The sequence below is a fragment of the Erythrobacter sp. 3-20A1M genome, from assembly GCF_018636735.1.
Lineage (GTDB): Bacteria > Pseudomonadota > Alphaproteobacteria > Sphingomonadales > Sphingomonadaceae > Alteriqipengyuania.
This window is the reverse complement of the sequence record NZ_CP045200.1, coordinates 617,563-673,743: the sequence shown is the minus strand read 5'-3', so window position 1 is coordinate 673,743 and position 56,181 is coordinate 617,563. Positions and strand designations below refer to the sequence as shown.

Here is a 56,181-nt window from a genome sequence, read left to right as displayed (position 1 = left end):
GGCGAGGAGATGCACACCGTGGATGAGGGCATCCGCTTCGACGCAACGCTGGAGAGCATCGCTTCGGTCAAAAAGCTGTCGGAAGAAGGCGTGATCACTGCCGCCAGCGCCAGCCAGATCTGCGATGGTTCCAGCGCGGCGCTGATCGTGTCCGAACAGGCGTTGAAGGATTACGGCCTGACCCCGATGGCGCGGATCGTCAACCTGACGGTCACCGCGGGCGACCCCGTGATCATGCTGGAAGAGCCGCTGTTCGCGACCGACAAAGCGTTGCAGCGCGCGGGACTGAGCATCGACGACATCGACCTGTACGAGGTGAACGAGGCGTTCGCGCCGGTGCCGCTCGCCTGGCTGAAGCATGTCGGAGGCGATCCGGACAGGCTGAACGTCAATGGCGGCGCGATCGCACTCGGCCATCCGCTCGGCGCGTCGGGCACGAAGCTGATGTCGACCCTGCTGCACGCGATGAAGGCGCGCGGGGCCAAGCGCGGGCTGCAGACGATGTGCGAGGGCGGCGGCGTCGCCAACGTCACGATCGTTGAGGCGATGTAGGTCACGGCTCGAAGATAAATTCCCCTGGTGTTGAGTCTGTCCAGGCTCTGTACTCGCTTTGCGCGCAGTGCTTGAGCTAGGGACAGCCCTTGGACAGGCTCAGGGCGAGCGGCTTTGAGAAACACAGGAGAGATCAATGGAAGTCAGCAGCAATACCCCCGCCATCGTGACCGGCGGTGCCTCCGGTTTGGGCGCGGCCACCGCGCGCGCGATCGCGGCGAAGGGCGCGAAGGTCGCCCTGTTCGACATGAACGAGGAGAAGGGCAACGCTCTCGCCGAGGAGCTGGGCGGTGTGTTCTGCAAGGTCAACGTGACCAGTGAGGAGGAGGTCGACGCCGCCTTCGCGAAGGCGCGCGAGGCCCATGGGCAGGAGCGCATCCTGGTCAATTGCGCCGGCATCGGCAACGCGATGAAGACCGCGAGCCGCGACAAGGAAACGGGCGAGATCAAACATTTCCCGGTGTCGGCGTTTGAATTCGTCGTGCAGGTCAACCTGATCGGCACCTTCCGCTGCATCGCCAAGGCGGCAGCGGGCATGATGAGCCTCGATCCGCTGAACGACGAGGGCGAGCGCGGGGCGATCGTCAACACCGCCAGCGTGGCTGCGGAAGACGGCCAGATCGGCCAGGCGGCCTACTCCGCCTCGAAGGGCGGGGTGGTCGGCATGACGCTGCCGATCGCGCGCGACCTGATGAACGAGGGCATTCGCGTGAACACGATCCTGCCCGGCATCTTCCACACCCCGCTGCTGATGGGTCTGCCGGAGAAGGCGATCGATGCGCTGAATGCCTCGGTGCCGTTCCCCAAGCGGCTGGGCAACCCCGAGGAATATGCCCACCTCGCGATGACCATGATCGAGAACGGTTATTTCAACGGCGAGGACGTGCGGCTGGACGGGGCGATCCGGATGGCCCCGCGCTAGGGCTCCTGTCCTACTCGGCTCGGGCGCGGTAATCCGCGCCCGATGACTTCCTTCATGCGCCCCTTTTCCGATCCCTTTTGCGGGGTATCGGAGAAGGGGTTTTTCCTGACCCAGGACACTGTTCCATGTGTTCCATCGTGTAGGGTGTCGCACCGACGCCGCGCCTTGGAATGTGCCTGCAAGGGGCGCGAGCGAGGGGCTGCGAAGCTTGATCGATGCGGTGGGTGCAGTAGGAATGACGATCATGTCTCGCAAAGCCACCACCGCTCCCGTCCTCGCCGATTTTCTGCCGTACCAGCTCTCGATCGCCTCGAACGCGGTCAGCGGGCGGATCGCGCAGCTCTATCAGGAGCGGTTCGGCCTGAAGGTCGGGGAATGGCGGATCATGGCCGTGCTGGGCGAAGCGGACGAGCGTACGCAGCGCGAGCTCGTGGCGCTGACGCTGATGGACAAGGTCGCGGTCAACCGGGCGTGCAAGGCCCTGGTCGACCGTGGTCTGGCGGCCCGGCGCCCCAATGCGCAGGACGGGCGCTCGCACCATCTGGCGCTGACGGAGGAGGGGCGCGAAATCTACGCGCAGATCATGCCGCTTGCGCGGGAGAGCGAGGCGCAACTGCTCGAAGGGTTCACCGCCGCGGAGGAGGAGAGCCTGCGCACCCTGCTGGCCCGCGTGCGCGAGCGGGCCGGATCGATCGCGCCCGAACTGGGCTGAGCGATCAGCCCTTCACCGGGCCGCCCGCGGCGAAGGCGTCGGCGATGGAGCATGCCGCCGGACCCAGGATGACGATGAACAGCACCGGCAGGATGAACAGGATCAGCGGGATCGTCATGATCGCGGGCAGGCGGGCCGCCTTCTCCTCGGCGCGCATCATCCGCTCGTTGCGGAACTCGGCCGACAGCACGCGCAGTGCGGAGGCGAGCGGGGTCCCGTAGCGCTCCGTCTGGATCATGGTGGTCACCACCCCGCGCACCGATTCCAGGTTCACGCGATAGGCCAGGTTGTCGAACGCCTGCTTGCGTTCGGACAGGAAGGAGAGCTCGATCGAGGTCAGCGTGAATTCCTCGCCAAGTTCGGGGTAGGCGGAGCCCAGTTCGCGCGCCACCCGACCAAAAGCGGCATCGACGGTAAGGCCCGCCTCGGCGCAGATGACGAGGAGGTCCAGCGCGTCGGGCAATCCCTTGCGAATTTCGGCGGTCCGCTTGGTCGCCTTGTTCTTGAGGAAGATTTCGGGTGCCTTGTAGCCGATGCCGACCGCTGCGGCGAAAGTGGCGAACCGCTTGAAATCGCCCCATTCGGGAAAGGAGTTGCCCAGATAGACCACGAAGAAGACCAGCAGGCCGAGCGTGATGGGCACCACCATGCGCGCGCCGATGACGAAGAAGGCGAGTTCGGGATTGCGATAGCCGGCATGCGCCAGCTTCTGACGGATGTCCTTCAGCTGGCTTTGCTGGAGGACCTTCATCTTCTCCAGCCGCTCGCGCACCAGTTCGGTCTGGTTGGTTCGCTTGACGAGGCTCTGCCGCTTGCGCGCGGTCGACTTTACAATGCCGGATTTCAGTTCGTCCCGCCGCGCGTTCAGGGCCCGTAGGCGTTTCGCCATGGGGTTCTTCACGCTCATCGCGGTATAGACCGCGAACAGCACCGACAGCGCGGCGATCGCGGCCAGCACCGTGCCGGCGAAGATCACGTCTACGCCCAGGAGGGTAGGGCCGGTGGCGGAGGAGAGAAGGATCACGTTCGCCTCAGATCTCGAAATTGATCATCTTGGCCATGATGAACGCGCCGATGCCCATCCACACCATTCCGCCGAGCCCGGCGATGATCAGGCGGTCTTCGGTGAAGAAGCCCTGCAGATAATCGGGCTTCATGTAATAGACGAGCCCGAAGACGAGGAAGGGGAGGGCCCCCACGATGTAGGCCGATGCCTTGGACTCCGAGCTCATCGCCTTGATTTTCAGCTTCATCTGGCTGCGCTTGCGCAGCACTTCGGAGAGGTTGGACAGCGTTTCGGCGAGGTTGCCGCCGGTCTCGCGCTGAATGGCGAGCGAGATGCAGAAGAAGTTGAATTCGGGAATACCGAGCTTTTCCGCCGCGACCTGCAGCGCCTCGTCCATGGTGCGCCCGATCCGGATACGTTCGCAGATGCCCTTGAATTCCTGGCCCACCGGCCCCGGCACCTCCCGCGCGACGACCTGCAGCGTCTCGGTGACGGGCAAGCCGGATCGCAGGCCACGAACCAGCAGTTCGATTGCATCGGGGAACCGCGCATTGAACTGCGCCGTACGCTTCGTGATGAGGCGGCTCACATAGATATGGGGAAGCCCGAGGCCGACGATCACCCCGACGAACAGGCCCAGGAACAGCGCGCCAGACTTCAGGAAAACGAGCCCGCCGACCACCAGCCCCAGACCGATGCAGGTGTTCATGTAGCCGGTGACCGACCATCCCTTGCCAGTGCGGTCGAGCCGGTTCTGGATCTGTTGCATGCGCGTCGAGTCGGTCGCGAACATACCCTTTTGCGACCGGCGCGAAGCGATGGCTTTTTTGAGCTGGGATTCGACCCTGGTCTCGGTGTTTTGCGAATGGCGATAGCGCACCGATTCAAGCCGGCGTCGGCTTTCCTTGGCCGGAGAAGCCCCACCGAGAAAAGCGTAGGCAAGCAGCGCCAGCGTGGCCAGACCGCCACATAGGACCAAGATAAAATCGGTGCTCACGATATCGCCGCTTCCCTGTCTCCGCTCTCGCTCGCGCCCGCGCCTCAGCGCGCCGCGGCTTTCTCTTTCGGTTTCGAAGAGCTCTTGGCCCCCGGAATGAGCGACTTCAGATCGAGGCTTTCGAGTAGCGATTTCTTCTGCGTCTTACTCACACTGCCCGCTCCATCGACACTATCGTCGCCCAGCGCCGCGATCCGATCGCCCAGTTCGCGGATCACTACGCTGGCCTTGCTCGATGGCGTGGCATGGGTAAGCACGCGGCCCAGCTTGGCGGCATTGGAAGCGGCCTTCGCATCGAGCGGCACGACGAAGTCGATCTTGGTCTCGATCGAGGCTTCGAAATCGCTCCTGCTGATCTCGGCCACCGCCGGCTGGGATTTGTTGGCGACGATTACCGGCTCGACGTGCGGGGCGTGGGTTTTCATCCAGCTGAGAATCCGGATGGTGTCGCGCGCGGCCGCCAGGGTGATCTCGGTCGCGATGACCGCCACGTTCACGTCGTTGAGCAGATGCGGGAAGTTGATCAGCATGTTGCGCGGCAGATCGATCACGGTCAGTTCGAACGCCTGACGAAACTCTTCCGTCAGTTGCACGAAGGCCGCGCCATCGGTCAGCAGCGGTGCATTCATCGGTGCTTCCGCCGACAGGATCGCGAGCTTTGCATTGGCGCGGATCATCGCGCGTTCGATGAACAGGCCGTCGATGCGGCTGGGGTTCTCGATCGCGTCGGTCAGGCCGCGACCCGGCTCGAGGTCGAGGGTCAGGGCCCCCACACCGAAATGGATGTCGAGGTCCAACAGCGCGGTCGTCAGCTTGTGCTGCTCGCTGAACTCCCAGGCGAGCGACGTCGCCAGCGTGGACGCGCCGACACCGCCGCGCGTTCCGATGATCGCGGTGCTGATATGCCGCCGCCCGGTATTGCCTTCGCCCGCCTTCGGCGCGGTGAAGATCTCCTGCGCTTCCTGCAGGGCTTCGTACATTGTCTTCAGCGCCAGCGGCTTCAGCATGTAGTCGTGCATGCCGCTGGCCAGGAGACCGCGATAAAGGCGCACATCGTTGATCTGGCCGATCGCGATTACCACCGTACCGGGTTCGCAGACCTCGGCCAGGGAGTTGATGTCGTTCAGCGGATCGCCGCATTCCGACAGGTCGACCAGCAGGATGTTGGGGCTCGCGCTCACAGCCAGCGCCTGCACCGCGTCGCGCAGGCCGCCCTTGTGGCACAGTTCCGGCGACCAGCCCATTTCGGCGACCGCGCTACGGACCGTGTCGAGCGCCGCTGTATCGCAGATATAGGCGCTGACGGGGGCGCGGCTCGCGCTGTTCCAGGGTGCGTTCATGATGTCAGTCTCCCGATCCGCCTAGGGATATGCCGCCCGAACCACCCGAGGTACCGCCTCCGGCAGAGCCGCTCGTCGACGGTGCCTGCCCCTTGGCCACGGCACGGCTGGCACCGTAGATCAGCTGCTGTTCCGTCCCATCCTGCCCGCGCACCAGGTCTTCCGGATCGGCCACCATAGCGGCGAGATTGGAATTGACCGCGCAGCCATAGTTGGAGCTGTTGCCGTTGCGGGGGTTGAAATCGGTCTTCACCGACCAGTCCGGGCAGCCCGGCACGCTGGCGGTGGTACGGGTTAGAACCACCCGCGCGCTGCCCGGTTCGACATAGCCGGGCGTGACCGGCGCGCCTTCGCTCAGCAGGATGCCATGCTTGGCGGCGAGGCGCGCGATCTCGTCGCGCGTGGCGGGGCTCATCGCCGGGTCCTCGATCGCCAGGCGATCGCCGTACTTGAGGTCCATCGCTTCCAGCCACCCGGCCAGCCTACCTTCCTCGCCCACGGGTAGCCCGCCGGGACCGGTCCGCAGATCGATCGTGTAATTGCTGCGTTCGACCACTGGCTGATGGACAGAATAGAGCGACGTGTTGTCGGCCATCCTGCCGCAACCGGCCAGGCCGGATCCGGCGAGGACGGCGAGCATGCCAGCGGTCAGGGCTTTGGTAGGAGACATCGCGTTCACCTCGCTCATTTCATGCTGAAGCCGGGGGCGGCATTCGGATCGGCCTTGCGCTCGCCCATGACATTCCGGGGCGGGAGGGCCTGGGCCGCGCTTGGCTGCTGACCGTTCGCGGGCGCGCCGACCGTGTCGGCATCGCGCTGAACGGGGCCGGGGCGCTGTTCGCCGGAAACACCGGCATTGCTCTTGAAAATGGTATTGCGCTGCAGTTCGTCGGGCACGTGGAAGCCATCGGTGGGCAGAACGATGTCCTTCGCATCGACCGGCTTCACCAGATAGGGGGTGACGACGATCACCAGTTCGGTTTCGCCCCGGCGGAAATCGCTAGAGCGGAAAAGATTGCCTAGGACCGGTACGTCGCCGAGACCCGGGGTCTTCTCGATCTGATTCTGCATGTTGTTGGTCATCAGACCGGCAATCATGAAGCTCTGGCCCGAGCCGAGCTCGACCGTGGTTTCGGCCCGTCGCGTGGTCAGCGAGGGGACCTGGAAACCGCCAAGCGAGATTGCATTCTGCGAGGACAGTTCGGACACTTCCGGGCGAACTCGGAGCGAGATACGTCCGTCGGACAGCACCACCGGCGTGTACTCCAGGCTGACCCCGTATTTCTTGAATTCGATCGTCGTCTGACCGAAGCCCTGGTTCAGCGGAATGGGGAATTCCCCGCCCGCCAGGAACGTCGCGGTCTCGCCCGAGATCGCGGTAAGATTGGGTGCCGACAGCGTGCTGATCAGACCCAGCCGCTCGCCCAGGTCGAACGCCTGCGAGATATCCAGCCCGAACAGGCGGCCCGCCAGGGTGATAGCGGTCTGCCCGACGTTGTTGGAGGCGATGGGGAAAGCGGACCCACCCAACACGAACTGGCGCGTGACGGGATCGAAGGGGAGCGAGATCGAACCTGCAGGCAGGCCGAATTGCGCCGACGCGTCCACCACTGGGAGATTCGAGACGTCGATGTCCGTAATATTACCGAAATTGCGACCGCGATTGACCCCGAACATGAAGCCATCGGTTGTGTCGCGGGTCTTCAGGTTCGATCCGATCTCGCGCACCAGCGAGCGGCTGACCTCGGCGAAGCGCACCTGCAGGTTCACCTGCAACGGGGTCGCCATGCGCAGCCGGCTGATGACGTTGGTCTGATCGCCCAGGAATGCGGCAACCAGCCGCTCCGCCTCGGCGACGTCGTCGGGCTGGGTAACGGTGCCGGTCAGCAGCACGGTGTTGCTTCCGATGTTCGCCGTGGCGATCTTCGCCTCCGGCATGGCGAGCGCCAGCATCTGGTCGATGCTGCCGATGTTCGACCCGACGCGCACATTGGCCGCCCAGACCACCTGCCCCTTCGCGTCGCTGGCATAGACGGTGGTTTCGCCGCCCGCCTTGCCCAGAAGATACAGCTGGTGCTGCGATTTGACCTGCACATCCGCGATCTCGCTATTGGCGACGAACACGTCTGCCAGCGTCGCGGGAATGGAGACCAACTCGCCGCGTCCGATCGATAGAGTGATATCCTGCGACGGACGCACGATGGACTGCGCGTTCGCCGATGCTGCGGGTAGGGCGGCAAGGGGCAGCGCGGCGATGCCGAGGGCGAGCGCCCGGGCGAGAATGCGGTGGGTCATCGGTTTGCCTTTCGCGGCTGCCGTCGAACGAGATGGGAAAGCAAGCATCCGGTGCCTCACTGCACGATCCGGTTGGACACGGCATTGCCGGCGTTCCGGTTGCCGTTGGCGGACATCTGATTGAGAAGGTTGACCATCGCGGCTGCTTGCGCGTCGTTGGTGGTGGCGCCGCCGGTATCAGACCGCTTCGCCTGACCGTTGCGGTTGATCTCGACCGCGCTGGTATCGGTGCCGCGGGTAACGCGCACGATGGGGCCGGTGGGCTGGCTGGGAGCGGTACCGGGCATCGGCAGGTAGTTCATCGGCATCTGCGCCTGTCCCTGCTGTTGCTGAGGCGCGGGGCGGGAGCGAACGAAGGTGCGGTTCTGGAAGCGGGAGACATCGCCCCCGGTGGCATAGCTGCTGCCGCCGTCGGTCGGACGCGAGGCGGCCCTGCGCAGCAGGCGCTCTTCCTCTTCCGGTGTCGCATCTTCGGGGATCTTCACGTCGCCTTCGGCGATCGCGCGCTCCAGATCGTCCTGGTTGTCGGCGAGCGAGCGCAGCGCCAGGCTGAGCGTCCCGATCGTCTGCGCTACTGCGACCTTTTCCGCCATCTTCGGCGTAACTTCCAGCGTGACGGTGGTGAAGCCGGTGACTTCGGTCTTGCCGTCCTCACCCTTGGTTGTCTCGGTCTTCTTGTCGGTGGCGAGGACACGCAGATTGCGCAGGAAGGTTTCCGTCGCGTTGAGACCGCTGGTGGTGTCGTCGCCCGCGATCGACTGGGTCAGCATCAGGTCGACATGGTCGCCCGGGAAGATGAAGCCGCCGACGCCGGTCATATCCGAGACCGGGATGGTGACGGCGCGCATGCCCGGGGCGAGTGCCGCGGCCAGGAAGCCACGATCGCCCGGTGCGACCAGCGCGCCTTGCGTTACCGGCTCGCCGGCAGTGATCGGCAGGCGGACGACGGTGCCTAGCAGCTTGTTGATATCGGTTTGGCCATCGATGAAATAGGCGTCCTTCATCAGCCCGTCCGGCCATTGCTGGTAACCGATCGCGTCGGCGGTGATGATGGTGCCGGCGGGCAGCGCCCGCTGCGCGACGAGGACGCGGGTCCCCGCAGGTTGGGCCGGGACCGCGCTCGCTTCGGGTGCCGAAGAGCCGACGATCATGCTGCGCGCGGCCAGCGCGGTGATAATCGCAACGAACAGCGCGCCGACGATCAATATGACTTTTTTCCGGTCCATGGCTCTTGGAGGCCCCCTAATCGCCCGACCCGTTTCGGGCCCGGTTCACCCGTTGGACTACGGGAAAAATGGTTAAAAAGGAGTTCACCCGAAAACTTGCGTAAATCCGGGCAATGCGAGGTAGTTCGCGCTCACTACCCACAGCGCGGCGCACGAAATCGCGACGCCATAGGGCACGGCGAGGCGGTCCTTGCGCCGGCGCGCGATATGCCACGCGCCGAAGACGAGCGTGAGCACGCCGCCCAAGATCGCCATGAGGACGATCAGCTGTAGGAACAGGGCGGGCGCGATCCACAGCGCGAGTGCGGTCAGCAGCTTCACATCGCCGCCGCCCATCGCCCGGATGGCGAACAGGCCGGCGGTGATCGCGAAAGTCCCTAGCGCGATACCCAGCTGGATCGCGACGCCCGGCCACAGCGACAGGCCGCTGCTCCACCAGAACAGCGGCGCACCGAGCGCGATCGCCAGGTTAAGCCAGTTGTCGATCCGGCGATGCCGCAGGTCGGTAAAGGCGGCGTAGAGCAGCGCGATTGCCAAGGCGGCGAGCAGTCCGTAGTGAAAGCTGTCGTGCTGCATGAAGCCCCCGTGCATGAATGCGTGCACGCCGTGCTACAGGGCAGGGCTTACCAAATAGTAACCACGTTTGCCGCCCGGAGGCGCAGCATGATCGAAACCGGACAGGCGACCGCTAGGCAGCATTCCCGCCGATCGATTCCGTACGGTGCGCGGGAGAGCCGATGGCGTGCGCCGGGCGGTGCCGATGTGCGGCGGATCGACTGGGGCGAAGGTTCCGCGACCCGCGGATCGGTCCTGTTCCTGCCCGGTCGCGGCGACTTTTACGAGAAATACCTCGAATCGCTGGGTGAATGGCACGCGGCGGGCTGGCGCGTCACCGCGTCCGACTGGCGCGGGCAGGCGGGTTCGGGCCGTTTGGGGATCGATCCGCTGACCGGCCACGTCGCCGATTTCGCCGACTGGGTGCGCGACCTTGCGGCCCTGTGGGCGGAATGGAAGGTGACGACGCCTGCGCCCCATGTACTGATCGGCCATTCGATGGGCGGCCACTTGGCGTTGCGTGCCGTGGTAGAGGGCAAGGTCGATCCTACCGCGCTGGTGCTATCCGCACCGATGCTGGGCTTCGTCGGTCAGCCGCTCCCCCCGGCGGTGATGCACACGATCGCGCGGGTCATGCGCGCGCTGGGCGATCCGCGGCGACCGGCCTGGAAGTGGAGCGAGAAGCCAGGCGTGCTGCCGACGACGCGGGCCGCGCTGCTGACTCATGACGAGGACCGGTATGAGGACGAGATCGCGTGGCGCGAAACGCGTCCCGAGCTGGCGATGGGGCCGGGCAGCTGGGGCTGGGTCGAACGGGCGATGGCGTCCATGCGCGCGCTTGCCGCGCCGGATGTGCTGGAAAAAGTCGATCTGCCGGTCCTCCTGATCGCGACGCGAGTCGACCGTCTGGTCTCCTTCGCTGCCATCGAACGGGCGGCGGAGCGGCTTCCGCATGCCGAACTGGTCGCTTTCGGCGAAGAAGCGCGTCACGAGATACTGCGCGAAGCCGATCCAGTGCGCGACCGGGCGATGGAGACGATCGCCGACTTCCTCGCCCGCGAAGCGCCCGCGTCGCGCTGAGGGAAGCGGCTTGACGCAGGAGCATTACGATATTGCGGTGATCGGCGCGGGTATGGCCGGGGCCAGCCTGGCAGCCGAATGCGCCCCGAACGCGCGGGTCTTGTTGCTGGAGGCTGAGGAGCGACCGGGTTATCACACCACCGGACGTTCGGCTGCGTTCTGGGAGGAATGCTATGGCGGCCCCGCCATTGTCCCACTTACTCTCGCCTCCGGCGCGTATCTGCGCGATGGCGGGTTCCTGAAACTTCGCGGTGCGATGACCATCGGTCGAAGCGCCGATGCTGGACTGATCGATGCCTTCGTAAACCGGTTCTCGGACACAGGCGCGACGATTGAGCGAATCGGTGCGGTCGCCATGCGCGCGCGCCTCCCCGATTTGCTCCCGGAATGGACGGAAGGGGTTTGGCAGCCGCATTGTTCGGACATCGACGTCGCCGCGCTTCACCAGCACTATCTCGCACTGGCCGCCCGAGCGGGAACACGCCCGCGGTGCCGCGCGCGGATCGCCCGGATCGAACGGAACGCAGAGCGCTGGGCGATAGCGGACGAACGCGGCCGTAGCTGGCAGGCTTCCGCCATCGTCAATGCCGCAGGTGCCTGGGCAGACGATGTCGCGCGAATGGCCGGCGCGCGCGCTCTGGGCATTCAGCCCCTGCGCCGGACCGTCGCGCAAGTGGAGACCGATCCGCCAACCGATTCCGCTGCGCCGCTGGTGCTCGACATTAACGGCCGGTTCTACTTCAAGCCGGAGAGTGGCCGCTTGTGGCTCAGCCCGCACGACGAAACCCCCTCGCCCGCGGTCGATGCCGCGCCCGAGGAAATGGCCGTCGCCGAGGCGATCGAGCGCTACCAGCAGACGGTGGATGCGAAGGTGACGCGGGTCGAGCGGCGCTGGGCCGGATTGCGCAGCTTCTCGCCCGATCGCGCACCCGTCTATGGTTGGGACCCGACAGTAGATGGGTTCTTCTGGTTCGCCGGGCAGGGGGGCTTCGGCATTCAGACCGCGCCCGCCGCGGCCCGGCTCGCCAGCCAGCTACTGCTCGATGCGCCGCGCGACGCGATGACCGCGCCGCTGGATGCCGGGCTCTACCGCCCGGGCCGCTTCGCCTAACCGCCGCGCATGAACCGTTCGGCTTCGTCACTGGCGAGCCGGTCGACCCGCTCGTTCTCTGGATGGCCGGAATGGCCCTTCACCCATGTCCAGCGAATCAGATGCGGTCCCGCCGCACGGATCAGTTCGTGCCACAGATCGTCGTTGCGGACCGGCTTCTTGCTGGCGTTCACCCAGCCGCGTTTCTGCCAGCCGTGGATCCACTTGGTCATCCCGTCGATGACGTAGCGGCTGTCGGTGTGCAGATTGACCTCGCACGGCACGATCAGGGCATCGAGCGCGCGAACGACCGCCGTCATTTCCATCCGATTGTTGGTGGTATCGGGCTCTCCCCCCGACAACTCCTTCTCGTGCGCGCCCATGCGCAGCAGCGCGCCCCAGCCACCCGGGCCGGGGTTCCCCTTGCAGGCACCATCGGTAAAGACATCGACTTTCTTCATAGGGCGAACGCCTCCTCCCCCGCATCGCGATAGAAGGCAAGACGGCGTGCGAAATCCATCGGGTCCTTGCGCGTCACGACCGCGTCGGCCGGGGTGTGGAGCCAGTCCCACGCCCGTGTCGCGACGAAGCGCAGCGCCGCCCCGCGCCCCAGCACTGGCAGAGCGTTCTTCTCCGCGCGGGCGAACTCCCGCTGGCTTTGATAGCCTTGCGCGAGAGCGACGGCGATCTCCGGGCGGAAGCCGCCGTCCCTGTCGAAGGCCCACGCCGCGTGGGTAATTGCAAAATCGTAGGCGAGCAGATCCTCGCAGGCGAAATAGAAATCGATCATCCCGGTCACTTCGTCGCCCAGCATCAGGACGTTGTCGGGAAACAGGTCCGCATGGATGATCCCGCGCGGCAGGCCGCTGGGCCAGTCCCGCTCCAGCGCGGCGAGTTCGGGCTCCACCAGCGCGGACAGGGCGGGATCGATCCGGTCCAACCCGTCCGTGCCGCAACCTGCCAGCAGCCTCCGCCATTCGGGCAGGTCCATGGTGTTGCGCCGGGTCAGATCGAAATCGACGGCGTCTCGGTGCAGCCGGGCGAGGGCCGCTCCTACCGCATGTGCCTGGGATGGGTCCGGCCGGTCGGGTGCGACGCCGGGCAGGTATTCGATCAGGGCCGCCGGCTTGTCGTGTATCCTCCGGAAGGCCGCGCCGTCCCGGTCGTGGATGACGCGCGGCACCGGTCCGCCCTTCTCAGCCAGATGATCGAGCAGGCCGAGGAAGAACGGCAATCCTTCGCGGTCGGTTCGCGTTTCGTAGATCGTCAGGATGAAGCGTCCACCGGCGGTCTCGATCAGCCAGTTCGAATTGGATACGCCTTCCGCGATACCCTTGGCAGACCGCAGCGCGCCGACCGCATAGTGCGCGACGAACTCCGCGAGCTCTTCGGTCGTGAGATGGGTATAGACTGCCACGCGCGTGCGGAGAGGATCAGTCGACCAGTTCGCGCGGCAGCTTGAACACCATGTTTTCTTCCGCGCTACTCAGCGTGCGCTCTTCGACGCTCCGCCATTCGGCCAGCCGGGCGACGACCTCGCGGACCAGGGTTTCCGGCGCGGACGCGCCCGCGGTAAGGCCGATGGTACCCACACCCTCCAGCCAAGCGGGGTCGATATCCTCCGCCCGCTGGATCAACCGGGCCGGTGTGCCGAGCCGTTCCGCGACCTCCACCAGCCGCACCGAATTGGAAGAATTGGGCGCGCCGATCACCAGCACCAGATCGCTGCCCGGCGCAATCTTCTTGACCGCCATCTGCCGGTTGGACGTTGCGTAGCAGATATCCTCTGCCTTCGGCCCCACGATCTGGGGGAAACGGTCCTCCAGAGCGGACACAATTTCCGCTGTGTCGTCCACCGACAGCGTCGTCTGGGTCAGGTAGGAGAGCGAATGTTCGTGTCCGAACGGCAGGCGGGCGACGTCTTCCACCGATTCGACCAGTGTCATTTGATCGTCTTCGACCTGACCCATGGTCCCGATCACTTCGGGATGCCCGGCATGGCCGATGAAGATGATGTGCTGCCCCTTCTCGATCTGTCGCTCCGCCTGGCGATGGACCTTGCTCACCAGTGGACAGGTCGCATCGAAATACGACAGCTCGCGGCGTTCTGCTTCCTTGGGAACGGCTTTGGGCACGCCGTGGGCGCTGAAGACGACGTGCGCGCCGTCCGGCACCTCGTCCAGTTCCTCGACAAAGACTGCGCCCTTCTCCTTCAGCGTTTCGACCACATAGCGGTTGTGGACGATCTCGTGCCGGACATAGACCGGCGCGCCATAGCGCTCCAGCGCGCGTTCCACGATCTCGATCGCGCGGTCGACCCCGGCGCAGAAACCGCGCGGCGCGGCGATCAGCAATTGCAGGCCGGGCTTGCCCTCGGCTTCGGACGACAACGGAAAGGGTGCGTTCATTCCTGCGCCTCTAGCGCTTTCGGCCGCGGGTCGCTAGGGCACGCGGGCATATTGCAGACCACAGGCAGACCCAGGGAACCGAGTTCGACCGATGAACCAATCCGCACGCATCTTCGCCGTCGCCGTAGCGATCGCAACGCTTGCCGGCTGCTCGCGCGAGGGCGAGCTGGTCGTTGCCGAGGGCGTCGGCGTGCGCGCCACGCGTACCGCATGCCCCGCGGTCGGGGTGCCACAATATACCGGCGACATCACCACCTTCCGTACTCCGGGTTCGACGCTCGCCTCCGATATAGACGTGACCGCGACGCTCACCGATGTACGCAGCACCTGCGATGAGACCGGTGAGAAGATCTACGCCAACGTGACGTTCGACGTGCTGGCGAGCCGGATGGACACGCGCGGCGCGCGCAGCGTCGAGCTGCCGTACTTCGTCACCGTCCTGCGGGGCGGCAGCGCGGTGGTCAGCAAGCGTATGGGGACGGTAACGGTCCAGTTCGCGGACGGGCAGGGCCGCGCCAGCGCCAGTGCGCAGGGCGGGGCGTTCATCGACCGCGCCGAGGCCACTCTGCCCGACGATATCCGCGCGAAGATCACGCGCGAGCGCAAGGCGGGCGAAGCGGACGCCGCGCTCGATCCGCTGGCCGATCCCGAGGTGAAGGCTGCATTGCAGCGCGCCAATTTCGAGGTGCTGGTAGGGTTCCAGCTGGGGCAGGACCAGCTCGCCTACAACGCCACGCGTTGAGGCGCGGCCGGCCCAAGCCATCCATCCGGCTCGCCATGGTGGCGGGCTCCCGTCAGACCCGCCCCCTCCGCATGGGGGCGCATAAAGCGCGATGTCGCCCATGACCCACCCCCACACCCTTCATGCCACCTTTGCCGAACGGATCGACGCGATCCTGTCCGCGCTCGAAATGGAAGGCTCGCTGCCTCCACACACGCCGCGTTCCGGCGTGGCGGTGGAACCGCCTCGCGATCCCGCTCACGGCGATCTCGCAACCAATGCCGCGATGGTGCTTGCCAAGCAGGCGAAGACCAATCCTCGCGCGCTGGCGCAGAAGATCGTCGAGCATCTCGAGCGCGAACCCGATATCGAAAGCGCCGAGATAGCGGGCCCCGGCTTCATCAACCTGCGGCTTCTCGACCGGGTCTGGCTGGAGGAATTGCGCGCGATCCACGTGCTGGGTCCCGATTACGGGCGGTCGCGCATGGGCGAAGGCTCTACGGTCAACATCGAATACGTCTCCGCCAACCCGACCGGGCCGATGCATATGGGCCATTGCCGCGGCGCGGTGGTGGGCGATGCGCTCGCCAGCCTGCTGGAGCACGCCGGGCATACCGTCATCCGCGAATACTACGTCAACGACGCAGGCGCGCAGGTCGACGTTCTCGCCCGCTCCGCCCATCTGCGGTATCGCGAGGCGCTGGGCGACGATATCGGCACGATCCCGGAAGGGCTCTATCCCGGCGATTATCTGAAGCAGGTCGGCCAAGTGCTCGCAGGCGAGTTCGGCGAGAAATATCGCGACGCGCCGGAAAGCGAATGGCTCGCCGTATTCCGCAAGACGGCGGTCGCCGCGATGATGGACATGATCCGCGCCGACCTGGCGACGCTCGGCATCCGGCACGACGTGTTCGCTTCGGAGGCGGAGCTGCAGGCGGCGGGGAAGCCTGAACAGGCGGAAGAGAAGCTGCGGGCCGCGAACCTCGTCTATGACGGCATGCTGGAAGCGCCCAAGGGCAAGACGCCCGACGATTGGGAGCCCGTCGAGCTGCCGCTGTTCCGGTCGACCGAATTCGGCGACGACCAAGATCGCCCGATCCGCAAGAGCGATGGCAAATGGACCTATTTCGGGGCCGATCTCGCCTATCACATGCAGAAGGCGGAAGGCGCAGATGCGCTGATCGACATCTGGGGCGCGGATCACGCCGGCACGGTCAAGCGGATCAAGGCGGCCGTGGCGGCGCTTTCGCAGGAACAGGGCGAACCGATCCCGTTCGACGTGAAGCTGGTGCAGATGGTCCAGCTGCTGCGCGATGGCGAACCGGTCAAGATGTCGAAGCGGTCGGGCAATTTCGTGACGCTCGCCGAAGTCGTGGAGGAAGTGGGCAGGGACGTGGTCCGTTTCACCATGCTGACCCGCAAGCCAGAGGCGCAGATGGATTTCGACTTCGCCAAGGTGGTGGAGACGAGCAAGGACAACCCGGTCTTCTACGTCCAGTACGCGCATGCGCGGATTCATTCGACCCTGCGCAAGGGACGCGAGGAGGGGATATCCCCTTCCGACGAAGCGCTTGATCGGCTGAATTCTGGCGATCTCGCACTGGTTCGCATGGCCGCGCAATATCCGCGCGTGGTGGAAGCGGCGGCGTCGGCGCGCGAGCCGCACCGGATCGCGTTCTATCTCTACGACCTCGCCGCCGAATTCCACGCCTACTGGAATGCGGGGAACGACGATCCCGCAAACCGGGTCATCGTGGCACAGGACCCGGCGCTGACCGCGGCGAGGCTTTTCCTCGTCGCCCGGATCGGGCAGGTTGTGCGCAACGGTCTCGCCCTCCTGGGCGTACAGGCGGTGGAGGAAATGTAGCGTGGTCGACGATCGGCATGACGAGGAAGGCGAATACCAGACCGCCTACCAGCGCCTGCACCAGGACGAGACGAACGAGGAACTCGCGCTCAACGACGACGACTCGCTCCCGTGGCTGGAATCGTCCGATTATGTCGAAGGGCAAGGCACCGACACGTCGCGGATGGTCGGCTTCGCGTTGCTGGCCTTGATCGCGCTCGTCGTGATCCTTGGGGCAATCTGGTATTTCTCTCGCCCCAGTTCAGATGGGGAACTGGCGGGCGACGGCAGCGCGATCTCCGCTCCCGAAGACGGGTACAAACAGCGGCCGGAGGATGCGGGCGGCAAGGAGTTCGCCAACACCGGCGACGTCGCTCCCGCGGTCGGCCAGGGTCAGACGCGAGAGGGCCGCATCGCGGATGCGAAGCCATCGCCCACGCCTACCCCCACCGCCTCCACCAGCGCGAAGCCCGCAACGGACGAACCGGAGGTGAAGCCATCACCCGCTACTTCATCGGGCGGCGTCGGGGTCCAGGTCGGGGCCTTCTCCACCAAAGCGCTGGCCGAGCGGGGGTGGCAGACTCTGAACGGGCAGACGGAGAAGCTGCAGGGCGTCAGTCACCGGGTGCTGGAAGGCACGGTGGATAACGGGACCGTCTATCGGCTGCAGGCCATCACCGGCTCTCGCGAAGCCGCCGATACGCTGTGCCGCGCGCTCAAGGCCGATGGCGTCGCCTGCCAGGTGAAATAGGGGCGCGCTGTCCACCGGCGAGATCACGCTTTGCCTTGCCGCGCGCCGGCTTTCCTGCAAATTTCCCGTCCATCATGACGCCAGCGATCTTTGGCCTGTCCGGCCCCACCCTGACCGGGGAGGAGCGCGACTTCTTCCGCGACGCCGATCCGGTCGGCTACATCCTGTTCGCGCGCAATTGCGTCGATCCGGAGCAGCTGCGCGCGCTTACCGACGATCTGCGCGCGATTCACGGGCGCGACAGGTTGCTGGTTTCGATCGATCAGGAAGGCGGGCGGGTGCAGCGGATGAAACCACCCGTCTGGACCCGCTATCCAGCCGGGGAAGCTTTCGACCGACTCTACGAAATCACCCCCGCCTCCGCGATCGAGGCCATCCGCATGAACGCGGAGGCCATGGGACGCGAACTGGCGGAGTCGGGGATCAATGTCGATTTCCACGCGCCGTTCGATGTGCGCCGCCCCGAAACCGACGGGGTGATCGGCGATCGCGCGCTGGGCGGCGATCCGACGCGGGTCGCGGCGCTGGGCCGCGCGCTGATGGAAGGGCTGGGGAGGGCGGGCGTCGCCGGTTGTCTCAAGCACATGCCCGGCCACGGGAGGGCAATGGCCGACAGTCACAAGGAGCTGCCGGTGGTGGAAGCCAGCGCGGAGGAGCTGGAGACCGACCTCGCGCCGTTCCGGCGACTGGCCGACGCGCCCATCGGGATGAGCGCGCATATCGTGTTCACGGCGTGGGACGCGGACAATCCGGCAACGCTGTCTCCCTTCGTAATCCAGCGGATCATTCGCGAAACGATCGGTTTCGACGGTCTCCTGCTCACCGATGATATCGACATGCAGGCGCTGTCGGGCAACATTCCGGACCGTGCCGAGAAAGCGCTCGCCGCAGGGTGCGACGTGGTGCTCAATTGCTGGGCCAAAATTCCCGAGATGGAGGGAATTGCCGAACGATGCCCCTCTCTCGCGCAGGAAGGAGCGGCCCGACTGGCGCGGGCCCTCGAACCGATGGAAAGCGAACCGACCGAGGGCGAGCGGCGCGACCTGCTGGCGAAGCGCGACGCTTGTTTACGGCGGCCGGGCTCGCCGCATGAGCGGGCATGCCCCGATCGCGGAGGACGAAAACCTTCGGGACGGGGACGACTGGGAAATCGCCGGGACCGCCCCCGAAGACCAAAGCGCGCTCTATCTCGAAATAGACGGGTGGGAGGGGCCGCTCGACCTGCTGCTGGATCTGGCCCGGCGGCAGAAGGTCGATCTGCGTCAGATTTCCATCCTCGCGCTGGTCGATCAGTATCTCGATTATCTGGAGCAGGCCGAGACGCTGAAGCTGGAGCTCGCGGCGGACTATCTGGTGATGGCGGCATGGCTCGCCTACCTCAAATCCGCGCTGCTCCTGCCCAAGGAGGAGCAGGAGGATCCGAGCCCCGAAGAGCTTGCCTTGCGCTTACAATTGCGGCTCCAGCGGCTGGGCGCGATGCGGGAGGCGGCGGCGCGATTGATGGCGCGGGACCGGATTGGGCGCGACGTGTTCGCGCGCGGCGCGCCAGAGGGGCTAGGGGTCGATCGCCGCACGCGGTGGAAGGCGGACTGGTTCGATCTGATCCAGGCCTATGGCCGGGTGAAGGCACGCACCGCACCCGCCGTCCACATGGTGCGCGAACGCCCGGTGATGACGCTCGACAGCGCGCTGGAGCGGGTTTCCAACATGCTGGGCGTGACGCTCGACTGGATGGTGCTGGAGGATTTCCTGCCCACCCATGCCGAACCGCGCCTGCGCCGATCCGCGCTCGCCTCCAGCTTCGTCGCGGCGCTGGAACTCGCTCGCCTCGGCCGGGCTGAGCTGCGGCAGGAGGATATCTTCGGTCCGTTGCACCTGCGCCGGGTGCCGGGATGAGCGATACGCCCACGCTCACCCAATTGTCCGACGATCTCGCCAACGACCTCGAACGCGCGATCGAGGCCACGCTGTTTGCGGCAGAGGAACCGATGACCGTGGAGGCGATCGCCGGGCATCTCGGCGGTGCCGAACCCGCGGCGGTGCGCGAAGCGTTGCGCGCGCTGGCGGTGCGTTATCGCGACCGGGGCATCCAGCTGGTGGAGCGCGGCAAGCGCTGGCATTTCGAGACGTCGCCCGATTTCGCGCATCTGCTGCGGCGGGAGCGCGAGCAGGTCCGCCGGCTCAGTCGCGCCGCGACGGAGGTTCTGGCGATCGTCGCCTATCACGAGCCGGTCAGCCGAGCGGAGATCGAATCGATCCGCGGCGTGCAGACCGCGAAGGGAACGCTCGACGTGCTGATGGAGGCCGGGTGGGTACGGGTCGCGGGGCGGCGTGAGGTGCCGGGTCGCCCGGTTATCTACGCGACGACACCTGCCTTCCTCGATCATTTCGGTCTGGAAAGCCGCCGCGACCTCCCTGGCATCGATGAGCTGCGAGTGGCGGGTCTGCTCGACCCGGTGGACGATGCGTTCGACGCACTGACCGGTTCGGATCCGGAGGAGAACGAAGCCGACACCGACGCCAACGCCGAAGGTGGATGATCGCTGGCACTCCCCGCCGCGAACCTGTATATCGGCGCTTCAACGCTAACCAAGAGATTATCCATGAGCCTCGGTCCCTGGCAGCTTATCATCATCGCTATCGTCATCCTCGTGCTGTTCGGGCGCGGGCGCATCTCCGAAATGATGGGCGATTTCGGTAAGGGTATCAAAAGCTTCAAGGAAGGGATGAACGAGCCCGACAGCACGTCCGGTTCCTCTTCCGCGCCTTCCGGCCGGATCGAAGGGCCGCGCCACGAGGCGAAGCCCGCCGACAGCGCGGCGCGCGATCCGCAGCCGAGCGAGCGGTCCGACAAGCAGGGCTGACGCCCGGAAGGCTGGAAGCCCATGTTCGATATCGGTGCCAGCGAGCTGCTGGTCATCGCGATCGTGGCGATCGTGGTGATCGGCCCGAAGGACATGCCGCTCGCGCTGCGCACCGCCGGGCGCTGGATCGGTAAGATGCGGCGCATTTCCGCCCATTTCCGCAGCGGTCTCGACGCCATGATCCGCGAAGCGGAGATGGAGGAGATGGATCGCAAGTGGCGTGAGCAGAACGAAGCGATCATGGCGAAATATCCCGCCGACCAGATGACGCCGCTTGAGGCCCCCTCGGCAGAGTCCGCTCCCGCAAACACGGCCACCGCAGAAGCGCGGTCGGATGCGAGTGGGGCGGAGAGCGAGCGGGAAAATGCCGCGCCTGAGGATGCCGAGGGCACCCCCGTATCGGACCGCAAGGAGGTCTGACATGGCATTCAAGCTGCGCGATATCGACGATACACAGGCACCGTTGCTCGACCATCTGATCGAACTACGGACCCGACTGATGCGCGCGCTCGCGGCGCTGGTTGTGGCGTTCGGTATCTGCCTGTACTTCGCCGACGACATCCTGGGATTCCTCGCACGACCGTTGCTGGAGGCGTTTCCGCCGGGGCAGGGGCGGCTGATCTACACGAAGCTTTACGAGGTGTTCTTCGTGGAGTTGAAGGTCGCGCTGTTCTCGGCGTTCTTCATCAGCTTCCCGGTCATCGCCAACCAGATCTGGGCCTTCATTGCGCCGGGCCTTTATGCGAAGGAAAAGCGTGCGTTTCTGCCGTTTATCATCGCTACGCCGGTGCTGTTCATAGCAGGCGGATCCCTCGCTTACTTCGTGGTCATGCCGACCGCGTTCCGCTGGTTTCTGGGCTTCGAGGGGACCGCTGGCGGGATCAGCATCGAGGCGTTGCCGAGTGCGGGCGATTATCTCAGCCTAGTGATGCAGTTCATCCTGGCATTCGGAGTGAGCTTCCTGCTGCCCGTCCTGCTGTTGCTGCTGCATCGCGCGGGGCTGGTGGAGCGCAAGCAGCTCGCCGCCTATCGGCGCTACGTGATGGTCGCGGTGGTGACGATCGCGGCGATAGTGACGCCGCCGGACCCGGGATCGCAGCTGATTCTAGCCGTGCCGCTCTATCTGCTGTTCGAGGGATCGCTGGTCATCATGCGGTTTAGCGAACGGCGGGAAAGCGCCGGTTCCGCGGCTGCGGAAACGACGGAACCCTCCAGCTAATCCCCATCCAGGCCCCGCGATCGGGCGGGGTTTCATCAGTTTCCTACGCTGTTCGACACGATCGGCAGCGGTGGGAGAAGTTCGACGTTGTGTCGGCGAAGTCCAAAGTTGTGCCCGCGAAGTTCGCGAAGACGGCGTTGACATCCAACACTTGTTCAACGCACGAAAAAGGGGGCGAGATCGTGTGACCTCGCCCCCTTTTGTAGCGTAGCAGCGGAGATTAGAAGCTGATCGGCTCTTCGTCGTCGCTGTCGGCAGCAACCACGATGCCGGCGATGATCGCGGCAACGGCGAGGATGCCGATGATCACGCCCGAGCCACCGGCCAGGTTGCTCTCGCCTTCGACGGGAGCCGCGTCACGCGACACTTCGGCCTGCGCCATGGTCGGGACGGAAACCAGCGCCAGAGCGGTGGCGGCAGCGGTAAGAATACGGGTCTTCATAAACAATCTCCGAGTAGCAATTCGTTTCAGTCAGGGCCTCTAAGCCGTTCGAGTGGTCACTTCAACCTTTTTGCCTCATCCAATTTCGCATTTGCACAATCTTCGCGAAAGTGTTGAAAACAGGCCGCAGTTCCCAATTTCCCTAGTATAAATCAACATCGTGGCGCTGTGCCGACGGCAGTCCGTGCATTACATGCGAGGAGCACCGGCGAAAACGCCGTACATTCACCTACCTATACGCGGAACGAACTCCAAAAGTTCCTGAACCCCTTCGACTTTTCCACGCCTGTGGGGCGTTACGAGCAATGGGTTACGATCAGGTTACCGGATCGCTCGTCAGCGCCCGCCGGCGGATGGCTGCGCCGTCGACGAATAGACTTTCTCCCCTGAAACCCACGTTTCGAGGACCTTGGTCTGACCCAACTGGCCGGGAGAGGCCAGCATCGGGTCGCGATCGATCACGATGAAATCGGCCCGCTCCCCCCGGGCGAGGCGACCGAAGCGACCGTCCGCGAAACCGGCATAGGCGGCGTCGGAGGTGAAGGCGGCGAAGGCGGCCTCCCTGCTGACCCGTTCCTGCGGCATCCACCCGCCGAACGGCTCCCCCCGCGCGTCTTGGCGTGAGATCGCGGCGGCCCAGCCCGCGAAGGGATCGGGCGCCTCTACCGGCGCGTCCGACCCGAAAGCGAGAGTCGCGCCCGCGTCCGCCAGGCTCTTCCACGCATAGGCGCCCTGCAGCCGGTCCGGACCCAGCCGCGCCTCCGCCATCAGCCGGTCGGAGGTCTGGTGGCTCGGCTGCATGGAGGCGATGATGCCGTCGCGCCCGAAGGCGGGAATGTCCCCCGGTGCCACGATCTGCGCGTGCTCGATGCGCCAGCGGCGGTCGCCGGTGTAGGTCTGCGCGAGTTCCTCGATCGCCAACAGCGCCTCGTGATTGGCGGCATCCCCGATCGCGTGGATCGCCACCTGGAAACCGTCCATCGACGCGCGGCTCATCAGGTTGCGCAGTTGCGCCGGGGTCAGCAGCGGCAGGCCCCTGTTGCCGGGATCGTCGGCATAGTCGGCGGTCAGCCAGGCCCCGCGCGATCCCAGCGCCCCGTCGAGATACAGCTTGATCCCCCCGGCGCGCAGCTTGTCGCCATAGAGCCACGGGGTGGGGCGCGGCCCGGCGATCGTCTCCAGCGCGTCGAGCCCCGCCGCATAGGCCATGATCCGGACATTGAGGTGCCCTTCGTCACCCGCCCGGCGGAAGGCCTGCCAGGCGGGTACGTCAGTGCCCATGTCGGCGACGGCGGTAATCCCGTTCGCGAGCAGCAACTTCTGCGCTTCGCCCAGCGCGATGTCGTAATCGAGCGGGCGGGGCCTGGGCAAAGCCTGGCGCACGAGAGGCATGGCCGCGTCCACGAACACGCCCGCGGGCCTTCGCGAGCCCGCCACGCGTTCGATGCGGCCGCCGACGGGGTCCTTCGTAGATGGGGTGATGCCAGCCTGCTCCATCGCTGCGGAATTGGCCCAGGTAGCGTGTCCATCTACCCGGTCGAGCAGGACCGGCCGGTCGCCGACCGCCTGATCGAGCTCCGCCGCAGTGGGGAAGCGGCCCAGTCCCCATTTCTCCTGATTCCAGCCGCGGCCCAGAATCCAGGGGCGATCGGGATGCGCGGCGGCGAACGCGCCGATCCGGGTCAGCGCATCGGCCAGCGAGGTCGTGTCCGAAAGATCGAGTTCCAGTTGCGCGAACCCCAGGTCCATGACGTGCGCGTGGGCATCGATCATGCCCGGAATGACGATGCGGCCGCGCCCGTCGGTGCGATAGGTGGTGCCCTGCGGGCGCTTGTCCCCGCGGTGAAGCACCTGAAGAATATGCCCGCCATCGTCGATCCACAGCCCGGTGAAGCGGTCGACCTTGCCCTCGTCGTCGAGGCGAATCCCCTCGATATTATCGACCAGCACGTCCGCACGGGCGGACGCGGCGAGAGAGCATAGCGCGAGCGCGACGAGGAGATGGCGGAAGGCAGAGTGAAGGAGAGGGGGGACAGCGTTCATGGGCGCAGGGATTATCCTGCACATGCGCCGGTGCCAATGCCGTTTGCAGCGAGCGGCGCATGATCCTAAGGCCGCGCAATGAGCAGATCCGATCCCGAAACCGCACAGCCCGGCGTGGAAGCGCTGACGATAGATGACGTACGCGCCGCCGCGAAGCGGATCGAGGGCGCGGTGGTCCGCACGCCGACGCTGCATTCGATCACCCTGTCGCAGATCACCGGCGCGGACATCTGGCTCAAGTTCGAGAATCAGCAGTTCACCGCCGCCTACAAGGAGCGCGGCGCGCTGAACGCATTGCTGCTGCTGGACGAGAAGCAGCGCGAGCGCGGCGTCATCGCGGCCTCCGCGGGCAATCACAGCCAGGGTCTTTCCTATCACGGCACCCGGCTGAACGTTCCCGTCACTATCGTGATGCCGCGCACCACGCCTGTCGTGAAGGTGATGCAGACCGAAAGCGTCGGCGGCAATGTCGTGCTGGAGGGGGAGACCTTCGACGAAGCCAATGCCCATGCCCGCAAGCTGGAGCAGGAGCGCGGTCTGACCTTCGTCCATCCCTTCGACGATCCGGACGTCGCGGCCGGGGCGGGCACCGTGGCGCTCGAAATGCTGGAGGATGCGCCCGAGCTCGACTGCATCGTCACGCCGATCGGTGGCGGCGGGCTGATGTCGGGCATGTCGACCGTCGCCCGCGCGCTGAAGCCCGACATGCTGATCGTCGGGGTCGAATCGGCGCTCTATCCGTCCATGCATTCGCGGGTGAAGGGGCTGAACGAGGAATGCGGCGGCGATACGCTGGCCGAAGGGATCGCGGTCAAGGCTCCGGGCGAGTTCACCTCGCAGGTGATCGCCAAGAATGTCGACGAAATCCTGCTGGTGGACGAGGCCGCGCTGGAAAACGCGGTCGCGCTGCTGTTGCAGATCGAAAAGACCGTGGTGGAGGGCGCCGGGGCGGCGGGCCTGGCGGCGATCCTGGCCGAGCCGGAGCGTTTCGCCGGGCGCAAGATCGGGCTGGTGCTGTGCGGTGGCAACATCGATTCGCGCCTGCTCGCCAACGTGCTGCTGCGCGATCTCGCGCGGCAGGGTCGGCTGGCCCGGCTGCGCATCACGCTGAAGGATCGGCCGGGCGCACTGTTCCGCGTGATGCGCCTGTTCGACGCGCATAATGTGAACATCATCGAGATCTATCACCAGCGCATCTTCACCAACCTTCCGGCCAAGGGGCTCATCACCGATATCGAGTGCGAGGCGCGCGACCGGACCCAGCTCGAAGCGCTGGTGGCGGAGCTGCGCGAGCAGGGTTACGTGGTGCACCCGGTGGAACTGGCCTGACGGGGAGGCTGCGGGGCGGGGCGACCGGTTCGTAGGCGAATTACCCACATTCCATGGTTAACTCCCTTTAATCAATTCCGCGCTTGCCCCATATCATGCCTTCTCCGAGCGCAGACTCGCCGCTCGCAAAGGACAGGCTGACCGGCACGTGACCGCCCCCGTACGTTTCCCGCGCTTCTTCGTCACCAGCCCCGCGCCGTGCCCCTATATCGCGGGGCGGACGGAGCGGAAGGTGTTCACCGAACTGCGCGGTTCGCATGCGGAGGCGCTGAACGAGGCGCTGGGGCGGATCGGTTTCCGGCGCAGCCAGACGGTCGCCTATCGCCCCAGCTGCGTGGATTGCCAGGCCTGCGTTTCGGTGCGGGTGGTGGCTAACGAGTTCGCCCCGTCGGCGACGCAGCGGCGTGTCCTGCGCCGCAATTCCGACCTGATCGTCAACGAATGCCGACCCTGGGCGACCGGCGAGCAATACGACCTGCTGCGCTCCTACCTCGCCCAGCGGCACCCCGAAGGGGGCATGGCCGGAATGGAGGAAACCGACTTTGCGGATATGGTGGAACATACGCCCGTATCCAGCTATGTGGTCGAATATAGGGAACCCGATGGCAACGGTGGTGCTGGCCGACTGATCGGGGCCTGCCTCACCGACCGGCAGGGGGACGGGTTGTCGATGATCTACAGCTTCTACGACTCGAACAATGAGAAGCGTCAGGGTCTTGGCAATTTCATCATCCTCGATCACATCCGGCGCGCCGCCGAAGAAGGACTGCCCTACGTCTATCTCGGCTACTGGGTGCAGGGTTCGGGCCGGATGGATTACAAGATCCGCTATCGCCCCCTCGAACGGCTCGGCCCGCAAGGATGGGCTCGCATGTCCGCCGAAGAGCAGGACACGCTTATCCGCGCCGCCACGTCCGGAAAGCGGGTCGACGCACCTGCCGGGTGAAGCGCGCGCGCGGTCCCGCCGTGCCGCGCTGCTGATTGCCCTTCTCCTCGCAACGCATCCCCTGCCACTCGCGGCGCAGACCGCGTCGGCGGATGACGAGCTGCTGAAGGAGCTGGTTCCGGACGAGGCAGTCGCCGATCCCGAACAATGGGCCGCCGACGGGGTCCCGCCCGAAGAGCCGACGCCGATCGACAACGCCGAGGCGCCGATCGAGAGCTCGCTGGACCCCGACAGCCCCATGGCCGAGCTGCCCGACATGGGTATCGAATGGCCCGACACGCTGGAGCTGCCCCCGCTCGAACGGCTTGAGCCCGACGAGGACGCCGCGCAGTTCGCCGCCCCCGAGCTGGAGGGAGAGGACCTCGCCGCCGGGCTGGTGGAAGAGCGGCTGAGCGACCAGCTGGTGCTCGCTTTCCCCGCCGACGAGACCGCATTTCCGCTGCGCCAGGAATTCATTGAGCGCTACAAGGCGCTGTCCACGATCGAGGAATACGGCAGCAAGGATGCCAACATCGCGCAGCTGGCCGCGCGCGCGAAGAAGGACACCGAGCTGCTCGACCAGATTCTGCGCAATTACGGCTATTACGACAGCCAGGTGCAGCGCACGGTCAGCACCGTTCCGGCGGCGGACGGGGAGGCCACGCGGCCGCAGGTGCGCTTCGATATCGTGCCGGGGCCGCGCTACCGCTTTGGCAGCATCGACCTGGGCCAACTGGCGAGCGCGCCGGATGGAGACTACCTGCGTTCCGCGTTCGAAATTCAGTCGGGCGATCCGCTGTCGAACGACGCCATAGTCGATGAACAGTTCGATCTCGATACCGCATTGGGCGAAGCGGGTTATGCCTTTGCCGAGATCGATTCGCCCAGCCTGCTGATCGACCACGAAGAGACGATCGGCGACCTGTCCATGGCGGTGCGCCCGATGGGGAAATACCGGTTCGGCGCGGTCACCAGTTCAGAGCCCGAATTCCTGTCGGGCCGCCATCTTGCGGACATCGCTCGGTTCGATCCGGGCGATATCTATCAGCGCAGCCTGCAGCTCGACCTGCGCCGCGCGATCACCGCGACCGGGCTCGTCTCCTCCGTCACGGTGACCCCGCGCGAGGTCGAAGCGCCTAGCGGGAACGAGCCCGGGGTGGTCGATCTGGACGTGAGCCTGCGCAAGGCTCGGCTGCGCACGATCGCGGGCGCGATCGGCTACGGCAGCGAGGACGGCATCCGGCTGGAGGCGAGCTGGGAGCACCGCAACCTGTTCCCGCCCGAAGGCGCGCTGCGCGTGCGCGGCATCGCGGGGACGCAGGAACAGCTCTTCGGCGTGACCTTCCGCAAGAACAATTTCGGCGAGCGCGACCGCATCCTGAATATCGACGCCTATGCCAGCACGCTGAACAATCCGGCGTTCGACGCGAACACCGTGTCGCTGGTGGGAACACTGGGCAAGGTCAGCAACCTGCTGTTCCAGAAACCCTTCAGCTGGAGCGCTGGGCTGGAACTGGTGGCGACGGACGAGCGCCCGGCGGATTCCAGCCAGCCGCGCCAGACCTATCTGATCGCCGCACTGCCGCTCTACGCGCAGATCGACACCAGCGACGATCTGCTCGATCCCGAACACGGGTTCCGGGTCGCGCTGAAGCTGTCGCCCGAGGTTTCGCGCACCAATGGCGCGGAAAGCTTCTACCTGCGCGGGCGGCTCGACACGTCCTATTACTACAGCGTCAACGACCGCATCGTGGTGGCGGGACGCACCGCCTATGGCTCGATCGTCGGCGCGGACCTGTTCGATATCGCGCCGTCGCGGCGCTATTATGCCGGCGGCGGCGGATCGGTCCGCGGATACGGCTATCGGACCATCGGCCCGCGCGATGCGGAAGGCGATCCGACCGGCGGGCGTTCGGTGGTGGAGGGCGCGATCGAGGCCCGGATCAGGACCGGGCTGTTCGGCGGGGCGGTGTCCGTCGTTCCCTTCATCGACGCAGGCTCGGTCAGCACCAGCACCGTGCCGGACTTCGATAGCGTCAAGATCGGCGCGGGCGTCGGCGTGCGCTATGCCACCGGCTTCGGGCCGATCCGCCTCGATGTCGGTGTGCCGATCAATCCCGGCCCCGACGACAGCCCCGTCGCGGTCTATGTATCGTTGGGCCAGGCTTTCTGATGGACGAAGCCGAGAACCCACCACCCGTGCACGATGGCGCGGAAGCGGAGCCGGCGCCCGCCCGCCGCCGCTCCGGACGGGGGCGCAGGGTCGCGCGCGGCGTCGCGCTCGGCATCATCGGCTTGGTGGTGCTGGTGATCGTGGCGCTCGCCTCGCTCAACACGCAGATCGGCAAGCGCTTCATCGCGGAGCAGATCGCGCAGCAGAAGATCAGCAAGACCGTCAGCGTGTCGATCGGCAATATCCGCGGCGACATCTACGGCTTGTTCGGCCCGGCGCGGCTGGAGGATGTCGTGCTGTCGGACGAGAAGGGCGAGTTCATGCGGATCGAGAGCGCCCGCCTGAACTGGAAGCCGTATAATTACTTCTTCAGCGGGGTGGATATCGACGCGCTGACGGTGAACGGCGCGGTCCTGCAACGCCTCCCCACCTTGGGTCCCAGCTCGGACAAGCCGGGCGGCCTCGCCATCCATGTCCGCCAGCTTGATGTGAACGACCTGATCTTGGCCAAGGGGCTGATATCGCCCGACAAGGCCTATCGCCTAGATCTGACCGGCTCCCTGGAGCTGCTGCCCCGGCGGACCGTGGTGAAGGCGACCGGCAGCAGCAGCGGCGGTGACCGCTTTGCGGTGGACTTCGATTCGCGCAAGCAGGACAATGTCTACCAGGTCGCGCTCGATTACCGCGCGAGCGCGACCGGCCTGATGGCGGGCCTGACCGGGGCGAAGGTGCCCTATCGCGTGCGGATTACCGGCGACGGCGCGTGGGACGCGTGGAACGGCCAGCTCGGCCTGGTTCGCGCGGGCGAGACCATCGGCGGCTTCTCCCTGACCAAGCGCGGCGATCTCTACCTCCTCAACGGGCGGCTGGACGCCTCCGGAATGATTTCCGGGCTCCCGGAGCGCGCATTGGGGGATCAGGTTCTGGTGACCGCCGCGGGGCGGCTGGTGGAGAACACCACCGCTGCCGGGATAGCCTTCGACCTTCGCGGGCGGGGCCTCGACCTGCGCGGGCAGGGCGGGATCGACTACTTCAACCGCGCGGTCCGCAAGATGAGGCTGGAGGGCGATGTGCGCGACCCGGCGCTGTTCGGATCGGGCGTTGCCATCAGGGGCGGGCGCTTCGAAGGCGTGGCGGACGGTTCGCTCGACAATCTCGCCGTGAAGCACACTTTGGCCGTGGATCGCATGGAAATCGGCACCGCGACCCTCACCAGCCTGACGCAGAGGGGCACGGCGCGCTGGAACGGGAAGCGGCTGATCCTGCCGCTGGACGCAGCGATCGGGCGGATCGAGACCGGCAATGCGTTCGTCGATCCCCGCCTGGTCAGCGGTCGGCTGATTGGAGATATGGTGCTCGACGGCAACCGGCTGAGCTCGCGCCAGCTGCGCCTCGCCTTCCCGGGCGCGAGCGCGCAACTGGCGTTCGATGGCAATCTCGCGACGAACACCTATCGGCTGCGCGGCCCGGCGGCAGTCAACGGCCTGCCGTTCGAGACCGTCGGGATCGTCAATGCGGCGGCGACGATCGATTTCACGCTACCCGCCAACGGCAACTGGACGCTCGATGCCAATTTCCGCGGCCAGGTTCCGCGGGTCACGAACGATACGATCGCCAATCTTGCCGGGCCGCAATTGTCCTTCGGCGGCGGGGTTTCGCTATCGGCCGCCGGACCGGTCACCTTCCGTCAGGTCCGCCTCGATTCGCAGAAGCTGAACCTCGTGCTGGACGGGACGGTCAGTGGCAGACGCACGACCGTCGCGGGTCGCGGACGCTCGGCGGATTACGGCCCCTTCACGATCGAGGCGGCGCTGACCGATGCCGGGCCGACCGCGACACTGGTATTCGCCGATCCGCTGCCCGCGGCGGGCCTGAAGGATGTGCGCGTGGCCTTGGCTCCCACGGAGGAAGGCTTCACCATCGATACGCAGGGCGGATCGCTGCTCGGCGATTTCGAGGGCACGCTGGGCCTCGTCATGCCCAGTGGCGAGCCCGCGCGGATCGACATCCAGACCTTCCGGGTGTCGGAAACGCAGGTCAGCGGCGGATTGACGCTGGGCGATGGTGGCGTCGCCGGCACCATCACGCTGGCCGGTGGCGGACTGGACGGCACGATCGATCTGGCACCGCGCAATGGCGCGCAGGGCTTTGCCGCGAAGATAACCGCGCGCAACGCCTCGCTGGGGCCGAGCTATATCGCGCAGGCGGATATCGACGCCAGCGGAACACTGGGCGGGTCGAACACCGACCTGGAGGGATCGGTCTACGCACGCGGCGTGCGGCTGGACACCCTGTTCCTGGGGCAGGTCGCGGCACGCGCGCAGGTGTCGAACGGGATAGGGCAGGTGGCGGGGTCCGTGGCGGGCGCGCGCGGCAGCCGCTTCGCACTGCAATTCGACGCGCAATTCGGCGGCGACCGGATCGCGCTCATCGCGCGCGGGTCCTATGCCGGGCAAGCCATCACCATGCCGCGCAGGGCCATCCTGACCCGGCAGCCGGATGGCGGCTACACCCTGGCCCCCACGCAGATAACCTATGGCGATGGTGCCGTGGTCGCCAGCGGAAGGCTGGGCGGGGGCGACACGCAGCTGTCGCTGGCGCTGGAAGACATGCCGCTGTCGCTGATCGACGTCGCCGTGGCCGATCTGGGCCTGGGCGGCAACCTGTCCGGCACGATCGACTATCGCGCGCAAGCGGGCGGGCCGCCGACCGCGGATATCAAGGTGAAGGTGCAAGGGCTGACCCGCGCGGGGCTGGTCCTAACCTCGCGGCCGATCAACCTAGCGCTGGTGTCGCGCCTCACCGCCGACCGGCTGGAAGCGCGCGCCGTCATCGACGACGCGCAGAGCCAGTCCGGGCGCCTCCAGTTGCGGATTGCCAACCTGCCGAGAGACGGCGCTCTGCCGGAGCGGTTGCGCGCTGGCGAGCTGTTCGCGCAATTGCGGTATCGCGGGGCGGCCTCCGCGCTGTGGCGCCTCGCCGCGGTCGACGCGTTCGATTTCACCGGCCCGGTCTCCCTCGCAGCCGATGCCACCGGCACGCTTGCCCAGCCCGAGGTGCGCGGATCGCTCGCGAGCGACGATCTGCGCGTGCAGAGCGCATTGTCGGGGACCGATGTCCGCAACGCGAAGGTGGAGGGCACCTTCCGCGGCTCGCGCCTGCAGATCAACCGTTTCAGCGGCACCGCAGTGAATGGCGGGCGCGTGTCGGGCAGCGGGGTTGTCGACCTCGCCAATCTGGGCGCGGGCGTGGGTCCGGAACTCGATCTCAGGATCGCCGCCAGCAATGCGCGGCTGTTCGACGCCAACGGGCTGACCGCCACGGTGACGGGGCCGATCCGCATCGTCTCGAACGGCATCGGCGGCACCATTGCGGGACGCCTGCTGGTCAACCGCGCCAGCTGGAAACTGGGCACGGCGGCGGAGGATTATCGCCTGCCCCAGATCGAGACCAGGGAGGTCAACGTGCCCAGCGACCGCGCCCCGGCACGCCGCGCGCGCGTGCCCTGGAACTACCTCATCGATGCCCGTGCGCCGGGTCGCGTCGACGTGGATGGACTCGGGCTGGATAGCGAATGGAGCGGCAATCTGCGCGTGCGCGGCACCACCGACGAACCGCGTATCGGCGGCTCCGCGCGGTATGTCAGCGGCGGATACAGTTTCGCCGGCACTCGGTTCGAACTGACCAAGGGCCAAATCCGCTTCGACGAGAGCGGGCCGATCGATCCCCAGGTCGACATCGCCGCCGAGACGACGCAGAACGGACTGTCGGTGACCGTGACCGCGACGGGCAGCGCGACCCAGCCGGAAATCACCTTCACCTCCACACCTTCGCTGCCGGAGGAGGAAATCCTCGCGCGCCTGCTGTTCGGGGGCTCGATCACCAGCCTGTCGGCGACGGACGCGTTGCAGCTCGGCTCCGCCCTGGCATCGCTGCGCGGCGGGGGCGGGATGGACCCGATCAACCAGCTGCGCACTGCGATCGGGCTCGACCGGCTGCGCATCGTCAGCGCCGATCCCACGATCGATCGCGGCACGGGCGTTGCGCTGGGCAAGAATATCGGCCGCCGGTTCTATGTCGAACTGATCACCGACGGACGTGGCTACACCGCCACCTCGGTCGAATTCCGGATCACGCGGTGGCTGTCGATCCTGGCGACGATTTCCTCGATCGGCCGCAACAGCGTCGCTGCGGAGGCGAGCTACGATTACTAGGCTGGCGGGTCCGGCGAAGTGGTCGGCGCATCGTCCGGCGCCAGCGCCATCAGCCCATCGATCGGCAGGATCGCGCCATTGGTCGCCGGGGTCGGATTTCCCGTCAGCGCGGCACTCTGACCCGATTCGCCGGTGACCTGAATAACCTCGCCTTCGCGCGAGAACGTGACGAGCGTATCGCCCAGAGTTCGCATCTGGATCTTGCCACCGTGGCGGTCGATACTCTGCCTGATGGCTTCGAGGGTGATATAGCCGGGAAGGATTTGCCGCCGGATCGACGCCACCAGCAGCGGGCGACTTTCCACGCCATCTTTCGGCTGGCTGCCCTCCGTGTCGGCGAAGGCGGAGTTGATGGGGGCCAGCACCGTATAGACCCCGCGCCCGTCGAAAACCGATCCGAGTTCCGCCTCGTTCACCATGGCCGCGAAATCGGACAAATCCGCGGTGCTCGCCACCGCCGTCGCGAGCGTTTCGGTCGGCAGGCTCTCGGGCGGCGTCGCTGTTCGATCGTTGTCGCACGCGCTCAGCGTCAAACCGGTCGCCGCGAACAGAGCGCAAATCAGTTTTCGCGAGGCTCTCATGTCAGCAGCTCGATGACCGCGTTCACCACTTGGGTCCGGGGATCGACGCGATAGATGTAGCCATCTCCGTAGCGATAATTCGCGTTCCTGGTGTCGGCATACCGGTCGCGATAACCCAGGGGGACGTTGTAGACGTCGTAACCCGCCGGCAGCCGGTCGCCGACCGATACCCGGTCGCCCGTCAGGATTGCCGCGACCGCTATGATCGCCTCGCTGGACGGATCCACCCGGTAGATGACGTCGTCGGCGTAGCGATAGCTGTTGTCGGGGCCGAGGTCGTAGAAGTTGCGATAATAGTCCGGAACGGTGACCGGCACGTATGCCTGCGGCCAGATCGACCCGATCGACAGCGCGCCGCCCAGCAGCGGGATATAGCTGGAGATGCGGTCCCGCGCATCGATCCGGACGAGATAACCGTCCCGCAAATAAAAGCCGTCCTGGGAGGGGGCGCGCATACCGAAATGGGATGGAGAGAACCGGCGCGTTGCGGATTGAAGCAGCCCCGGGGCCATGCAGCCGTTCTCTCTGTTGGCGAGGCCGGGCGGGCAGCCCCTCAGCGGCGCGAGCTGTCGCGCCGCGAAGCGTTGCATGTCCTTCATCGATGCGACCGAAGCGGTCTTCGCCGGCTTGGGTTTCACTACCACCCGACGGACCGGCGATGGCCTGGACGGGGGTGATGGGGTTCGCCCGGCGGGCTGGCGAACGTCCTGCGGTCTGGCCCGGACCGTGTCTTTACCGCCTTCACCGGCCGAGACCTTATGTGCGTTTCGGGCAGCGGCTTTTGCGCGTTCTTTTTGTGCCTCGGCGACCTTGGGGACGGAGAGGGAAATTTCGGGTCGTTCACTGCCGGTAGTCGCGCGCACCTTGGGTGAGGGGCGCGCATTATTTCCTGGTTTATCGGCCGCTTTTGAAGCGGCGGGCTTTGTACCTTGCTGGTCGGGTCGCGCCTGCGCGAGCCCGCTCGCCACCGCGACGAGCGCGATACCGGCGATCAAACTTCGCATTTGTTAGACTCCTTTGACTCCGCAACGCGGCCTCGAGCGGGATGGTTCCGGAACTTGCAAACCTCGTCTGACAAGAGCTCTTGACAGTCAAGAACTCTTGTCAGTAAAGAGTTCTTGTCAGGCAAGGGAGATCGCGGACCAATGCGTAACATGCTGAAGGAACAGCGGGAGCGGCGGGGATGGAGCCAGGGAGAGCTGGCCCGCCGGCTGGGCGTTTCGCGCCAGACCATCAACGCCGTCGAAACGGACAAATACGATCCCTCGCTGCCATTGGCGCTGCGCATGGCGAAGCTGTTCGGCGTGAGCGTGCCGGATCTTTTCAAGGACGACTGGGAGCCGCAAGATGATGAAGATTGAAGATCGCACCAGCGGAGAAGTCCGCAAATGGCGCAAGTTCGCGTTTTCGCTGGGGGTGGGCGCCGTGTGCGGCGGGCTCTCGTCGTTCCTCTTCCTGTCGCTCGTCGACGGGACGTTCGACCAGTTGGGTAAAAGCGGGGAGATCGCCGGGCTGGTCGCCCTCGTCTACATCGTCACGGGGCTGGCCCTCGGCTTGGGCCTGTTCATCCCGAACTTGGGTGCCCGTTTCCTGAATGTCGAGGACAGCGACGAACTGCGCGAGCAGCGCGTGCAGCTGGCTTTCGCCTCGGCGGGCATGATGGCGGCGGGGATCGCGCTGATGATCGCGGCGCTGGCAGCCCCGGCGGGTCCGATAGCCGCTCCCGTCGCGCTGGCGGGGTTCGCGATCGCCATGCTGATATTCGTAATAACATCCGTGGGGACGGCGAAACGGCAGGACGAGTTCATGCGCGCGATTTCGCGGGAAGCCGCGGCGATGGCGTTCTATCTGACAGTGCTGACCGGCGGGACATGGACCCTGCTGGCGCATCTCGGCATGATCACCGGTCCGGCCGCACTCGATTGGCTCACCATGCTGTGGGCGGTGCTGCTCGTCGCCGCGTTCGGCGTGTGTGCCACGCGCGGCTTGCTGAAACCGCGCTGAGTTCCGTCTGGCGGGCGGCATGAAAAAGGGGGCGCCGGATCGACTCCGGCGCCCCCTTTTCAGTATCGGGAGGCCCGCGCTTACGAGCTGTAATACATGTCGAATTCGACCGAGCTGGGGGTGGTTTCCCAGCGCACGACGTCTTCGAACTTGAGCTCGATATAGGCCTCGATCTGGTCCTTCGTGAACACGTCGCCCTTCAGCAGGAACTCGTGGTCCGCCTCCAGGCTTTCCAGCGCTTCGCGCAGGTTGGCGCAGACCGTCGGCACCTCGGCCAGCTCGACGGGCGGCAGATCGTAGAGGTTCTTGTCCATCGCCTCGCCCGGATGGATCTTGTTCTGAATCCCGTCGAGGCCCGCCATCAGCAGCGCCGCATAAGCGAGGAGTAACGACGCTCGAAGTGCGGACGGACCACGCAGTCGCTATAGTCAATGAACGCTCACCATCGTTACCCTATAGGCGACCTGCAAGATCCGAAATAGAGGGACCCTGTAGGCGCTGGGGAGATTCTCCACTCAGATCATAAAGTCTTCTGAATAGCGAATGTGAGACAACCTCACTCGCTATCGACCTCGGGATCAGCCTCTATAGTCTTGCCTTGCTTTTCTCGAAGACGATTTAGCATTTCAAGCGGGCTCTCGTAGTTCTGGATGTTCGTATACTTCTCGGCGAATCGCTTCATGAGGCGCTCGCGCCTGCGCTTCTTGCCTTCGTCGCCATCGAAGGTTCCGTAAGCAGCAGGTTCTATGACCGCAACCGCATCATCCAGCATACCGCGCTGTTCGAAATCCCTAGCGACCAGATAACGGATTTCGTCGTTTTGCGGCAAAAGATCGAAAGCCTGAACCATATAGTTTTGCGCGGCAACTGACGGTAGGATGCCCTGAGTGAGGTATGATTTGAAAAAGGCGACCCGGGGCTCTGTTGCGGTCTTCGAAGCTTCTATTGCTGCGAGCAACGGAGCCCTAGCCTCCTCCCACGCCGCTTCGTTCGCGGAACTGTCGAGCAATCCCACCATGGCCTTACCTTTTTCCGTCAGCCCAATGACGTTATTGTCGTCAAGCTCAAGCAAACGCTTGGAACTCGCCAGAGCATCTGCATACTTTCCGTCAAGGTTCTGAAGCTTAGCCTGAATACCAAGCCCCATAAGATTGTCGGGATCTTCAGTTCTTATAGCTTGAACAGCCGAGATGATCTGCGGCAAATCCGATACTTCGTATCCTGAATATAATCGGACTTGGTAGCGCATCAGCTTGTCTTCTACTGGGCTCAGATCTCTAACCTCAAAATCACCCAGTTCCATCGGCTTAAGGGATAAACGCATTGCATTTATGTTTTTGAGATGCTTTTTTAGATCCGAATTCAGCGCGTCGAAATTGCCGAACGCTTGCTTGGCTGCCTGTTCATAATCGGTACCCGAGGCAACGGAATTCAAGTACATTTGCAGTTGCGTGCCACGTTCTGGGTTCTGCGCCGCGAGATGCGTGAGGAGCCATCCTTCGGCATAAAGGGCGGAGACGTCGTTGACGTCGCCGTATGATTTAGCTGTAAGCAACTCTCTCGCATCGATCCAGGAGCCGTTTCTAATAGTATCGACACGGAAAAACGGCGCGTGCCCTATTTCAACGATGTTAGGTTCCGGGAACTGCATGCTACCATAATATTCTGCAAATCCCTCCGAGTACCAACTTGGATAGTTAGCATTGAAATACTGATACATGTAATGATGCAGATACTCGTGCTGGCGGACCTCCGGCCCCCAAGCGTAGGATTGCCTTGCCGCCTTTCGGGCGCTTTTCATCCCTGTACGAAGCGTATTGCGGAAGGTAACAAGAAATGGTCCCTCGGTTGTACTGCTATAGTAACCGCCGACCCCCTCCGAAGGGTAAGGGAAAGTGTGGTTTACATCATCCATCGTGGCCACCTCGAACATTGTGACCTTTACAGGGCTCGAGGGTTTTTGGTTATTAGTCAGAGCACGGACCAAGGTGTCGAATGTTTCCATCCGCTTTACTGTCTCGAGTAATTCATCAGCCGGAGCTTCGCTATAATACTTGAAGTGCTCGGTTTCTACAACTCGCCAGTCGGCCCATGCCGGCGTTGCCACACTCGCTGTAGCGGCGCCGAAAGCGAGTATTGCTAGGTGATGACGGAAATTGGACATTAATACACCTTTTGAAGTTCTTGGGCGCATCGAGCGCAATGCGACGCAGCCATGCGCGCTCTTCGCTATCTGCCAAGATATGGGTTCCGCGATTTCGACATTGTGACCGATGGAAATCGTTTGGGCAACCGGTGAGTCATTAACGATATCAAAAGGTATCCGGTATCCGATGCGCGCCTTGGCCGCTTAAGGCATACTTCACGCTTATGCGAAAAATTGGGGCGTCCGGATCGCTCCGAACGCCCATCGCTGGTCAGCCGTGTTCCGGTTTATGTTAAGAGCTGTAATACATGTCGAACTCGACCGAGCTGGGGGTGGTTTCCCAGCGCACGACGTCTTCGAACTTGAGCTCGATATAGGCCTCGATCTGGTCCTTCGTGAACACGTCGCCCTTCAGCAGGAACTCGTGGTCCGCCTCCAGGCTTTCCAGCGCTTCGCGCAGGTTGGCGCAGACCGTCGGCACCTCGGCCAGCTCGGCGGGCGGCAGATCGTAGAGGTTCTTGTCCATCGCCTCGCCCGGATGGATCTTGTTCTGAATCCCGTCGAGGCCCGCCATCAGCAGCGCCGCATAAGCGAGATAGGGGTTGGCCATCGCGTCGGGGAAGCGGAACTCCACGCGCTTCGCCTTGTCGCCCGCACCATAAGGGATGCGGCACGACGCGGAGCGGTTGCGCGCCGAATAGGCGAGCAGCACCGGTGCCTCGAAACCCGGCACCAGCCGCTTGTAGCTGTTGGTGGTCGGGTTGGTGAAGGCGTTCAGCGCCTTGGCATGCTTGATGACGCCGCCGATGTAATACAGGCAGTTGTCCGACAGACCGGCATAGCCGTTGCCCGCGAAGGTCGGCTTGCCATCGTCCCAGATCGACATGTGGGTGTGCATGCCCGACCCGTTATCGTCCTTGATCGGCTTGGGCATGAAGGTCGCCGACTTGCCGTAGGCGTGCGCGACCTGGTGCACGACATACTTGTAGATCTGCATGTTGTCGGCCGTTTCCACCAGCGTGGAGAACGTCAGGCCCAGCTCGTGCTGCGCGGCGGCGACTTCGTGGTGATGCTTGTCGCAGTTGAGGCCCATCTCGATCATGGTCGAAACCATCTCGCCACGGATATCGACCGCGCTGTCGACCGGGGCGACGGGGAAATAGCCGCCCTTGGCGCGCGGACGGTGCGCCATGTTGCCCGCCTCGTAATCGCGGCTGGAGTTGGTCGGCAGCTCGATATCGTCGATGCGATAGCCCGATCCGGCATAACCATCCTCGAACTTCACGTCGTCGAACATGAAGAATTCCGCCTCGGGGCCGACATAGACGGTGTCGCCGATGCCCGTGGACTTGAGGTATTCCTCGGCGCGCTTCGCGGTGGTGCGCGGGTCGCGCGCGTACCATTCACCGGTGCTCGGTTCGACGATGTCGCAGAACACGATCATCATCGGCGTCGCGCTGAACGGGTCCATGTACACCCGGTTCAGGTCGGGCTTCAGGATCATGTCGCTTTCGTTGATGACCTTCCAGCCCGCGATGGAAGAGCCGTCGAACATCAGCCCGTCTTCGAGCTCGTCCTCGGTCAGGATGCCGGCGACCATGGTCAGGTGCTGCCATTTGCCCTTGGGATCGGTGAAGCGCAGGTCGACCCATTCGACCTCGTTTTCCTTGATCTGCTTCAGGACGTCTTTTGCGGAAGCCATGCTGCTGTTTCCCTTCTTGATAGCGATAGGTCGGATGTATGCGATCGGGTCAGATCGCGTCGTTGTCGGTTTCTCCGGTTCGGATGCGCAGCGCGCTCTCGATCGTGGAGACGAAAATCTTGCCGTCGCCGATCCGGCCGGTTTGGGCGGTGTTCGCGATCGCTTCCACGACGCGGTCGGCGACATCGTCGGCGACGACCACCTCCAGCTTCACCTTGGGCAGGAAGTCGACGACGTATTCGGCGCCCCGGTAGAGTTCGGTGTGCCCCTTCTGCCGGCCGAAGCCCTTCGCCTCGGTCACGGTGATCCCGGAAACGCCCACGTCGTGCAGCGATTCCTTCACCTCGTCCAGTTTGAACGGTTTGATGATCGCTTCGATCTTTTTCACCGCTGGTGCCCCCTTGCATGAACGGCCGGGAGGCGCAGGGCAACGCGCCCCGCGGACCGGCGGTCCGGAAATATCTCCCGGGACGAGGTGCGATCCAAGAATCGTGCCAAGCTTCGCGCCTCCGGGATTCGAGCTGTCAGCCTAGGGGAAGCCGCAAGCGGGCGAAAGGGGGCGGGCCGGTGATCCGCCGCCGCTGCACAACATGCGGGCGCGACTGCCTAGCAATTGGGCAGGCGCAGGCCGGTGGTCTCGTCGAGCCCGGCCATCAGATTGAGCGACTGGATCGCCGCGCCGCTGGCCCCCTTGCCGAGATTGTCGAGCCGCGCGACGAGGCGCGCGTGAAAGCCGCCATCAATGCCGAAGACGTGAAGGGTCATGCCGTCGTCGGGTGCCGCATCTTGCCGCAGCAGCAGTTCATCGGGCACCGCCTCGTCGGCGACGGCAACGATGCGCGAACCGGCGTAGAATTCGCGCAGCGCCTCGCGCAGCCGGGCGGGCGTAGGCTGCGTATCCATCGCGCCCAGATGCAACGGCACCTCCACCGCCATGCCGCGATAGGCGGGGACGACCGCGGGCGCGAAGATGACATCGTGGGCCAGCCCCGCATGGCGCTTCATTTCCGGCTGGTGCTTGTGCGACAGGCTGTAGCCATAGCCGCGCCAGGCAATGTCGGGCTCCTCTTCGAAACGCCGGACCAGCGCCTTGCCCCCACCGGAATAGCCGCTGACCGCGTTCACGGTGAAGGGCCAGTCCCCCGGCAGCAGCCCGGCCCGCACCAGCGGCGCGACGAGCGCAAGGAAGCCGGTGGGATAGCAGCCCGGATTGCTGACGCGGGTTGCCCGGGCGACCGCATCGCGCCCGACCAGTTCGGGAAAGCCGTAGGTCCAGCCATCCGCCACCCGGTGCGCGCTGGATGCGTCGATGACGCGCACCGCGCTTGCCGGATCGATCATCGCCACCGCTTCGCGCGCGGGATCGTCGGGCAGGCACAGGATCGCGAAATCCGCTTCGTTCAGGGCTTCGCGGCGCGCGGCAGCATCCTTGCGCCGATCTTCGGCCAGCACCACCAGCTCGAATTCGTCGCGCCCGGCCAGGCGTTCCCTGATCTCGAGCCCGGTCGTTCCCTCCGCCCCGTCGATGAAAACCGAATGCGCCATCAGGCGAGCGCCGCGCGCCGCACATAGCCGCTCGGCCCGGTCGGGGCGACGCAGCCCCAGACCCAGCTCTCGGTCACGTCGAGCGCCTCGAACGCCGAGCCTTCCGCCAATTGGGCGACGGTGTCCGAACGATCGTCGCGCGCGGCATACAGGGTGGCCGCGCCCTCGCGGACGGTCATCTGCACGGGGATGGCATAGGCGGCGACGAGATAGCGTTCGGCCAGCGCGATATGCGCCAGGTCGCCGCGGACCGGCAGGGTCCCGCTTTCGGGCGCCGCCACCGGTCCGGTCAGGCCGACCTGACCTGCGGGTGGGGAGTAATCCGTCAGATTGCCTTCGCTGCCGTTCACTGAAACTTTCGACCTTTCGTGCCTGCGCGCCGCGCTTAGCGGGCCGGGGGGCAAGCGACAAGCGCGCGGGGGAGGGGCAGTCGGTTCAAGCGTCGGCGTAGCGCGCGCACAGCATGTGCCAGGCTGCCCGCAAGCCCAGCGCCTCGCCGCCCTTGGGCCGGCCGGGCTTGGGCGAGGGGCGCCATGCATAGGTATCGAAATGCGCCCAGTCGATGCCGTCGCCGACGAACTTGTCGAGGAACAGGCCCGCAATGCTGGCACCGGCGAACCCGTTGGTATGCGCGTTCGAGGTGTCCGCTATGTCGGAGTTGAGATAGTCGGCATAGGCCGCCGGCAGCGGCAGCGGCCAGGGCTCGTCGTCATGTGCCTTGCCCGCCCGGATCAGCTCCGCCGCGGTTTCCTCGCGCCGGGTCATCAGCGCCGGGTAATCCGGCCCCAGCGCTACGCGCGCGGCACCCGTCAGGGTGGCGAAATCGATCAGCAGTTCCGGGTCCTCCTCGCTCGCGCGGGTGAGCGCGTCGCCTAGGATCAGGCGCCCTTCGGCATCGGTATTGCCGATCTCCACGCTCAGCCCCTTGCGGCTGCGCAGGATGTCGCCCGGCCGGAAGCTGTTGCCGGAAATGGCGTTCTCCACTGCCGGAACGAACAGGTGCAACCGCACCGGCAACCCTGCGCGCATGACGAGGTCCGCCAGCGCGATCGCGTGCGCCGCGCCGCCCATGTCCTTCTTCATGATGAGCATCCCGGACGCCGACTTCACGTCCAGCCCGCCGGAATCGAAGCACACCCCCTTGCCGACCAGGGCCAGGACCGGATCGCCCTCCTTGCCCCACGACAGGTGCATGATGCGCGGTGCGTGATGGCGCGCGGCGGCCCGGCCGACGGCGTGGACCATGGGATAGTCCTGCTCAAGCGAATCGCCCCGGGTGACGGAAAGCTTCGCCCCGTACTCCTTGGCGAGCGCCTCGCACTCCGCCTCCAGACCGGCGGGCCCCATATCCTCGGCCGGCGTATCGACCAGCCGGCGCACGCGGCACACCGCCTCCGCCTCCGCGATAGCGGGTTCGACGGCCTTGGCGTTTTTCGTCAGCAGGATACGCGGCCCGACCGCGTTATCCGGCTTGCGATAACGGGTGAAGGCATATTGCGCGGTCTGCCAGCCGTGCAGGGCGGGGCCGGGCTCTCCCCCGGCAAGGCGATAGGTGCCCGCGGGGAGCGTCTCGGCGAGCTTCGCCATGCACCAGCTCGACAGGCTGTCGGGATCGGCCACGCCGCCGACCGCGAACCATTCCTCCGGCTCGCCCGAACCGCCCGGAACGATCGCGGTCTGGTATCCCGACCCGTCGAAGCGCTGCGCGCGCAGCGTGGCGCGCTGGGCAGCGCCGAGCGAAGAAGCCCAGTCTTCGAACCCGTCCTTGTTCACGAGATGGATCGAAATGGCGTCTTGCCCGCGATCGGGCTGGATCAATGGCGTATCGGTCATGTAAGGCACATGGAGCGATCGAGGGCGCATGCCAAGGGTGCAATCCATCCTTGGCCGCCGCGCCGGATGACACAAGGGAAGGAAGCCGCGATGATCGTCAGACTGGCCGCGCCGGCAATGCTGCTCGCGCTCGCCCTCTCCGAATGCACGCCGGCCAGCGACATGGGCGACGATCTGGGGGTGCAGCAGACCAGCGACGCGGTGGCCACCGCGTCCGCCGGAGCAGAAGCCGACGGCGGCGCGCGCGACATCAAGGTGGAGAACGATCTCTACAGCTTCCAGTACAGCTACCCCGCGGCGGTGGGTGCGGTGCCCGAACTCGCCCAGCTGCTGGATGCGCGGGCGCGCGAGGGGGAGCAGGGCCTGGCGAAGCTGGCGAAGCAGGCGCGGCAGGACGCGCGCGAGAACGGCTTTCCCTACAACGCCTATTCGCAGAACACCGAGTGGAAGGTGATCGGGCGCACGCCGGAATGGATCAGCTTGGTCGCCGATGTCAGCAGCTATTCGGGCGGGGCGCACGGCATCTACGGCATCGATCCCGTCCTGTGGGATCGCGACGCGAAGCGGACGGTCCAGCCGCTTACCCTTTTTACCTCGCCCGACGCGCTGTACGACGCGGTGGAGGAGCGTTTCTGCAAGAAGCTCGACGCCGAGCGGGCGAAGCGGCGCGGCCCGACCGAGGAAGCGAGCGAGGCGGCGGACAACCCGACCGTCGACGAGTTCGACCAGTGCCCGCCGATGTCCGATCTGGCGATCGAGGTGAAGGCGAAGGGCAAGGTGTTCGATACGATCGTCATGTATGCCGGCCCCTACGTGGCGGGCCCATATGTGGAGGGCGCATACGAGATCCCCGTGCCGGTGGATGTCGCGGTGCGCGAGGCGGTGAAGCCCGAATACCGCAAGGCGTTCGGCGGCTGAGGCTCGCAATTCGGCTCCGTCCGCGCTAAATGGTGGGCATGACCCAGTATCAGACCATCACCGACGAAGACGACGTTCAGCGCGACGGCACGATCAAGCTCCACGGACCGGAAGGGTTCGAGGGCATGCGCAAGGCGGGCCAGCTCGCCGCGCGGATCCTGGACGAAGTGGCCGATCTGGTCCGGCCGGGTGTCACGACCGAGAGCCTCGATACCGCCATTCGCGAGATGATGCTCGATGGCGGCGCGGTTCCGGCGACGCTGGGCTATCGCGGCTATACCCATTCCAGCTGCATCTCGATCAATCACGTTATCTGTCATGGCATTCCCGGCGACAAGACGCTGAAGGATGGCGACATCCTCAATATCGACGTGACCCCGCTGCTCGACGGCTGGCACGGCGATACCAGCCGGATGTACTTCGCGGGCGAACCTTCGCTGAAGGCGAAGAAGCTGGTCGAGGTCACCTATGAATGCCTGATGCTGGGGATCGAGGCGGCGGGCCGTCCCGGCGCGCGGCTGGGCGATATCGGCGCGGCGATCGCGGCGCATGCGAAGCCGCACCGCTATTCCGTGGTGCGCGAGTTCTGCGGCCACGGCGTCGGTCGCCTGTTCCACGACGCGCCGGAAGTCATCCACCAGGCGGAGGCGGGCACCGGCCCGCTGCTGAAGCCGGGCATGTTCTTCACCATCGAACCGATGATCAATCTGGGCAAGCCATGGGCCAAGGTGCTGGGCGACGGCTGGACCGCGGTGACGCGCGACAAGTCGCTTTCCGCCCAGTTCGAGCACTCGCTGGCGATAACCGAGAACGGGGTCGAGATCTTTACCGAGAGCCCGACCGGACGGCACAAGCCGCCCTACTGACGATCGGCGCATTTGCGCCGTTCCTGGCGTCGAAGTCCTACACGATGGAACACTTGGAACAGTGTCCTGGGTGCAAAAATTCGCCTTGTGATCGGGGGCCGTGCCGGCGCGTTGCTCCGATCGGTAAGGGGCGGTGGACATTGCCCGCCATCTATCCCGGCATCGCTATGTAGGAAACGGTTCGCGCCTCCGGACCTGCCCCCCGCTAGCCCTCGCGCGCCGCCCGGATCGCCGCGCCTGCGGCGAAGGGCGCGATCGCGCACAGCGCGAGGCTGAGCGCCGCGGCCAGCGCGATACCGCTTTCGCCGCCGGTCGACAGGCTGCCCGCTCCGAAGATCAGGATCGGCACCGCCAGCGGCAACAGCAGCAGCCCGGCCAGCGCGGCCCCGGCGCGCAGGCCAGCCATCAGAGCGGCGATGACCAGCCCGATCGCGGCGAGCCCCGGCGTCCCGGCGAGCAGTCCCAGCAGGACCGTGACCAGTGTCGCGCGGTCGAGATTGAACAGCGCCGCCCCGGGCAGGCAGGCCAGCAGCAGGATGGGGGCGAAGCCGCACCAATGCGCGATCAGGCGGCTGGCCATCGCGGTTTCCTCACCGATGCCGCGCAGCGTGAACTGATCGAGTACGCCTGCCTCCAGGTCTGCCGCCACCAGCCGGTCCAGCGGCAGGATCGCGGCAAGCAGGGCGGCGATCCACAGCATGGCGGGCCCGGTCCGGCGCAGCAGCGCGGCATCGGGGCCGACCGCAAACGGGTACAGGATCGCGACCGCGAGGAAGAAGGCGAAGACGAGCCCCGCGCCCCCGCGTGCCCCACCGGGGGCGAGCAGCGCGAGATCGCGGCGCAGCAGGATCAGGAACATCCCGTTCACCAGGGGTGATCCCGCAGATCGAGCGGTTCGATCGCTTCCCCGGTGAAAGGCTGGTGCGAGGCGATGACCAGCACGCCGCCCCCCTCGCGCCGTTGCCGCATCAGATCCTCCACGATGGCACGGCTATCGCTGTCGAGCCCGTTGAACGGCTCGTCGAGCAGCCAGTGATCGCACCCTTGCGCTAGCAGCCGCGCCCAACCGGCGCGTTTGCGCTGCCCGGTCGAAAGATAGCGCACCGGCACTTCGGCAATTTGGGCCAGCCCGACCGCGTCCAGGGCCGGTTGGGCCCGGTCGAGTCGGGACCAGAAGCCCAGTGCCTTGCCCAGCGGCAGGTCCGGATCGAGCGCGGGGCGTTCGTCCAGCAGGCCGACCGTGCCGGTCCAATGGATGCTCCCGCGTGTCTCGCGCGCTCCATCAGGGGACACCGCCCGCTCGGGTCGCCGCAGTCCGGCGAGGATTTGCAGCAGGCTGGTCTTGCCGATCCCGTTGGGGCCGACGAGGTGCAGTGCGGCCCCGCGGTCCAGCCACAGATCGAGGCCGCCGAACAGCGGGCGGTCGCCCCGGCGGCAGAAAAGCGCCCATGCCGTTAGCCCGCTCGCTTGCATGACCGCGCGCGATAGGCGATTGCCCGCTCACCGACAAGCGAAGGCGAATGCGAGGAGATTCCATGGCCGTCGAGAAACTGACCGAAGAGGAACGCGAGAGCTGGCTGACGGCTCTGAAGCAGTGGAACACGTGCGAGGATCGCGACGCCATCTGCCGCACCATCGAATTCGGCGATTTCGGCGAAGCATGGGCGTTCATGAGCCGGGTCGCGTTGCTGGCCGAAAAGCACGACCACCATCCCGAATGGTGCAATGTCTACAACCGGGTGGAAATCACGCTGACCACGCACGATGCGGGCGGGCTCTCCCGCCGCGATGTGAAGATGGCCAAGGCGATCGACAGCCTCGCCTGATCGGTTTGCGTCGAAACGGGGCGTTAAATGCCCTCGGCCGCCTGCGCTCTTTTGCGCGCGAACTTGCGCAGGCGACCAGGCATCCAGCGGGCCGCTGTCGTCAGCTTGCGCGCGGTCGCGCCCACCGGCCACAGCAGCTTGTCCCCGTGGACTGCCTGCCATGCCGCATCCGCGACTTGCTGCACCGGCGTTATCTCCAGCCCGGCACCGCGCACCCGCTGGCGGATCTGTTCGTTCGCGCCACCGTGGGGGGCGTGGTCGAGCAGCGGCGTGTCGATGAAGCTGGGCATCAGGGCGCGAACCTTGATGCCGTACTGCGCCCATTCGCCGTCGAGCGCCTCGGTCAGGGCGCGAACGCCGAACTTGGTCGCGGAATAGACCGAAGCGCCCGCCGAACCGTAGATTCCGGCGGCGCTGGAGGTGTTGAGCAGGCACGAGCCGGATCCGACCTTGCGCAGGTGGGGGAGCGCCGCCTGCGCGCCGAAGAACACGCCTTTCAGATTGACGTCGAAGCACAGCTCGATCTCTTCGACCGTCATCTCCTCGATCATGCCGCCCAGCGGAATTCCGGCATTGTTGACGACCACGTCGATGCGGCCTTCCGCGACGTCGGAGAATTGATCGAGCGCCTCGTCCCACGCAGACCGGTCGCGCACATCCAGATCGTAGCAGAAGATGTAGTCGTGCCCGATCAGGCGAAAGGTCTGGTCCATGCCCGGCCGGTCGATATCGCCCAGTCCGACGCACCAGCCTTCGCGCCCGAAGCGCATGGCGATGGCGCGCCCGATACCAGACGCTCCGCCCGTAATGAAAATGGATTTGCGAGGGTGCATGGCCATCTCCTAACGCGACCGCGCTCTGCCACCGTCGGTGCCGGCTTGCCAGCGACGTCGGGAGGCGTGAGCCTTATCCTCCAACATTGTCACCGGTGTCTAGGCCCTTCACATATTCGGCGCCGTCGACGATCTGCGCGGTCGATGCCTCCATCGTGTCTCCGACCGGTTCGGCCCGACCGCCGAGGCAGCTGGCGAGGAAGTTCTCGGTCACTGCGTTGAAGGCGATGTTGTTGGTCGGCTTGGCGAAGCCATGCCCCTCGTCGGGGAACAGGACGTAGGTCACGGGAATGTCCTTCGCCTTCATCGCCTCCACGATCTGGTCGCTTTCCGCCTGATTGACCCGCGGATCGTTCGCGCCCTGGCCGATCAGCAGCGGGCGCACGATCTTGTCCGCCTTGTAGAGCGGGGATGCGGCCTTCAGCGCGGCGAGGCCTTCGGGCGTGGACGGGTCGCCCATCCGCTCGTGGAACTGCGCCACCATCGGCTTCCAATAGGGCGGAATTGTGGACAGCAGCGTCTCGAGGTTGGACGGGCCGACGATGTCAACGCCGCAGGCGAAGGTTTCCGGCGTATAGGTCAGGCCGACCAGCGTGGCGTAGCCCCCGTAGGACCCGCCCATGATCGCGACCTTGTCCTTTGGCGCGATGCCCTTCTCGACCGCCCAGTCCACCGCGTCGATCAGGTCGTCGTGCATCTTCTTCGACCATTCGAGATTGGCCGCGTTGATGAACTCCTTCCCGAAGCCGGTCGAGCCGCGATAATTGACGCTCATCACCGCATAGCCGCGATTGGCGAGCCACTGGTGATAGGAATTGAAGCCGTAGGCGTCGCGCGCCCACGGCCCGCCATGCACCAGCAGCACCATCGGCACCGGCGCGTCGGGCACGCCGTCGCCGTCGGCATCGCTGCCCGGCGGCAGGGTCAGGTAGGTCGGCAGGGTCAACCCGTCGCGACTGGTCAGCTCCAGCATCTGCATGGGTTGCAGCGGCGTCCCGGTCAGCTCCGGGCGCGAGACGTAGAGCTGTTCCAGCGTCCCGGCGTCGCGATCGTAGAGATAGGCCGCGCTCGGCCCGATCACCGGATCGTTGCCCACGATCCACTTGCGGTCGTCGTCGGTCCGCGACTGGACGCCGAACTCGCCCTCTAGCTTGCTGCCCAGAAAATCGAGCGCCGCCTTCACGTCGGGGTCGAGCGCGGTCCATTCGGTCTTGAGGTAATTGACCGAATAGGCTTCGATCTCGCCGGTATCCTTGTCGCGGATCGAGCCGCCGATATCGGCCTTGTCGTCCTCGGCCACCAGGCGGGTCTCGCCGGTCGCCATGTCCATCGCCATCAGCGCCGCCGTGTTGCGCCCCCGGCTGTCGTACCAGTACATGGTCCGGCCGTCGCGGGTGAAGCCGGCGGGGCTGGTCGTCAGCGAATCGCCCAAATCGGTCGAGCTGAAGGGCTCGTCCGCGACGACGTTGTCCTCCACCTTGAAGAAATCCATCCCGCCCGCCGGGTTCTGCCGCAGGGCGAGGCGGACGTCGAGATTGTCGTCCGCCATGAAGCCGGCATAGCCGCCGTCGTTCTCGATCAGCTCGGTCAGTTCGCCGGTGTTGAGATCGAGGCTGTAGACGTCGTGCAATTGCGGATCGCGGTTGTTGAGGCCGACCAGCACCTTGTCCTTGATCGTGTCCGACGCGCCGACCAGCTGGACCCGCGTGTTTTCGAACGGGGTGAGGGTGGTCTCCTTACCCGTCGCGACGTTCACACCGTAGAGCAGGAAATTCTCGTCGCCGCCCTTGTCCTGCACGTAGAGCAGGCTCTGCCCGTCGGGTGCCCAGAAATAGCTGCGGATGGGCCGGTCGGTCGATGCGGTCATCGGCTTCGCCGCGGAGAGGTCGTCAGCCGGGGCCAGCCAGATATTGAGCGTGCCGTCGCGGGGTGCCAGCCACGAGATGTATTTCCCGTCCGGGCTGATCTGCGCCCCGGCGCGCGTCGGGTTTCCGAACAGCGCCTCGCGCGGAATCAGCGGGGCGGTCTGCGTATCAGCGGTCATCGATTGTCCTGTTTGGTGAGGATCGGCCAGCGCGGCCTGCGGCGTGGAAAGGAATGCCGCGACCGCGATACCGGCCAGCAAGGTATTGCGAATAACGGGTCCGATCGACACGCGCGCTCTCCTTCGCGATGCAAAGTTCCGACCCGCGCGGGAGTATGCGCCTCGCGCGGCGCGATGTCGAGATGGCAGCTACGTGGCGTCAGAGCGTGGGCACGTAATAGGCGTGCCAGGTGAAGATCGCCGCCGCGCCGCGATGGGGGCGCCAGTCCTCCCCGATGGCGCGGGTTTCCTTCTCGCCCGGTGCCTCGTCCAGGCCCGCGATGCGGCCCACCGCCTTCTGCACCGCCAGATCGCCCGCGGGCCAGATATCGGGGCGACCTTCCGCGAAGAGCAGGTAGATTTCCGCCGACCAGCGTCCGATCCCCTTGATCCGAGTAAGCAGGGCGATCGCTTCCTCGTCGTCGGCGGGCAGGTTCTCGAAATCGATCTCCCGCGCCTCGACGAGTTCGCACAGCGAGCGGACGTAGCCCTGTTTCTGGCGCGACAGGCCGCAGGCGCGCAACGCGTCGAAATCGCGCCCCAGCAGGTCGGCTGCCGGAATGTCTTCGCCCAGTTCCGCCTCCAGCTTGCGCCAGACGCTGTCGGCGGAGGCGACGCTCACCTGCTGGCCGACGATGGTGCGCAACATGGTGCGATAGCCGCGTTCGCGAATGCGCGGTTCGGGATAGCCCGCCACCGACAGCGCGCGCGCCATACGCGGGTCGTGCGCCGCGATGGCATCCAGCCCATTCCTGATCTGATCGGCGCTGAGGCCCATTCACTCGTCCCTCGGTGCATCGCTTGTCTTGACGGAACGGGGCGTCTAGCAGTCGCGCGAACGGGCCGATAGGCCGCACGCACAAGGTGGAATGACAGCATGCCGAAACTGACGGTGATCACGCGCGAAGGCCAGGAAAGCACGATCGAGGTCGGCGACGGGCTGACCGTGATGGAGGCGATCCGCGACAACGGCTTCGACGAATTGCTGGCGCTGTGCGGCGGCTGCTGCTCGTGCGCGACGTGCCACGTCCACGTCGATCCCGCGTTCCGTGACAAGCTGCCGCCGCTGGGCGAGGACGAGGACGACCTGCTGGAGAGCAGCGAGCATCGCAACGAGGATTCGCGCCTGTCGTGCCAGATCCCCTTCGAACCCGAACTCGACGGGCTGAAGGTCACGATCGCGGCGGAGGACTGATCCCGCAACCCGCTGTCCCTTCGGGCAGCGAAGTTCAGGATGCAGGGCGGCAAGCGCATCTGCCTTGCCGCGCGAATACCGTCCGCTTACGCGCGGATGGCATGACGACACATATGACGACTGCCGACACGCTCTCGCTGATCGGCAACACACCGCTGGTTCGCCTGGCCGGACCCAGCGAGGCCGCGGGCTGCGACATCTTCGGCAAATGCGAATTCACCAACCCCGGCGCCTCGGTAAAGGACCGGGCGGCGCTCTTCATCGTCCGCGACGCGGAAGAGAAGGGTCTGCTGAAGCCCGGCGGCACGGTCGTGGAAGGGACCGCGGGCAATACCGGCATCGGCCTGGCGCTGGTCGCCAATGCGCGCGGATACCGCACCATCATCGTGATGCCGGAAAACCAGAGCCGGGAGAAGATGGACACGCTGCGCGCGCTGGGGGCCGAGCTGGTGCTGGTGCCACCGACCAAATACGCCAATCCGGGCCATTTCGTGCACACCTCGCGCCGCCTGGCGGAAGAGACCGAGGGCGCCGTGTGGGCGAACCAGTTCGACAACACCGCCAATCGCAAGGCGCATATCGAGGGTACGGCGAAGGAGCTGTGGGAACAGCTGGACGGGCGGATCGACGGCTTCACTTGTGCGGCGGGCACCGGCGGCACGATCGCGGGCACGGGCATGGGGCTGAAAAGCTACGACGAGGATTGCGTGATCGCGCTGACCGATCCGCATGGCGCGGCGCTCTACAATTATTACGCGCATGGCGAGCTGGAGGCGGAGGGATCGTCCGTCGCGGAAGGGATCGGGCAGGGCCGGATCACCGGCAATCTGGAAGGTGCGCCGATCGACACGCAGTTCCGCATTTCGGACGAGGAAGGCCTGGCATGGGTCGCCCGGCTCCTGCGCGAGGAGGGGCTGTGCCTGGGCCTGTCGAGCGGGATCAACGTCGCGGGCGCGGTCGCCCTGGGCAAGATGCTGGTCGAACAGGGGCGCGAGGCGCCGCGCGTCGCCACCATCCTGTGCGATACTGGTTTTCGCTATCTCTCCACGCTGTACGACGCGGACTGGCTGCGGTCGAAGGCCTGCCGGTGCCCGACTGGTTGCAGGGGCAGGAATGACGGCGTAGAAATCACGCCATGGCGCTGGTCGGAAAACGCAGGAAGGGTGAGGGGCGCATTGCCGCGGCCCCGCTGGGCGGCTCGCGCGGGGAGGCGATGCAGCGCCTGCAGGTCGGGTTGCTCGGCCTGGGCGCGATGATCCTTTCCATCGGCGTCGCCACCGTCGTCACCGACCGGGCGCAGCAGACGGACGATGCCGCGGTGCCCGAAGCGGTCCAGACCGTGGCCGAAAGCGACGGCAAGAAGAACGATCCGCTGGCGGATGCAGGCGTCGTCCCCGACCTGCCGAAGAAGGCGGACGAGAGCCCGGTGCCCGATGGCCCGGTCCTGCCGGAAGCGGGCGATGCCGCGCCCTCTCCCACCGCACCCTAGCTTGCGCGCGCTGTTCGGCCCGATGCTGGCGGTCTGCCTGTCGGCCTGCGGGCCGGCGGAGCCCGCGCAACTGCCGCAGCGCGATGGCCCCCCTGCGACGCGTCCGGCGCTCGGCCTCATGTCCACGCTGCCGATCTACTGGCCGGAGGGCGGGGCACTGACCGCGCTCGGCGGAGACTCGGACGCATCGCACTGGGCGCGGGAAGCGCTCGAACGATCCTATCGCCTGGTGCCCGTCGATGCGCTGGACGCGTCGGCATTGCAGGGGATCGATACCCTCGTTCTGGCGCAGCCCCGCGCCCTGTCCGGCCCGGAGAACGTCGCACTGGACGACTGGGTGCGCGCGGGCGGACACGTTCTGATCTTCGCCGATCCCCTCCTGTCGGGGGAAACCGCCTATCCCCTGGGCGATCCGCGCCGGCCGCAGGATGTCGCGCTGCTCGATCCGATCCTGGCCCGGTGGGGCTTGCGGCTGCTCCCGCCAAGTCACGATACCGCCGTTACGCAAGTGCAGGTGGCCGATGCCATCATCCCCGTGGCGAGCGCGGGTCGCTTCGCCAAGCGGGAGCCGGCCGGGGGAGCCAGCGCGGATTGCGTGCTGGAGGCGGGCGATCTGATGGCCGATTGCCGCATCGGAACGGGGCGCGTCGTGGCGGTCGCCGATGCGACTCTGCTGGAGGCGGGATTCGAGACACCCGAGTCGCCAAAGGCGCTGCGGGAACTGGTAGGGATGGCACGGGACGGAAGCGGGGATAACGCGGGAACAGCTGCGCCGTGATCCAACACGAGTCTTCCGAAACCCCGGATTTCCGATATTTGCCGCGAGGGGTGCCGTAAAGGTTCCGTTAGGCATAGCGGGACGCGCTTCGCGAAAATAGCGAAAGAAAACAAACTATTACCGCGCTATCCCGTAAAAAAACCAGATTTCCCCTTTAATCCCGCGCGGGCACGCGGTAACAAGAAATGCCAACGGACAGGCCGACGTGCTTTGCGCTGCCACAAGGGCAGGTCGCTCGCGATATCGTGCGGGCGACAGCGGAGAAGTCGTGCCGATGTCCGAGGGAGGCGTTCAATTTCCTGGGGTGTAGGGGCACGTGGCCGAGGGGTTCAGAGGGTTTAGCGGACAGGCTTATTCGCCTGCAGGCGACAAGGGGCGCTTCGTGCTGCCCCCTGCCTTCCGCAACGCCGTCAAACTCTCCTCCGATGGCCGCACGCTGTGCCTGACCAAGCACGACCGCTGGAATTGCCTCGTCGGCTTCGGCCTTTCGCGCATGGACGAATTCGAGGCGCAGCTCGACCGCGAGGAAGAAATGGCGTTCAAGTTCGGGCGCGATTTCGACCGCGAGCAGCGTTCGCTCCAGTTGAACGGCTTCGCCACCATCCCCTTCGACGACAGCGGCCGCTTCGTGATGCCGGACTATCTGCGCGATCTCGCCGATATCGAGGACGGGCTGTTCTTCCAGGGCGCGGGCCGGTTCTTCACCGCGTGGAACCCGGCCGAGATCGCGCGCATGGGCGACGAATTCGCCGCCGCCAAGGCAGCCTGCGCCGCGCTGGTCGCCGAAGCTTCCGCCAAGGGCAAGGGGAAGGGCAAGTGAGCGCGTCCCCGCATATTCCCGTGCTGCTGGAAGAGGTGATCGAAGCGCTTGATCCGCAACCGGGCGACGTCATCGTCGACGCGACCTTCGGCGCCGGCGGCTATACGCGCGCCGTGCTCGAACGCGGGGCGCAAGTCCATGCGTTCGACCGCGATCCCGATGCGATCGCCGCGGCTGCGCCGATGGAGGCGGAGTTCGGTGAGCGGCTGGTCCTCCACCCCGCACGCTTTTCCGCCATGGTGCGCACCCTTGCCGAGGCCGGGATCGCCAGCGTCGACGGGATCATGTTCGACATCGGCGTTTCCTCCATGCAGCTCGACCAGGGGGAGCGGGGCTTCGCCTTCTCCGCCGACGGCCCGCTCGACATGCGGATGAGCCAGGAGGGCGAAAGCGCCGCCGATTTCCTCAACGCCGCGGACGAGGGCGCGATCGCCGACGTGCTCTACACCTATGGCGAGGAACGCCAGTCGCGCCGGGTAGCGCGCGCCATCGTCGCCGCGCGCCCGCTTTCGACCACCGGCGAACTCGCCCATGTCGTACGCAAGGCGCTGGGCTATCGCCCCGGCGCGCCGAAGGACCCGGCGACCCGCACCTTCCAAGCGGTCCGCATCCATGTGAACGCCGAGCTCGACGAATTGCGCCACGGCCTCGCCGCCGCCGAGACGCTGTTGCGGCCCGGCGGACGGCTCGCGGTGGTCAGCTTCCATTCGCTCGAAGACAGGATCGTGAAGCGCTTCCTCAAGGACGCTTCCGAAGCGACCGGCGGCGGCTCCCGACACCTCCCCCTCCAGGAGCAGCCGCCGGCCGTCTTTTCGCAAGTCTCGCGCGCCGTGCGGCCGGGCGAGGCAGAGGTGGCGCGCAACCCCCGCGCCCGCTCCGCCACGCTGCGAAGCGCGGTGCGCACCGACATTCCCGCACGCAAGGAGGCCGCATGATGATCGGTGGTAGCCGCCTGCGCCGCATGGGCTGGGCAGTCGTCCTGGGCGCGACCTTCGCCCTGTTCCTGGCGCTTACCTTCCAGGTGCGCACGGTGAAGAGCGAGGTTGTTCGCGCCGAGCGGCAGATCGTCGCGCTCGAACGCGAGACCTCCCGCCTCGAAACCGAATTCGAGACCCGTTCCAACCAGCGCCAGCTGTCGGACTGGAACGCGGTCGATTTCGGCTATCAGGCGCCGCGCGCCGACCAGTATCTGGAAAACGAGCGCCAGCTGGCGAGCCTGGGTTCGCTGCCCGGCCCCGGCGCGCCGAGCCCCATCCGCGTGGCACGCGCCATCGACGAGGGTGAGCTTCCCGCGATGGTCAACCCGCTGACCGGCATCGCCGAACTCGCGGCCAAGGATGACGAGGTCGCGGACGAGAAGGAAAGCGGCCGCTCGCTGACCGCCGACATGCGCGGTTCGCTGGGTCAGCGCCTGGCGGCAGGCGTCTCGTTCCAGCCGGGGGCCGAGATCGCGCAGTGAACGCCTTCGCCATCGATCCCCCCATCACCTATGGCCGGTCGCGCATCGTCGCCGATCGACGGATCGCCGTGCTGACCGCGAAGATGCGCGTGCTGATGGTTGCGGGCGGGTTCGCCGTTCTGGCGCTGCTCGCGCTGTTGCGGATCGTGTTCTTCGGGATGAGCGGCGCAGGCAGCGGTCCGATGAACCTGCAACAGGCGTTGCTGCCGCCGCGCGGGGAAATCGTCGACCGCAACGGCATGTCGCTGGCGCGCAACTATCCCGCGCGCGCGCTGTGGTTCAATCCCGAGGCGCTGGGCGAGGATGGCGCGCCGCTGGTGCGCTCGCCCCAGCTCGTCGCGCGCGAGCTGAAGGCGATCTTCCCCGATCTGGACGAAGCGGTGGTCGCGCGGCGGCTCGCCTCTGGCAAGCGGGGCTATCTGCGCCGGCACGTTCTGCCCGAGGAAGCGAACCGGGTGTTCGACATCGGCGAACTGGCGCTGGAATTGCCGGAGGAGGCCGACCGCTACTATCCGCAAGGCTCCATGGCCGCGCACGTCCTCGGCTATGTCGGTGCCGACGGCAAGGGCAAGGTCGGCATGGAAGAGGTGCTGCAGGATCGCCTGTCCGACCCCGCGCGTCGAGGGGCGCCGGTGGCGCTGTCGATCGACATGCGCGTGCAGGGCGCGCTGGAGGACGAGCTGAGCCGCGGCATGCGCTCGGTCGAGGCGAAGGGCGCGGCGGGCATCGTGCTCGACGTGGAAACGGGCGAGGTGCTGGCGCTGGCCTCCCTCCCCGAATTCGATCCCAACCATCTCGACCAGCAGGGCGTCGACAACATGTTCAACCGGGTGACGAACCAGGTTTACGAGCTGGGATCGACGTTCAAGCCGATCACCGTAGCCTCCGCCATCGATGCGGGTATCGTGCGCGATTTCGGCAAACGTTACGATGCGACGCCGCTGCGTGTCGGGCGCTTCACCATCCACGACAGCCACAGCATGGGCAATACGCTCAACATTCCCGAAACGCTGATCCATTCGTCCAACACGGTAACCGCGCGACTGGCCGACCAGATCGGCAGCACCAGGCTGCGCCAGACCATGATCGATCTGGGCATGAACGAGCGGCCCTATATCGAATTGCCGGCAAAGGGCTTTCCGATCTGGCCGGGCAAGGACTGGCCGCGCCTGCGCACGATGACGGTCGGCTTCGGCCACGGCATCGCGGTCACGCCGCTCCACCTCGCGAGCGCCTACGCCGCGATGGTCAATGGCGGGATCTGGCGTCCGGCCACCCTGTACAAGGTCGCGCCCGGACATGCCCCGCGCGGACGGCGGGTGTTCAAGGAATCGACCAGCTCGCGCATGCGCCAGTTGCTGCGCATGATCACCTCGTACGGCACCGGTCGCAG

General features: G+C 65.8%; 55 protein-coding genes and 2 pseudogenes (2 of these 57 cut by a window edge). 31 read left to right on the top strand and 26 right to left on the bottom strand.

Going from position 1 to position 56,181, the window contains the following annotated elements; translation table 11 throughout:
- The 3 genes from F7D01_RS03265 to F7D01_RS03255 all read left to right on the top strand — a co-directional run.
- A protein-coding gene (locus F7D01_RS03265) for an acetyl-CoA C-acetyltransferase (protein ID WP_215228817.1) crosses the window boundary here: on the top strand, nt 1-552 show its final stretch. The gene continues 621 nt to the left of window position 1, outside the view; only the last 552 of its 1,173 coding nucleotides appear in the window; the start codon falls outside the window, past its left edge; its stop codon occupies nt 550-552.
- Nucleotides 553-688: 136 nt separating this feature from the next.
- A complete protein-coding gene (locus tag F7D01_RS03260; RefSeq protein ID WP_215228816.1) occupies nt 689-1,474 on the top strand; it encodes an SDR family NAD(P)-dependent oxidoreductase in 786 nt (261 codons plus the stop codon).
- A 244-nt stretch (nt 1,475-1,718) separates the two neighbouring features.
- Entirely contained in the window at nt 1,719-2,186 is a 468-nt protein-coding gene (locus tag F7D01_RS03255; RefSeq protein ID WP_215228815.1) for a MarR family winged helix-turn-helix transcriptional regulator, read from the top strand.
- Nucleotides 2,187-2,190: 4 nt separating this feature from the next.
- Here the strand turns inward: F7D01_RS03255 and F7D01_RS03250 are convergent, their stop codons facing one another.
- From F7D01_RS03250 to F7D01_RS03220, 7 genes are all read right to left on the bottom strand, one after another.
- Nucleotides 2,191-3,210 carry a type II secretion system F family protein gene (locus F7D01_RS03250; protein ID WP_251567024.1) on the bottom strand — a complete coding sequence of 340 codons (1,020 nt, stop codon included), beginning with the start codon at nt 3,208-3,210 and terminating at the stop codon, nt 2,191-2,193.
- A gap of 7 nt (nt 3,211-3,217) precedes the next feature.
- On the bottom strand, nt 3,218-3,961 hold the full coding sequence (locus F7D01_RS03245; RefSeq protein ID WP_371819674.1) for a type II secretion system F family protein: 744 nt from the start codon (nt 3,959-3,961) through the stop codon (nt 3,218-3,220).
- A gap of 272 nt (nt 3,962-4,233) precedes the next feature.
- The gene (locus tag F7D01_RS03240) at nt 4,234-5,529 is read right to left on the bottom strand and encodes a pilus assembly protein CpaE (RefSeq protein ID WP_215228813.1); all 1,296 of its coding nucleotides are present in this window, start codon (nt 5,527-5,529) and stop codon (nt 4,234-4,236) included.
- Between the two features lie 4 nt (nt 5,530-5,533).
- Nucleotides 5,534-6,199 carry a CpaD family pilus assembly protein gene (locus F7D01_RS03235; RefSeq protein ID WP_215228812.1) on the bottom strand — a complete coding sequence of 222 codons (666 nt, stop codon included), beginning with the start codon at nt 6,197-6,199 and terminating at the stop codon, nt 5,534-5,536.
- 14 nt (nt 6,200-6,213) lie between these two features.
- Nucleotides 6,214-7,824 carry a type II and III secretion system protein family protein gene (locus tag F7D01_RS03230; protein ID WP_215228811.1) on the bottom strand — a complete coding sequence of 537 codons (1,611 nt, stop codon included), beginning with the start codon at nt 7,822-7,824 and terminating at the stop codon, nt 6,214-6,216.
- A gap of 56 nt (nt 7,825-7,880) precedes the next feature.
- Complete coding sequence (cpaB, locus tag F7D01_RS03225) at nt 7,881-9,050, bottom strand: Flp pilus assembly protein CpaB (protein WP_215228810.1); 1,170 nt, start codon at nt 9,048-9,050, stop codon at nt 7,881-7,883.
- Between the two features lie 84 nt (nt 9,051-9,134).
- The gene (locus F7D01_RS03220; RefSeq protein ID WP_251567023.1) at nt 9,135-9,641 is read right to left on the bottom strand and encodes a prepilin peptidase; all 507 of its coding nucleotides are present in this window, start codon (nt 9,639-9,641) and stop codon (nt 9,135-9,137) included.
- A gap of 72 nt (nt 9,642-9,713) precedes the next feature.
- Between F7D01_RS03220 and F7D01_RS03215 the strand changes: the two genes are divergently transcribed.
- On the top strand, nt 9,714-10,685 hold the full coding sequence (locus F7D01_RS03215) for an alpha/beta fold hydrolase (protein WP_251567021.1): 972 nt from the start codon (nt 9,714-9,716) through the stop codon (nt 10,683-10,685).
- Nucleotides 10,686-10,695: 10 nt separating this feature from the next.
- Entirely contained in the window at nt 10,696-11,796 is a 1,101-nt protein-coding gene (locus F7D01_RS03210; protein WP_256443717.1) for an FAD-binding oxidoreductase, read from the top strand.
- On the opposite strand, the gene rnhA is transcribed toward F7D01_RS03210, so the two are convergent.
- From rnhA to ispH, 3 genes are read right to left on the bottom strand one after another with little or no spacing between them, the layout of a single operon-like run.
- Nucleotides 11,793-12,236, bottom strand: coding sequence for a ribonuclease HI (rnhA, locus tag F7D01_RS03205; protein WP_215228808.1), 444 nt, complete (start codon nt 12,234-12,236; stop codon nt 11,793-11,795). The genes F7D01_RS03210 and rnhA overlap by 4 nt on opposite strands.
- Entirely contained in the window at nt 12,233-13,192 is a 960-nt protein-coding gene (gene thrB / locus F7D01_RS03200; RefSeq protein ID WP_215228807.1) for a homoserine kinase, read from the bottom strand. Before thrB ends, rnhA begins: the two co-directional genes overlap by 4 nt.
- A 16-nt stretch (nt 13,193-13,208) precedes the next feature.
- Nucleotides 13,209-14,183, bottom strand: coding sequence for a 4-hydroxy-3-methylbut-2-enyl diphosphate reductase (ispH, locus tag F7D01_RS03195; protein ID WP_215228806.1), 975 nt, complete (start codon nt 14,181-14,183; stop codon nt 13,209-13,211).
- A 91-nt stretch (nt 14,184-14,274) separates the two neighbouring features.
- Between ispH and F7D01_RS03190 the strand changes: the two genes are divergently transcribed.
- The 9 genes and pseudogenes from F7D01_RS03190 (at nt 14,275) to tatC (ending at nt 21,584) form a co-directional block, all read left to right on the top strand.
- Nucleotides 14,275-14,925, top strand: a complete 651-nt coding sequence (locus F7D01_RS03190; RefSeq protein WP_215228805.1) for a hypothetical protein — start codon at nt 14,275-14,277, stop codon at nt 14,923-14,925.
- A 100-nt stretch (nt 14,926-15,025) separates the two neighbouring features.
- Nucleotides 15,026-16,771 carry an arginine--tRNA ligase gene (gene argS / locus F7D01_RS03185; RefSeq protein WP_215228804.1) on the top strand — a complete coding sequence of 582 codons (1,746 nt, stop codon included), beginning with the start codon at nt 15,026-15,028 and terminating at the stop codon, nt 16,769-16,771.
- Between the two features lies 1 nt (nt 16,772).
- Nucleotides 16,773-17,501, top strand: coding sequence for an SPOR domain-containing protein (locus tag F7D01_RS03180; RefSeq protein WP_251567018.1), 729 nt, complete (start codon nt 16,773-16,775; stop codon nt 17,499-17,501).
- 74 nt (nt 17,502-17,575) lie between these two features.
- Nucleotides 17,576-18,571 (top strand): annotated as a pseudogene (nagZ, locus tag F7D01_RS03175) (beta-N-acetylhexosaminidase); the annotation flags it as partial.
- A gap of 19 nt (nt 18,572-18,590) precedes the next feature.
- Nucleotides 18,591-19,397: a ScpA family protein gene (locus F7D01_RS03170; protein WP_215228803.1), complete on the top strand. Its 807-nt coding sequence runs from the start codon at nt 18,591-18,593 to the stop codon at nt 19,395-19,397.
- A complete protein-coding gene (gene scpB, locus F7D01_RS03165) occupies nt 19,394-20,041 on the top strand; it encodes an SMC-Scp complex subunit ScpB (protein ID WP_215228802.1) in 648 nt (215 codons plus the stop codon). The genes F7D01_RS03170 and scpB overlap by 4 nt, the downstream gene beginning before the upstream one ends.
- 63 nt (nt 20,042-20,104) lie before the next feature.
- The gene (gene tatA, locus F7D01_RS03160) at nt 20,105-20,365 is read left to right on the top strand and encodes a twin-arginine translocase TatA/TatE family subunit (RefSeq protein ID WP_215228801.1); all 261 of its coding nucleotides are present in this window, start codon (nt 20,105-20,107) and stop codon (nt 20,363-20,365) included.
- Nucleotides 20,366-20,386: 21 nt separating this feature from the next.
- A complete protein-coding gene (gene tatB / locus F7D01_RS03155; RefSeq protein ID WP_215228800.1) occupies nt 20,387-20,785 on the top strand; it encodes a Sec-independent protein translocase protein TatB in 399 nt (132 codons plus the stop codon).
- Nucleotide 20,786: 1 nt separating this feature from the next.
- Nucleotides 20,787-21,584: a twin-arginine translocase subunit TatC gene (tatC, locus tag F7D01_RS03150; RefSeq protein WP_215228799.1), complete on the top strand. Its 798-nt coding sequence runs from the start codon at nt 20,787-20,789 to the stop codon at nt 21,582-21,584.
- A gap of 220 nt (nt 21,585-21,804) precedes the next feature.
- Here the strand turns inward: tatC and F7D01_RS03145 are convergent, their stop codons facing one another.
- Both F7D01_RS03145 and F7D01_RS03140 read right to left on the bottom strand, forming a co-directional pair.
- The gene (locus tag F7D01_RS03145; RefSeq protein WP_215228798.1) at nt 21,805-22,026 is read right to left on the bottom strand and encodes a hypothetical protein; all 222 of its coding nucleotides are present in this window, start codon (nt 22,024-22,026) and stop codon (nt 21,805-21,807) included.
- 336 nt (nt 22,027-22,362) lie between these two features.
- Entirely contained in the window at nt 22,363-24,069 is a 1,707-nt protein-coding gene (locus tag F7D01_RS03140; RefSeq protein WP_215228797.1) for an amidohydrolase, read from the bottom strand.
- A 78-nt stretch (nt 24,070-24,147) separates the two neighbouring features.
- On the opposite strand from F7D01_RS03140, the gene F7D01_RS03135 reads away from it, so the two are divergent.
- From F7D01_RS03135 to F7D01_RS03120, 4 genes are all read left to right on the top strand, one after another.
- Complete coding sequence (locus F7D01_RS03135) at nt 24,148-25,398, top strand: threonine ammonia-lyase (RefSeq protein WP_215228796.1); 1,251 nt, start codon at nt 24,148-24,150, stop codon at nt 25,396-25,398.
- 148 nt (nt 25,399-25,546) lie between these two features.
- Nucleotides 25,547-26,344 carry an arginyltransferase gene (locus tag F7D01_RS03130; protein WP_215228795.1) on the top strand — a complete coding sequence of 266 codons (798 nt, stop codon included), beginning with the start codon at nt 25,547-25,549 and terminating at the stop codon, nt 26,342-26,344.
- 238 nt (nt 26,345-26,582) lie between these two features.
- Nucleotides 26,583-28,496, top strand: a complete 1,914-nt coding sequence (locus tag F7D01_RS03125) for an autotransporter assembly complex family protein (protein ID WP_251567017.1) — start codon at nt 26,583-26,585, stop codon at nt 28,494-28,496.
- Entirely contained in the window at nt 28,496-32,710 is a 4,215-nt protein-coding gene (locus F7D01_RS03120; protein WP_215228794.1) for a translocation/assembly module TamB domain-containing protein, read from the top strand. Before F7D01_RS03125 ends, F7D01_RS03120 begins: the two co-directional genes overlap by 1 nt.
- Here F7D01_RS03120 and F7D01_RS03115 read toward each other — a convergent pair.
- Together F7D01_RS03115 and F7D01_RS03110 are read right to left on the bottom strand one after the other, a co-directional pair.
- On the bottom strand, nt 32,707-33,291 hold the full coding sequence (locus tag F7D01_RS03115) for a fasciclin domain-containing protein (protein ID WP_215228793.1): 585 nt from the start codon (nt 33,289-33,291) through the stop codon (nt 32,707-32,709). The genes F7D01_RS03120 and F7D01_RS03115 overlap by 4 nt on opposite strands.
- Entirely contained in the window at nt 33,288-33,929 is a 642-nt protein-coding gene (locus F7D01_RS03110) for a hypothetical protein (protein ID WP_215228792.1), read from the bottom strand. Before F7D01_RS03110 ends, F7D01_RS03115 begins: the two co-directional genes overlap by 4 nt.
- A gap of 507 nt (nt 33,930-34,436) precedes the next feature.
- Between F7D01_RS03110 and F7D01_RS03105 the strand changes: the two genes are divergently transcribed.
- Together F7D01_RS03105 and F7D01_RS03100 are read left to right on the top strand one after the other, a co-directional pair.
- Nucleotides 34,437-34,652: a helix-turn-helix transcriptional regulator gene (locus tag F7D01_RS03105; RefSeq protein WP_215228791.1), complete on the top strand. Its 216-nt coding sequence runs from the start codon at nt 34,437-34,439 to the stop codon at nt 34,650-34,652.
- Nucleotides 34,639-35,295, top strand: coding sequence for a hypothetical protein (locus tag F7D01_RS03100; protein WP_215228790.1), 657 nt, complete (start codon nt 34,639-34,641; stop codon nt 35,293-35,295). The genes F7D01_RS03105 and F7D01_RS03100 overlap by 14 nt, the downstream gene beginning before the upstream one ends.
- A gap of 80 nt (nt 35,296-35,375) precedes the next feature.
- On the opposite strand, the pseudogene glnA (F7D01_RS03095) reads toward F7D01_RS03100, so the two are convergent.
- The 7 genes and pseudogenes from glnA (F7D01_RS03095) to F7D01_RS03065 all read right to left on the bottom strand — a co-directional run.
- Nucleotides 35,376-35,681 (bottom strand): annotated as a pseudogene (glnA, locus tag F7D01_RS03095) (glutamine synthetase); the annotation flags it as partial.
- A 170-nt stretch (nt 35,682-35,851) separates the two neighbouring features.
- Entirely contained in the window at nt 35,852-37,459 is a 1,608-nt protein-coding gene (locus F7D01_RS03090) for a M48 family metallopeptidase (protein WP_215228789.1), read from the bottom strand.
- Nucleotides 37,460-37,733: 274 nt separating this feature from the next.
- Nucleotides 37,734-39,143, bottom strand: coding sequence for a type I glutamate--ammonia ligase (gene glnA, locus F7D01_RS03085; RefSeq protein ID WP_215228788.1), 1,410 nt, complete (start codon nt 39,141-39,143; stop codon nt 37,734-37,736).
- Between the two features lie 49 nt (nt 39,144-39,192).
- Nucleotides 39,193-39,531, bottom strand: a complete 339-nt coding sequence (locus tag F7D01_RS03080; protein WP_215228787.1) for a P-II family nitrogen regulator — start codon at nt 39,529-39,531, stop codon at nt 39,193-39,195.
- Nucleotides 39,532-39,749: 218 nt separating this feature from the next.
- Nucleotides 39,750-40,688 (bottom strand): N-acetyl-gamma-glutamyl-phosphate reductase, encoded by a 939-nt coding sequence (gene argC / locus F7D01_RS03075; protein ID WP_215228786.1) that lies wholly within the window; start codon nt 40,686-40,688, stop codon nt 39,750-39,752.
- Nucleotides 40,688-41,038 (bottom strand): hypothetical protein, encoded by a 351-nt coding sequence (locus F7D01_RS03070; protein WP_251567016.1) that lies wholly within the window; start codon nt 41,036-41,038, stop codon nt 40,688-40,690. The genes argC and F7D01_RS03070 overlap by 1 nt, the downstream gene beginning before the upstream one ends.
- Nucleotides 41,039-41,123: 85 nt before the next feature.
- On the bottom strand, nt 41,124-42,521 hold the full coding sequence (locus F7D01_RS03065; protein WP_215228785.1) for a M17 family metallopeptidase: 1,398 nt from the start codon (nt 42,519-42,521) through the stop codon (nt 41,124-41,126).
- Nucleotides 42,522-42,611: 90 nt separating this feature from the next.
- Here F7D01_RS03065 and F7D01_RS03060 point away from each other — a divergent pair, with 90 nt between their 5' ends.
- Both F7D01_RS03060 and map read left to right on the top strand, forming a co-directional pair.
- On the top strand, nt 42,612-43,439 hold the full coding sequence (locus tag F7D01_RS03060) for a DUF4163 domain-containing protein (RefSeq protein ID WP_215228784.1): 828 nt from the start codon (nt 42,612-42,614) through the stop codon (nt 43,437-43,439).
- Between the two features lie 38 nt (nt 43,440-43,477).
- Nucleotides 43,478-44,305: a type I methionyl aminopeptidase gene (gene map, locus F7D01_RS03055; protein WP_215228783.1), complete on the top strand. Its 828-nt coding sequence runs from the start codon at nt 43,478-43,480 to the stop codon at nt 44,303-44,305.
- Between the two features lie 205 nt (nt 44,306-44,510).
- Here the strand turns inward: map and F7D01_RS03050 are convergent, their stop codons facing one another.
- The gene (locus F7D01_RS03050) at nt 44,511-45,164 is read right to left on the bottom strand and encodes a heme exporter protein CcmB (protein WP_215229638.1); all 654 of its coding nucleotides are present in this window, start codon (nt 45,162-45,164) and stop codon (nt 44,511-44,513) included.
- Between the two features lie 5 nt (nt 45,165-45,169).
- A complete protein-coding gene (ccmA, locus tag F7D01_RS03045) occupies nt 45,170-45,778 on the bottom strand; it encodes a heme ABC exporter ATP-binding protein CcmA (RefSeq protein WP_215228782.1) in 609 nt (202 codons plus the stop codon).
- Nucleotides 45,779-45,840: 62 nt separating this feature from the next.
- On the opposite strand from ccmA, the gene F7D01_RS03040 reads away from it, so the two are divergent.
- Nucleotides 45,841-46,131, top strand: a complete 291-nt coding sequence (locus F7D01_RS03040) for a 4a-hydroxytetrahydrobiopterin dehydratase (protein ID WP_215228781.1) — start codon at nt 45,841-45,843, stop codon at nt 46,129-46,131.
- A 23-nt stretch (nt 46,132-46,154) separates the two neighbouring features.
- On the opposite strand, the gene F7D01_RS03035 is transcribed toward F7D01_RS03040, so the two are convergent.
- The 3 genes from F7D01_RS03035 to F7D01_RS03025 form a co-directional block, all read right to left on the bottom strand.
- Nucleotides 46,155-46,964, bottom strand: a complete 810-nt coding sequence (locus F7D01_RS03035) for an SDR family oxidoreductase (protein WP_215228780.1) — start codon at nt 46,962-46,964, stop codon at nt 46,155-46,157.
- 73 nt (nt 46,965-47,037) lie between these two features.
- The gene (locus tag F7D01_RS03030; RefSeq protein ID WP_371819673.1) at nt 47,038-49,119 is read right to left on the bottom strand and encodes an alpha/beta fold hydrolase; all 2,082 of its coding nucleotides are present in this window, start codon (nt 49,117-49,119) and stop codon (nt 47,038-47,040) included.
- A gap of 88 nt (nt 49,120-49,207) precedes the next feature.
- Nucleotides 49,208-49,825: a DNA-3-methyladenine glycosylase gene (locus tag F7D01_RS03025; RefSeq protein WP_215228779.1), complete on the bottom strand. Its 618-nt coding sequence runs from the start codon at nt 49,823-49,825 to the stop codon at nt 49,208-49,210.
- Nucleotides 49,826-49,924: 99 nt separating this feature from the next.
- On the opposite strand from F7D01_RS03025, the gene F7D01_RS03020 reads away from it, so the two are divergent.
- The 8 genes from F7D01_RS03020 to F7D01_RS02985 all read left to right on the top strand — a co-directional run.
- On the top strand, nt 49,925-50,242 hold the full coding sequence (locus F7D01_RS03020) for a 2Fe-2S iron-sulfur cluster-binding protein (protein ID WP_215228778.1): 318 nt from the start codon (nt 49,925-49,927) through the stop codon (nt 50,240-50,242).
- Nucleotides 50,243-50,343: 101 nt separating this feature from the next.
- Entirely contained in the window at nt 50,344-51,498 is a 1,155-nt protein-coding gene (locus F7D01_RS03015; protein WP_215228777.1) for a cysteine synthase A, read from the top strand.
- Nucleotides 51,456-51,731, top strand: coding sequence for a hypothetical protein (locus F7D01_RS03010; RefSeq protein WP_215228776.1), 276 nt, complete (start codon nt 51,456-51,458; stop codon nt 51,729-51,731). Before F7D01_RS03015 ends, F7D01_RS03010 begins: the two co-directional genes overlap by 43 nt.
- Nucleotides 51,703-52,509, top strand: coding sequence for a Gldg family protein (locus tag F7D01_RS03005; protein WP_215228775.1), 807 nt, complete (start codon nt 51,703-51,705; stop codon nt 52,507-52,509). Before F7D01_RS03010 ends, F7D01_RS03005 begins: the two co-directional genes overlap by 29 nt.
- Nucleotides 52,510-52,825: 316 nt before the next feature.
- Entirely contained in the window at nt 52,826-53,329 is a 504-nt protein-coding gene (locus F7D01_RS03000; RefSeq protein WP_215228774.1) for a division/cell wall cluster transcriptional repressor MraZ, read from the top strand.
- Nucleotides 53,326-54,264, top strand: coding sequence for a 16S rRNA (cytosine(1402)-N(4))-methyltransferase RsmH (gene rsmH, locus F7D01_RS02995; RefSeq protein WP_215228773.1), 939 nt, complete (start codon nt 53,326-53,328; stop codon nt 54,262-54,264). Before F7D01_RS03000 ends, rsmH begins: the two co-directional genes overlap by 4 nt.
- Nucleotides 54,261-54,788 carry a hypothetical protein gene (locus tag F7D01_RS02990; RefSeq protein WP_215228772.1) on the top strand — a complete coding sequence of 176 codons (528 nt, stop codon included), beginning with the start codon at nt 54,261-54,263 and terminating at the stop codon, nt 54,786-54,788. Before rsmH ends, F7D01_RS02990 begins: the two co-directional genes overlap by 4 nt.
- A protein-coding gene (locus F7D01_RS02985) for a penicillin-binding protein 2 (protein ID WP_251567015.1) crosses the window boundary here: on the top strand, nt 54,785-56,181 show its 5' portion. 334 nt of this gene lie beyond the right edge of the window; the window shows 1,397 of its 1,731 coding nt (coding positions 1-1,397); its start codon is at nt 54,785-54,787; its stop codon lies beyond the right edge, outside the window. The genes F7D01_RS02990 and F7D01_RS02985 overlap by 4 nt, the downstream gene beginning before the upstream one ends.

Excerpts from the sequence above, each read along its gene's own strand:
- map (WP_215228783.1), top strand. The coding sequence starts at position 43,478 with ATGACCCAGTATCAGACCATCACCGACGAAGACGACGTTCAGCGCGAC.
- F7D01_RS03120 (WP_215228794.1), top strand. The coding sequence starts at position 28,496 with ATGGACGAAGCCGAGAACCCACCACCCGTGCACGATGGCGCGGAAGCG.
- F7D01_RS03230 (WP_215228811.1), bottom strand. The coding sequence starts at position 7,824 with ATGACCCACCGCATTCTCGCCCGGGCGCTCGCCCTCGGCATCGCCGCG.
- F7D01_RS03035 (WP_215228780.1), bottom strand. The coding sequence starts at position 46,964 with ATGCACCCTCGCAAATCCATTTTCATTACGGGCGGAGCGTCTGGTATC.
- F7D01_RS03005 (WP_215228775.1), top strand. The coding sequence starts at position 51,703 with ATGCCGCGCCCTCTCCCACCGCACCCTAGCTTGCGCGCGCTGTTCGGC.
- F7D01_RS03255 (WP_215228815.1), top strand. The coding sequence starts at position 1,719 with ATGTCTCGCAAAGCCACCACCGCTCCCGTCCTCGCCGATTTTCTGCCG.
- F7D01_RS03145 (WP_215228798.1), bottom strand. The coding sequence starts at position 22,026 with ATGAAGACCCGTATTCTTACCGCTGCCGCCACCGCTCTGGCGCTGGTT.
- F7D01_RS03170 (WP_215228803.1), top strand. The coding sequence starts at position 18,591 with ATGAGCGGGCATGCCCCGATCGCGGAGGACGAAAACCTTCGGGACGGG.
- F7D01_RS03115 (WP_215228793.1), bottom strand. The coding sequence starts at position 33,291 with ATGAGAGCCTCGCGAAAACTGATTTGCGCTCTGTTCGCGGCGACCGGT.
- F7D01_RS03235 (WP_215228812.1), bottom strand. The coding sequence starts at position 6,199 with ATGTCTCCTACCAAAGCCCTGACCGCTGGCATGCTCGCCGTCCTCGCC.
- F7D01_RS03190 (WP_215228805.1), top strand. The coding sequence starts at position 14,275 with ATGAACCAATCCGCACGCATCTTCGCCGTCGCCGTAGCGATCGCAACG.
- F7D01_RS03140 (WP_215228797.1), bottom strand. The coding sequence starts at position 24,069 with ATGAACGCTGTCCCCCCTCTCCTTCACTCTGCCTTCCGCCATCTCCTC.
- tatA (WP_215228801.1), top strand. The coding sequence starts at position 20,105 with ATGAGCCTCGGTCCCTGGCAGCTTATCATCATCGCTATCGTCATCCTC.
- F7D01_RS03020 (WP_215228778.1), top strand. The coding sequence starts at position 49,925 with ATGCCGAAACTGACGGTGATCACGCGCGAAGGCCAGGAAAGCACGATC.
- ispH (WP_215228806.1), bottom strand. The coding sequence starts at position 14,183 with ATGAACGCACCCTTTCCGTTGTCGTCCGAAGCCGAGGGCAAGCCCGGC.
- F7D01_RS03025 (WP_215228779.1), bottom strand. The coding sequence starts at position 49,825 with ATGGGCCTCAGCGCCGATCAGATCAGGAATGGGCTGGATGCCATCGCG.
- F7D01_RS03220 (WP_251567023.1), bottom strand. The coding sequence starts at position 9,641 with ATGCACGGGGGCTTCATGCAGCACGACAGCTTTCACTACGGACTGCTC.
- argS (WP_215228804.1), top strand. The coding sequence starts at position 15,026 with ATGACCCACCCCCACACCCTTCATGCCACCTTTGCCGAACGGATCGAC.
- ccmA (WP_215228782.1), bottom strand. The coding sequence starts at position 45,778 with ATGCAAGCGAGCGGGCTAACGGCATGGGCGCTTTTCTGCCGCCGGGGC.
- cpaB (WP_215228810.1), bottom strand. The coding sequence starts at position 9,050 with ATGGACCGGAAAAAAGTCATATTGATCGTCGGCGCGCTGTTCGTTGCG.
- rnhA (WP_215228808.1), bottom strand. The coding sequence starts at position 12,236 with ATGAAGAAAGTCGATGTCTTTACCGATGGTGCCTGCAAGGGGAACCCC.
- F7D01_RS03245 (WP_371819674.1), bottom strand. The coding sequence starts at position 3,961 with ATGCAACAGATCCAGAACCGGCTCGACCGCACTGGCAAGGGATGGTCG.
- scpB (WP_215228802.1), top strand. The coding sequence starts at position 19,394 with ATGAGCGATACGCCCACGCTCACCCAATTGTCCGACGATCTCGCCAAC.
- F7D01_RS03065 (WP_215228785.1), bottom strand. The coding sequence starts at position 42,521 with ATGACCGATACGCCATTGATCCAGCCCGATCGCGGGCAAGACGCCATT.
- F7D01_RS03240 (WP_215228813.1), bottom strand. The coding sequence starts at position 5,529 with ATGAACGCACCCTGGAACAGCGCGAGCCGCGCCCCCGTCAGCGCCTAT.
- tatB (WP_215228800.1), top strand. The coding sequence starts at position 20,387 with ATGTTCGATATCGGTGCCAGCGAGCTGCTGGTCATCGCGATCGTGGCG.
- F7D01_RS03010 (WP_215228776.1), top strand. The coding sequence starts at position 51,456 with ATGCAGCGCCTGCAGGTCGGGTTGCTCGGCCTGGGCGCGATGATCCTT.
- F7D01_RS03125 (WP_251567017.1), top strand. The coding sequence starts at position 26,583 with ATGGCCGAGCTGCCCGACATGGGTATCGAATGGCCCGACACGCTGGAG.
- F7D01_RS03040 (WP_215228781.1), top strand. The coding sequence starts at position 45,841 with ATGGCCGTCGAGAAACTGACCGAAGAGGAACGCGAGAGCTGGCTGACG.
- F7D01_RS02990 (WP_215228772.1), top strand. The coding sequence starts at position 54,261 with ATGATGATCGGTGGTAGCCGCCTGCGCCGCATGGGCTGGGCAGTCGTC.
- F7D01_RS03060 (WP_215228784.1), top strand. The coding sequence starts at position 42,612 with ATGATCGTCAGACTGGCCGCGCCGGCAATGCTGCTCGCGCTCGCCCTC.
- tatC (WP_215228799.1), top strand. The coding sequence starts at position 20,787 with ATGGCATTCAAGCTGCGCGATATCGACGATACACAGGCACCGTTGCTC.
- F7D01_RS03050 (WP_215229638.1), bottom strand. The coding sequence starts at position 45,164 with ATGTTCCTGATCCTGCTGCGCCGCGATCTCGCGCTGCTCGCCCCCGGT.
- F7D01_RS03260 (WP_215228816.1), top strand. The coding sequence starts at position 689 with ATGGAAGTCAGCAGCAATACCCCCGCCATCGTGACCGGCGGTGCCTCC.
- F7D01_RS03015 (WP_215228777.1), top strand. The coding sequence starts at position 50,344 with ATGACGACACATATGACGACTGCCGACACGCTCTCGCTGATCGGCAAC.
- F7D01_RS03135 (WP_215228796.1), top strand. The coding sequence starts at position 24,148 with ATGAGCAGATCCGATCCCGAAACCGCACAGCCCGGCGTGGAAGCGCTG.
- F7D01_RS03100 (WP_215228790.1), top strand. The coding sequence starts at position 34,639 with ATGATGAAGATTGAAGATCGCACCAGCGGAGAAGTCCGCAAATGGCGC.
- F7D01_RS03090 (WP_215228789.1), bottom strand. The coding sequence starts at position 37,459 with ATGTCCAATTTCCGTCATCACCTAGCAATACTCGCTTTCGGCGCCGCT.
- argC (WP_215228786.1), bottom strand. The coding sequence starts at position 40,688 with ATGGCGCATTCGGTTTTCATCGACGGGGCGGAGGGAACGACCGGGCTC.
- F7D01_RS03105 (WP_215228791.1), top strand. The coding sequence starts at position 34,437 with ATGCGTAACATGCTGAAGGAACAGCGGGAGCGGCGGGGATGGAGCCAG.
- F7D01_RS03215 (WP_251567021.1), top strand. The coding sequence starts at position 9,714 with ATGATCGAAACCGGACAGGCGACCGCTAGGCAGCATTCCCGCCGATCG.
- glnA (WP_215228788.1), bottom strand. The coding sequence starts at position 39,143 with ATGGCTTCCGCAAAAGACGTCCTGAAGCAGATCAAGGAAAACGAGGTC.